Below are 57,671 nucleotides of genomic sequence, written 5' to 3' on the forward strand. Positions count from 1 at the left end.
TCAACCGTCGTCTCTGAGCTCAACCCCGGCCCTGTGCAGCCTCAGCCAATCCGACTGCTTCGCACGCTCGCGCCAAGTGGCCGATACCGCTCGCCTGCAGCCTTGACAGGGAACATGAGAGACTAGAACTCAGGAACCGGGTCGTAGCCGCACCGATGTGCCAGTTTTCCGCGGTAGACGGAGAGATGAACGATTGGCACCTAATCCACCTCGGGAACCTGGCATTATCAGGTGTCGCGGCAGTGACAATCGAGGCCACTGCCGTATCGCCCGAAGGTCGTATCTCTTATCGCGATCTCGGTCTCTATTCCGACGCATGCCAAGTTGCGATGGGGCGAGTGCTTGCGAGCCTGCGGCGGTGGTCGGACACGCCGATTGCGATACAACTCGGGCATGCCGGGCGGAAAGCATCTACAGACGCGCCGTGGAAAGGCCGCCTTCAAATCGCTCCTCACCAGGCGAATGGATGGAAAACCGTAGCTCCGAGTGCCGTTCCTTTCCGAGAGTCCTACGATCCACCGCACGCCCTTGACCGTGCGGGACTCGTTAGGGTCCGAGCCGCTTTCGCCGATGCCACTCGACGCGCCGCGTCCATCGGTTTGGATGCAACACAGATCCATGCTGCTCATGGCTATCTTCTGCATCAGTTTCTTTCACCGCTATCCAATCTACGCACTGATGAGTACGGTGGAAGCCTTGAAAACAGGATGCGCTTCCCTTTGGAGGTTTTCGAAGCAGTCCGTGATGCATTTTCTCCAGAAAAGCCCGTCACTGTACGGGTTTCAGCCACCGATTGGGCTGAGGGCGGCTGGGACTTCGATCAGACGGTCGAGTTCTGCAAGGAACTTGAAGCACGGGGTTGCTCCGCCATCCACGTTTCGTCCGGAGGCTTATCCAATCACCAGCAGATAGCCCTCGGTCCGAGTTATCAAGTGCCTTTCGCGCGAGCGGTAAAGCAAGCAGTGCGGGTTCCCGTCATCACGGTCGGACTAATCACGGATTTCGAGCAGGCAGAGGCTATACTGACCATGGGTGACGCGGATCTGATCGCGATTGCTCGTGCCATACTTTACGATCCGCGCTGGCCGTGGCATGCGGCTGCCCATTTCGGAGAACGGGTGCGGGCACCCGATCAATATTTGCGATGCCAGCCGCGGCAGTATCGCCACCTGTTCGAGATGAATGACTGACGCCGGGAAACGTCACGCACCATCCGCGGCATGACTATGCCGCCGGTAACTTCCCGGGGTCAGGCGCCGCGCACGAGGGGTGGCTTGGGCTCGGTTGCGAAGCTCGCCATCGATGCACCCGTTGTCGGCTTTCTGACTATGTCGGACATAAAGCACCGGTTATCAGAGCGGTCCCATTGTTTTTAAATGGCTTTTCTGGGTCGGCACAGCATTTGCTTCGCTCAGGACAACTCCGCACGGCATTGATTGAGCAGGATACCTCCATGAACAGCCCGCCTCATGCAGGCGTCACCGTGAGATCTCTGCGTAACCTCTGCACGCGCACCCGCCCTCCGGTTGGAATCGGCGTGGGACAAGAAAACGAGATATGTGAATGAATATGCGTCCTGGAGCTATGTTTATATCATTTGACGCTGTTGCTGTATCAGGAATTATTGTTGAAGCATCAAAGGTAGCTAAATTTCTAGCAAGAAATGGTATTAAATCCTATCTTGACCTTGGTTATGACATAAAAATAGATAAAGGGAAATTTAACAAACCTTACAATCATGAGCAAGAGATTTATAAAGATGTATTTGAATTGGTTCGTGTAGATGATATTGACTCCGTTCCCTACTACAATATCGATTTTATCGAGCGCGCGCACAATATTCTGATAAGTCGAAAAACGACGGTTTCTTCCAAAGAACAGGAAGAAATCATGCTTGCAGTTAGCGAGTCATCTCGAGATCTAGCCCGCCGAATTGTTCAGCTATGGGAGAAGCTGAATATCAGTTATGTGATCGTTGAGAATGGAACACTACCAGAAAATATAATTTACACCAAAGCGCTGTATCTGGCGATTGACGCCTACGGGAAACATCATGGCCTGGGCAACTTCGTTATCTGGCGCGATCACGATTTAATGTGGAATAGTGAAAAAACGGTGATGAAATATGGGCCGTCACCGTATCCTCACGCTGTCAAGCCTATCAAGTCCAGCTACATTACATACGTCACGCTCAATAATCACTTAAAAAAGAAGCTTGAAGCGTGGTGCCGCCACGAAGTGGAAATCAAGGTTAAGAAGAATACCTATGATTTCACCAAGCAGGGCAATTATACCAACATCAGAGAAAATCTGTCCGTCCGCGCCGACGATATTCTGATTGCCCGTACAACACGAATTATTCCTCAAAAGCGTCTCGACAGAGATATTTATCTCGTTCGGCGGCTCAACCAGCTTTTTCTTCAGAATGGAATCGACCGTAAAGTTTTCCTGGCCGTGGCAGGCGATCCTCATGAAGATTACGCTTTCTATCAGGAGCTGAAAGCCTTGGCCAAAAATTTAAACATCGGATCGTTTGTAAAGTTTATTGGTCCACTTCAGCACGAATATAGCCAGACACATAAGAATACAAGGACCATTTCGGATTTATATTACTCTTGCGATCTGGTCTCGTTTCTTACCTCTTGGGACTACGACAGTTACGGGAATCCCATTGGCGAAGCGATTAGCTTCAAGCGTTGCTACATCACTACCAGCTACGAATACTATTGGGAAGTCTATGGTCAGTATGGATTTGAGGCGCCCGTTATGGCGATCTCAGAGGAGCGGGATGGCTTGCCTGATGAAGCATTTATCAATGATGTGTACCAGTTTCTCAAGAATAGGCAACTGATGACCGAAGTCGCCCAAAGGAACTTCCACATTGGCAAACAGGTACTTTCAGATAATGTAATTGACATTCTGGACTTCGATTATTCCAAAAGAGAGATGAGAGACAATGTCTTCGTATCGGTTGTGCTGCCGGTTTATAACGAAGGCGATCGTATCAATGAAGTACTGCTCTCCTTGTCTAACCAAAAAACACATTGCGGTATGCTTACGCATGAAAGTTATGAGTTGATCATTGTGGATAATAATTCAACGGACGATTCCGTTGAGAAAATTAGCGCCTTCAGTGCCCAAAATCCACTCATGGATATTCATATTGTCAAAGAAACCACTCAGGGCGTCTCGTCCGCCAGAAAACGTGGCATGGATTTCGCGTCGTTGCGCTCAAAAGCCCGTGACAGCCGCCTGGGCGTTCAAAGAAAACATTACATTGTCTCTGCCGATGCGGACTGCACGGTAGATCCTTACTGGTTGCACGCGTTGATTGAAACAATGGTGGAGGAAGATGGTGATCTGGGCACGTGCAATTACTATTACAACGAAGAATCCTTCCGCCATCGTCCCAACCTTTTCAAGGAAATTCAAAAAACCCTGCGCTGTCGCGAAATGTCGTTTTCGTTGTTTGGCGGCTTTCCGGACGGCAAAGGTTTTGCCGTTGAGCGCACGTTCTATGACAAAGTGGGCGGTATCGAAATTTTCTACCAGCTGAACAATGGCCGCTTTGTAGAACACCTCTCCGATGACTGGGACTTTGGGATCCGCGTAATCGCCTGGGGCGGCAAGCCGGTTTACGCCCGGGATTCCCGAGTGGAAATCAACAGCCGGCGCGTGGATGCCCTCCTCGAGGAGGTGATCACCGGTATCGCCTACGGACAGGACGGTATCATCACCATGAAAGACGTGCGCCCGGATGTGGAAGAGCAAAAGCCAACGCTGTGCGACACCACTCCCGCGCAGTCTCAGCAGGCCTGGTTCTACTCGATCAAGGACTACGTCCCCAAAAACATCGTGCTGCCTGCCTTGCTCAACCCGCAGATCTTGCTGGAAAACCCCGCTGTGCGTGAATTCTTTACCGAGCCGGTGGCTGACCGTTTGTACCAGCGAATCCATGAAATTAAGCACGAATCCCGCATTATCGACTTCAAAGCGATCCATGCTTACAAGACCCCGGCATATCGGCTCTACTTTGAGTTCCGCAACGAAATTTTCAGTGCCCTGCGGCGCGCCGTTGGTGAAGATATCGGTTTTCCGCCGCCGTTACCGGCGTGCTTCGATGCGGTCAAACCGGAGGATTTCGAGCGCTTCGTCTACTACTTCTGTGAAGATCGTGAGTCCGGTGAGGCTCATAACTACTTCGCAAACGGCGGAGTATTCTGATGAACAGCGAAGCTCTGAGCTCACTGAACGATATCGACACGAACTATCCGGTGCCGCGCGTATACGATTTTCTCTCGTGCCCGGACAACAGCGCATTTCTGGAGTATGTATTCAAAGATCCGTTCGGTTGCCACGTTTTCCCCGGTGATATCTCCGGTTATCCACCCGATGCTTTTTTCGATGACATGGACCGCGAAATCAAACAGGCGAAACAGATCCATCTGTGGTCGTATATCCCGTCTTGCCGCTACCGTTGCCATTTCTGCCAATACCCAACGGTTGTTCTGAACCCACAGGCCACTTCGTCGCTGGCTGTGTTCCGGGATTTGGTTGATTACAACATCAAAGAGGCCACCATGTGGCTTCACGTGGTTCCCTGCCTTGCACAGGCCGTGGTCGGCGAATTTAACATCTTCGGTGGCACGCCATCACTGCTTCCTGAACCTGAGCTGCGGCGCCTGATGGATTTTTACCGGAGCCATTTTAACTTTTCTGCTGCCACCATGCGCTTTGAAGGCGAGCCGGGAACCCTGACCAAAGACTATCTGCGGCTGCTAAAAGAGTTGGGTTTTACCAAAATCAGTTTCGGGGCCCAGGCCTTCAACGACCGCATCATCACCGCCTGCGGACGTATGCATTCTGCCGAAGAGTGTGTGAACACCGTGTATAACGCGCGCGAAATCGGGTTCGAGTGGGTCAGCGTTGACCTCATCTACGGCATGTTAGGCCAAAGCGTGGATGACGTGAAATATGATATGGAGAAAACCCTTGAGCTGGAACTTTCTCACGTAGTCTGCACCAAGTTGCACATGGAAGAGTTTATGACAAAGCGTACCGGCGTTTCCGGGGAGCAAGAAAGCCTGTGGCAGAAAAAGGGGCTTACTAGTGTTAACAACATGAACTTCCCGGGGCTGGGCAAGCAGTACCAGATGCGCGAGTTGGTCGAACAGTATCTCTTGCTGGATTACATGGAGCACCCGACGATGTATTTCCACCGGAATAATCAACGTCCGGAAAAATGGAAAGGGTTAATCACCGACCTTGATATGCAGTACCCGGAAGTGGCAATTGGCCTCGGCGGTAGCTCGAAATGCACCCGGGCCGAAGCTATCAACATCACTGGCTACAAAAGGTACAAGGAAGCTCTCGATCAAAACCGTCTGCCCATTGAGGAAAGCCGGGGAGTGTCCTCGCTCCAACGCGAAGTTAACGCGTTCAAAATGGCACTTTCCACACTGATTCCGGTGAATGACAACGTGTTCAGACAACGTTTTGAAGGCAGAAGCTTTTTCGACAACCCGATTATCGGCCGCACGCTCATGACACTGGTCGATAAAGCGCTGGTCACCGCCGACGGGGATGTGGTCACCCTCACTCCCAACGGGAGAACGCTGGTCGAAGCCATAATTAATACCCAGTTCGTAACACCCGCAGCCTAAGGAGCACACTGGTCTAGGGTGAATAGACATTCATCCGCGAAAGCCTGGATTTTAGAGCTCGCAAACGAGCTCGGTGATTGGCGGGACGGTAAGCTCAGACCGACGCCCCTCCCGAGTGGACCTCCGTAGCGGGCAGCACAGAGTTTGCTCGATTACTGGCGGTTACGTGCGCTGCCATTTTGCCACGTCGGTTGCCCAATGGCGGGCGAGGGGCCATATCGGCGAGTTGTTGATGCCATGCGAACAGGCTTCGCCGAAGTTCGCGAGCAAGTTCCGGCGATCATCATGTTGGATGCGATCGGCGACCGGGACACAACCTTCGCCAATTCCCAAGCCCAATGATGGGTACTCGAGCATGCCTCCATCGGGACCTTACAAGGCGGAAGCTACTCACATCATCCAAGGCATCGGCGAAGAACGGGTTTGACCGGCATCATCGACGCGGTGAGCTTGAAAAACAGCCTTTGCGAGATCAAGACCAATGGTGACGACAGGCATGGGAACCCTGGGACCATTTCGACATCTTCCGCGCCCTTCGTCTCCCAGACGCCGTTCGCTGGAACTTGACGTCATTCAACGGTAACCGACTTGAAACGCATGCATCTACGGCGTGGATTGATGCCATCCAAACAAAGAATTTCGGCATTCTTCCGAACGCCGTTAGAGAAAGTTGATTTCAATTGAACGACAAGAGCGAATGTATCTGATGCCGGGGTCAATCGTCTTATGATGCCGGAGCAATATGGGGAACTTGGCGCTTTGGTGGCCGAGGACGTGATGCATTACCACTTCGGTAACGGGGCGCTTCATGGCGCCGGTCAGAGCGGCGCGGGCGTGCGCCGCGGCATTAAGCATTGGCTGTGCTGCTTCCGCGGTGCGGGCATGCTGATGATTACCTGTGACGCGACGGTGAAGAGTGAAGTAAGAGGAGGTCGGCCCTTACTGGATTAGGCAGACCGTCACCCACTTCATCCGAAGGGCCGAACGCGGATGTCTGAGAACCGGCAGGCGAGATCCGAGCGCCTTTTCGGGACCAAGCGAAGTTCTGTGTCCTGTCGCCGCATAATAGAATAGTTCATGTCTAGCAGGGCGGAAACGTGAGTTGGCAGCCGACAACTTGCAGATTCGAAAAGAAAAGAACAGGAATCAGTTCCTGGATAACATAAAAGTAGCACCATCTTCCCTAGTTTGTTACTTTTCTACATTAATAGATTATCAATATTTTTCCCTATAAACTATATTTAACCGAATTATTTAGAATTTGCGCTGGAAGGAGCGCTTCATGTTGTCTTTGCGAAGCCTGCTTTATTTGATTGCTGCGGCTCCTTTATCGGCCTTTCTGTGGCTGAGTGGATCGGCTGTTTTGGACGGTTACATTCGCTACGGGACCTTGGAAGAACAGCTCGTGGTTCAACGCCTTGCACATGAGGGAGGAGAAATAGCGCAGGTGTTACCAGCAGAAGCCTTTGCCACGCCCAGCGATCTCGCGGAACGGCGCGACGCTGTCGATCGCGCCTTCGCGGCTCTGGACAAGGCCTATCGCGACTGGAAGGTGCAGGGTAATAAGGATCAGGCGATCGACGGAGCCTACCGCATAATCCAGGACAAACTGAAGCTTTTGCCCGATTATCGCAGAAACGTGGACGCCGGAACCGCCGATAGCAATGAGGCGCTGCTGGTTCTGCAACCCGCATCCGCTGCGGGCCTGGAGTTGGTGCGCCGTTCCGCGTCAACGATTGCCGATCTCGACCTGGCGCGCTTTATCGATGGCTACCATGCTCTGATGCAGGTTAACGATGCGGGTCTAATCGAAATTCGCTTGGGCGAGAAATTTCTGGCCGGTCGTCGACTGGTGACACCTGAATATGCTTTTCTCCTATATGCCAAAGGACTGCGTGATCACTCCACGCCGGTGTTGCGCGAACACCTGCCCGCGGAGTTGATCGAAGAGTTCGATCGCTTTGCCGACAGCGCAGGGGGCAAATCCCTGGCGGACGTTCGAGCTGCCATGTACCAAAATGAGCCGAAGGGAGAGGACAGGGCTGCCCTTGAGCGCTGGTCATCCCAGACGGGCGACCAAAACCGCATCATGGCCGGCCTGCTCGAGAAGTCGGGCAACATGCTGAATGCGAAAGCTGAGGGGGCGCTCGCCGAACTGCGCGGCCTATTCATCAGGGGCGCGATCACAGCGGTTCTGGTGTCGCTGGTTGTTTTCGGCATCTGCATTTTCGTGTTGCGCCAGGTTTCACAAATGATCCGCGCGGTCGAACGTCGCATGCAGCAACTGGCCGATGGTGATACACAAAGCCCCATCCCCTTCGTGGATCGCAGGGATGCGATTGGGGATATGGCGCATTCGGTGGAAGTGTTTCGCCAGGCCGCTATTCGCAACGCCCAGCTTGAGACGGAGGCGGAAGAAAATCGCCAGAGAGCAGAACGTGAGCGTGTGGAGGTGCAGCGGCTTGCGGAAGCTGAGGCGGAAGGCCGTCTCAGCAGAGCGACGGGCTCGCTTGGCTCGGCCCTGCGCGAGCTTGCTGCTGGCGACATGCTCTGCGAAATTGAAGAACAGTTTGCGCCTCAGTTCGAAGCATTGCGCCATGACTTTAACGCGTCGGTCGCTCAGTTGCGTCAAGTTCTCCTGGCCGTCGGAAAATCTGCTGGTGCAGTGAGAGGCGGATCAAGTGAAATTTCCAGTGCCTCCAGCAATCTTGCCAACCGTACCGAAAAGCAAGCCGCTTCGCTGGAAGAAACAGCGGCTGCACTCGAGGAAATCACGTCGAATGTCCAAGCAACCTCTAAGCGAACGGGCGAAGCACAAAACCTAGTGCGGAATGCCAAGGATCACGCTGAGGGGGCGAGGGTGGTCGTTGGCAATGCAGTCGCGGCAATGGGGCGCATCGAGACGGCATCCCAGCAGATCAGCCAAATCATCGGAGTGATCGACGAGATCGCCTTCCAGACCAATCTCCTGGCACTTAATGCCGGCGTCGAGGCAGCACGCGCCGGGGAAGCCGGCAAGGGCTTTGCCGTTGTTGCCCAAGAGGTACGCGAGCTGGCGCAGCGCTCCGCCAATGCTGCCAAGGAGATCAAGGCGCTGATCGGCAATTCGGAAGTCGCGGTAAGCGAAGGCGTCAAACTCGTCAGCGATACCGACCAAGGGCTGCATTCGATTGCTGTCTTGGTGCAGACGATCAATCAGCACATGGACGCAATTGCATCTGCCGCTCAGCAGCAGGCCGTCGGCCTTGGGGAGGTCAACTCCGCCGTCAATCAGATGGATCAGGCGACCCAGCAGAACGCTGCGATGGTCGAGGAGATGAATGCGGCGTCGGCGGGGCTTGCTCAAGAATCGTCTAATCTCTCCAAGATGCTCAATCGCTTCAGGACGCACAAGAGTGAGTTCAAGGGCAATCTGGCTCTTGCTGCACAGGAATGCGAGCAAGACTCGCTTCGACGACCGCCCAGTAGTGGAGCCTCAACAGGTTATCCTCGGTTAGGCCGAGTCGGCTGATGGGTGGCTTGGATTTTGGGCTGCCATGCGGGCGACGCTAATTGTAGCGGGGGGGCCAGATCGATAGGTCGTGGCCCCCTCTGACCCCACGTTTCCTAGGCCTTGGCATAGGCCCATTCGCACGGGTGATCTGGACGAGGCGCTCGGCTTGCCATTGTTCTTGGGTGTATAGGACTTAGTGCGGATGTGCTTGATGCTGAGCCGCCGCAGCGCCCTCGTGTAAGGATGGGGAGCGGAAGCTGGCGCCGTTGTCGGTACGCGATGGACCTTGACGCCCTGGGCCTTGAAGAAACGCAAGGCGTTGAAGAGAAACCGCAAACAGGAGCACCGCGCCTCGTCGGGAAATAATAGGTCAGGCGTGAGTGGTCGTCGCCAAATGCACGTATTCCCAACCGACGCCGTGGCCGTTGCGTTGCCTGGCGCGATGGCCGGTGATGCGGTGCTCGGTTCGGTGAAACTTGTTGACTTAGCTGATGTCGATATGGATGAGCTCGCCGGGCTTGTCGCGTGCGTAGCGGCGCGCCGGCTCACCTGGCGCCAGCGGGCTGAGTTTGTTCAGGCAAGTCCGTTGAGGGCGCCGCTGACCGTGGCGGGCGAGACACTGGTCTCCTGGGCGAATTGCCGGGCCGTCACATGCAGGCGGCGCAACGCCTCCTGGCGGTATGCTGCGGCGTCGACGGGCGAGGGCGGTGGGGCCGACAACATCGGTCATCGAGGCCGCCTCGCCCAGCCTATCTGTACTTCGACGTGGCCAAATCGCAGCTTCGAGTCGAATGGCCTTCATGTGACAAATTGACTTCTCCGTCCGATATACCGGTTTTTCCTAATCACGGTTGATCTCGATCAACATGCCGCCGCCACGCGCGGCCTACCGGTCTCCCTTGCAACGGTTATTGCTGATTCAATGATTGCAGGTTCAAGGAGACGTCAAATGAACATGAATGACGCACGGCATCTGAGATGGATCGCGGCCCTGGGTGCGGCTTTTTTTGCGTGCGGGGCGGCCGCCGCGGAGCTGACATCACCGCCTGTTGCCCCGGTGGCAGAGGATGTGACGACGGGGCTAAGCCCCTGGCAGATCCGCGTGCGCGCTTTGGGCGTCATCACTGAGGACAGTGGCTCGATTAACGGCGTGACCGGCTCGGATCTTTCCTATTCGGACTCGCTGATCCCGGAACTCGACATCAGTTACTTCTTCACCGACAACATCGCCGCTGAACTCATCCTTGGCACGACCTACGCCAACATCAACGAAGATGGCGCGGTCGGCGTGCCGGTCGGGAAGGCCTGGTTGCTGCCGCCGACGCTTACGCTGCAGTACCATTTCACCGATTTCGGCGCCTTCAAGCCCTATGTAGGTGCGGGCATCAACTACTCGCTGTTCTACAACCAGAGCGAAAAGCCCGGTTTCCATAACCTCCACGTCGACAATCATGTGGGGGCCGCGCTGCAGGTCGGTTTCGACTACATGGTCGACGACCATTGGGGGGTGAACTTCGATGTGAAGAAAATCTTCCTCGAAACCGACTGGAAGGCTGATCATGACCTTCTCGGCCCCGTGAGCGGCAAGGCAAAAATCGATCCGTGGTTGATCGGCGCGGGCGTGACCTACCGTTTCTAAATGGACGATTACGCCCGGAGAGGGAGACGCCGAGCCCCTCCCGTCGATAGCGCTTTATAATTGTAAGGATCTCTATGCAGACCCCGAAGGCGGCGGCCACGGCCGTCGGCCTCTGTGAGCCGGGCAGTGAACTATCCACACGTCTTTAATAGCGCTGTATAATTTCCGCTTTTCCGCGGTGCAGTGTTGCAAGAAAAGCGCTCATTGAGTGCGCTTTTCTTGCAATTTGATTTTCGGACGAGGAACTGTGCGCCCGCTGGGTGGAAAACCCCTATTTCCAATATCTCTGCGGCGAAGAATTTTTCCGCCACGACCTGCCGTTCGACCGCTCGTCGATGACGCGCTGGCGGGGCCGCATGGGCGAGGCGCGGCTGACCGCGCTGCTGCAGGAAAGCCTGGCCATCGCGATCAAGACCGGGCGATGCATCCCGCCGATACGCGCCGGGTGATCCCCGGATCAAGTCCGAGGACCAACACCACCGTGCAGCCGAAGAATGTGATGTTCCCGACCGATGCGAAGCTGATCCATCGGGCGCGGGAGCGGCTGGTGAAGCTGGCAAGGAAGACCGGACTGAAACTGCGGCAATCCTATATGCGGGTCGGCAAGCAGGCGCTGATCAAACATCAGCGTTATGCCCACCCCAAGCAGTTCAAGCGGGCGCGCAACGCGCTGCGCAAGCTCAAGACCTATCTCGGCCGCACCGTCCGCGATATTCGCCGGCAGATCGGCGATGACGAGACGCTGCTGAGCGTGTTCCTCTGGCCGCTCCACCAGGCCTCGACGGTTCTGGAGCAGCGGCAACACCAGCGCGGCCGCAAGATCTACAGCCTGCATGCCCCGGAGGTCGAATGCATCGGCAAGGGCAAGGCGCACAGGCCCTACGAGTTCGGCGTCAAGGTCTCGGTCGCCACCACGCTCAAACGCTCGAAGGGCGGCCATTTCGCGCTGCATGCGAAAGCCCTGCCCGGCAATCACGATGACGGCCACACGCTGGCGACCGTCATTCCCGACATGGAGGAACCATCGGCAACGACATCGAGCGCATCCTCGCTGACGCCGGCTAGCGCGGCCACAATACCCCCGCGAGCCATCGCTTCCGGGTCTTCACCAGCGGCCAGAAGCGCCGCGTCACCCCGGCGATCAAGCACGAGATGCGGTGGCGCTCGGCGATCGAGCCGGTCATCGGCCATCTCAAGGCCGAGTACCGCATGGGCCGCAACTATCTCGCCGGCAAAAACGGTGATGCCATCAACGCCGTCCTGACCGCCGCCGGCTACAACTTCTCGCTCCTCCTCAACTGGTTCAGGCAGCTTTTGTGGCTGCTGCTCGCCTGGCTGCTCGCCGGAGCGAACCCGCGCCGCTTAGCGCATGTCGCCCAAAAGTGTGCAGCGGTTTTGGGGCAACGACATGCATAAAACAAGGACCTAAAGTGCATCGCACGAATACGTTTAATCGCGACGCGCTTTAGGGCTAGCTATAGGCGCAGACATAGATGCTCACAGTCTGTGCAATCGTCCGTCCGCCATACCTTACCCAACCCCTATGCTGCTAGACGGGGTCTCCTTGTCGCTTACCTTCGAAAGCAGCACATGCATTTCCAAAGGCTGCAAATAGCTTTCGTGAGACAACGTCATCGGCAGCATGCCACTCCGGGTGCCATTGGACGCCCATCTGGAAGATTCCCGTACCAGAGACGCTCGCAGCTTCTATCAAACCATCGGCAGCAACTGCTTCGCACTGAAGTCCAGGCGCTAAGATCCGTATCCCCTGACTATGAAGGGAGTTCACGATTATCGGTACATTGCCGCCAAGAATCCGCGCCAGCTTCCCTCCGTCTTGAACGGTGACCTCATGGACGGGGTCGTATTGTCGATCGCGCGGTAGAGAGATATCCTCTTTATGAGTAAGCATGTTCGTCTCTAGGGAAATGTCTTCATAGAGCGAGCCTCCGAAGAAGACGTTCAGTTCCTGCAACCCCCTGCAAATGCCGAGGATTGGTAATCCTCTCTCTAGAGCGGCCGAAAGAACCAAACTCGCCATCATGTCCCTGTAGGGGTCAGTTTCCGCTCGATAGTAGGTGCTTTCAGTCGGCGAAGGACGCGGCGTGTTAGCGTGAAGAAAGTACTCTGGGCTGACGTTCGATTCGTCTCCGGTTAGGACAAGTCCGTCCAAGCGAGCAACAACTCGCCGGCTTCCTTCGATGTCGTCAGTGGAGCGAGTCGGTAATATGACGATCTCAACGTTTGCGTATGCTTCAAGTGCATCAATATATCGCCGACGAACCCATTCTCTGTGGACCCCATCGTCGATGAGACGATTTGCGGCAACTCCAACTAGAGGCATCATTTCCTCCTCTATACGATTCCAGCAACGGCACCGTCTGTCAGCCGCCCGGTCTCATATAGCTGCCGATTACGCGCGATCAGCTGCGAAATGACGCTAGGCTGCCCCTCTGGCCCCCGGCAGAATAGACCGCCCCAAGTTGCTGCCACCCTCTGGTATTCGGGATCCGCCATCCGAATTTCTTGCGCCCTCTTGAGCAACCAGAAAGGAATACCCGGCGAGAGGTGATGTTCCAGGTGATACTCATCCAGATTTACCCCGAAGAGTATGCGCTCTATGAAATTGCCTTTCCTATTTCTTGTTAGGTAGAGGTTCGTATCTTCCACTTCGCACATGGGAGAATGCTCAGCGATCTCAGTAAACCATCCTATGATCTGAAACGTCGTCAAATAGGGAATGAGCCAGAACAATATTAGTTCGTCGAAAAACCCGAACGCGATTGACCCGCTGACTACTGCCAGCCAAAAAGCTGCAAAACCCCACCGGTCGACAAGGACGCCAGTTTTGTCGACTTCATCGCCATCAGTCGCTACCACCTTGAATCTGTAGGTAAAAATGTATTTCAGGTAAGCGAGCGTCGCCCCCCCAATCAGCGGGAAAATAACGATATCCCACAGATACTTGTTGGGATGACGCACGTCGTAAATTCCATTCTCCACAAAAAATTTCAGATCTGGATCTTTCTCCGGGTCACCCAAATGCGGATGGTGTAGATGAACGTGCGAGACGCGGTAGGCCCAATGCCGCTGGAAGAGCGGATAGGCCGCGAATACGATGCCGAGGAAATAATTTAGTTTAGCGTTCCTTGCGAGGGTCTTGTGCGCCGCATCGTGCGCGATGGTGGTTAAACCACGTTGGTGCGCCCCTATAAACAATAGGGCCAGTGGATAGAACCACCAGGAAACCTGCGACGCTAGAATGGCGAAAGCGCTGATGACTGCATAGTCCTTCGCAATATAGAGTGCGCCGGTGAAGTTGTTCGTGCGCAATGCAGCCAGTGACTTTTTCACGTCAGAAGGAAAGCGTACGCTTTCGTATCGACCATCCTTCAGAGGCCAAACATCTCGATCAGTCATGATTCACTCCGGAGTTCGTTTGGGAATCAGTTCACAGCCGAAAGGGCCCGTTCCAGATCGCGGATGATGTCATCCGCATGCTCAAGGCCAACACAAAGACGTATCGTTCCGTCATTGATGCCAGCGGCCATTCTTTTTTCCCGGGGTACCGTCGTATGGGTTGTCGAAACGGGATGGGTAATGAGAGTGCGAGCGTCGCCGACATTCGAAACGTGATAGATCATCTCAACGTTCTCAATGAGCGCGCGCCCGCTCGCTGCATCTTTAACTTCGAACATGAGCATGGCGCCGTAGCCATAACGCTTGTCGAACAGATCGTCCGCGAGTTCCCTTTTCCTCCCCGTAAAGTGGGACGGATGGATCACGCGCACAACCTTTGGGTGATTGTTGAGCATGTCGGCCACAATTTCGGCATTCTCGCAATGCTGACGCATGCGCAGGTGCAATGTCTCAAGTCCTTGCAAGAGCTGGAAGCTGTTGAACGGGCTGGCGCATGGCCCAGTATCACGAAGCCAAGTCATTCGCGCCTTCAATAGCGCCGCGCTCTTTCCCAGATCGTTGACCTCCTGCACGGCCTGGTGCCAAAGGATTCCGCCATGCGCCTCATCGGGAGCCGAAAACAAGGGAAACCTATCGGGATATTTCTGGAAAGGAAAACTTCCGTAGTCCGAAATCAAACCACCGAGAGTGGTGCCATGCCCGCAAATATACTTCGTTGCCGAGTAGGTCGCCATGGCTGCGCCAAGATTCGAAGGTCGGCAGACCAACGGCGTGGTGGTGTTATCCACGACGACCGGAATTCCTCTTTTCCGGCCGATCTCTGCCAAGCTACGCACTGGCAACGGATCAAGGATCGGATTGGAAACACATTCGCCGAAAAGACAAATAGTGCGGTCGTCAACGTGCTTTTCGAACTCTGCCGGTTCGGAGTTCGCGGCGGTTCGGGTCTCGATGCCGAACCTGCGAAAAGTGTTATGAAGCAGATTCCATGTGTTTCCGTAGAGGAAGGGAGCTGCGACGATATTATCGCCTGGCTGACCACTGCAAAGGTTGGCAAGGGCAATAAATGTAGCGGCCTGACCGGATGCGACAGCCAAGCAGTCGGCAGCGTTGTCTACGGCAGCAAACCGGGTCTCGAGTGCCCTCGTCGTCGGATTGATAATGCGGGTGTAAGTGTATCCGTCTTCTTTTACGTTGTAGATGTCAGCAATTTTCGCGAGATCGCCGTCAAGCTCGTATGCTGTGTTCTGATAGATTGGCACGCAGACAGCCTTGGTCGTAGGGTCACTTCTGAAACCTGCATGCAGTGATGCGGTCGCCGGGTGGACCGAGTGTCCTTGCGCGTCGTTCTTCTTGAGCATTGCGGTTCTCCTGCAGTTGACCTAAGCGGCCAATATCGAAGGCGAAATACGAAAATGTGCGGCCGTTACCGCCAGTAATTTGTCAATCCAAAGGTCTTGAATCTGGCCGATGCATCCTATGCGGAACGTGGTTGTCGGCTCATGAAACTTTGCGTAGATGTAGATGCCCTGCTGAGCGAGTGCTCCATAGTAGGCCCCGAATGCAGCCTCGTCGGGTACCAGTTCAATTGAGCAAAAAGCCAAGCAGATCGGTGATTGATGTTCCTGGGGGATGATGGTTTTAAACCCGAGCGCCGTCATGCCCCTCAGGAGTTTTTCCTGAACTCTCGAATATCGCGCATTCCTCGCTGGGATGCCTTCCTCGATCAGCCTTTCGAGAGCTTTATCAAAAGCTTGCACGATATGGGTCGGGGGAGTCGTGCGCCACTCGCGGTGCTGTTCAAAGTGCTGCCACTGATCCATCATGTCGAAGCAAAACGATCGCGCACTGGATTTCCCAGAGGCGAGTAGCCGGTTGGAGACGATTGCGAAAGCAACACCAGCGGGCGCTTCTATGCATTTGTTTCCCGAGGAAACCAGAATGTCGATGTCGTCATCAACTCGGAGCCCGCCGAAGGAACTCATTGCATCCACCACCGTGACGAGACCGTTGCGTCGACCGATCTCCAAGAGGCTCTTTACCGGGTTGATGAGTCCGGTTGTGGTTTCGCAATGGACGAAACAGAGGTGAGTAAACTGCTTATCGCGGCAAATGATACGCTCCACGGCAGCCACATCTATCGGCAATGCAGCGGAACACAGAAGTGTCTCAAAATTCTTGCCGCTCTTTTCAAGAATTCTTGCGATGCGTTCGCCATAAAGCCCGTTGATACAGACAAGGGCTTTGTCTGTGGCTCCGAGAAAGGTAGCCAGCGCCGCCTCCAGCGCGAAAGTACCACTACCCTGCATCAGAACGGCAGAGTGAGACTTATCAGTGCCGGAAATGTGTAGTAGGCGGTCTCTTACCCGTTGCGTGACTTGCTTAAAGGTCTCATCTCTCGACCCCAAATCTACCCTCATGGCGTCCTTCACATCGGAGGAAAGGCTCAGTGGCCCGGGAGTGAAAAGACACGTTTCCTGCATAGAATTACTCCTGTTGAACTCGACAGTGGTTCCACCAACATGCGATCGGAGATCCCTTATCTCCTGTCTTTCGGAGCGAGGTTCAGCAGTTCAGTTTCGATCTCCTCGACTGTGGAATAGTTCGTTGCCGCAATGAGTAATGCATGAGACACTTCGCCCGCCACGATAAAAGTGTCATGTGACGCTATTTTTGGAGTTGATATGCTTCTCAAATCCCCATGGGAGCCGTATCTCGTTGTTATGAACGCCCCACCAAGTGAACGGCTCGTGAGAGCCTTGGCAGACGATATTCTCGAAGGAAGGCTCGCGGCAAACGATCGCCTGCCGCCCCACCGTGAGGTTGCCTATCGCTTGGGCATCGGAATCGGAACAGCGACAAAGGCTTATGCCATCCTCGAGCGCCGCGGATTGGTACGGAGCGAAAAAGGACGAGGCACGTTTGTGGCCGCACTTCCGGGATCAAGAGAAGCTGTCATTGACCTCAGTGTGAACGCGCCGCCGCGAATAGTAGGCCAGCAAATGCTCGCAAGGACGCTTATGAACATCTCACGGGACATCGATGCGGATCTGTTTGCTCGGTATCCGCCCGACGGAGGGTACTTCGAGCACCGCAGGCAGATGGCACAATGGCTCGCCTGGCTCGGTATGCAGATGAAGGTGGAACAACTCCTTCTATGCAATGGAGCACAACAGGCGTTGTCGGTCGCTCTCGCTGTCGCGAGTAAACCGGGCGGAACGATCATCACAGAGTCGCAAACTTATCCCGGAGTAATCTCGCTGACGCGTCATACCTCTCACCGCTTAGTCGGCGTGGAAACAGATAGGGAAGGTATGCAATCTGAAGCGCTCGACGAGGCTTTGGGACGGACGAGCGGCGGTGTTGTCTATGTGACGCCCACAATGCAGAATCCGACAACGGCAACCATGGGAGAACGCCGTCGGCATGAAATTGCGGATGTCTGCCGAAAGCATGATGCCCTGATCATTGAGGACGATGTGTATTCCCTCGGTTCGTCAGGTTTTCCGCCAATCGCAATGTTGGCACCCGAGCGGACCTTCTATGTCAACAGCCTATCCAAAACAGTCAGTCCAGGTTTGCGTATTGGTTCTCTGGTTGCACCACATCATTATGTCGATAAGGCCGAGGTCGCGCTGTCCGCAACGTCATCGATGGTATCGCCTTTTTCCTGTGCGGTCATGGCCGAATGGCTTTCAAGCGGAATAGCCCAAACCCTTCGCAAATCAATTAAGGTTGAATCTTCAAGAAGATTAGAGCTGGCGAGATCCCAGCTTGGCGACGTGGCAGTTTTTCCTGACCATGAAGGCTTTCATATCTGGCTGCCGATGGCACGTCGTGAAGCCGACAATTTCGCTGCGGCAAGCCGCGCCATCGGCATACATGTGACCCCGCCCGCGGCTACGGTGGTCGATCCCGATGCCAACGACGGAGGCGTCAGGCTGTGTGTGGGAGGTCCCGAGCTTTCCGATCTCAAGACAGCTTTAGAAAAGCTGTCAGCCATTCTCAAGAATTCTGCGCTCGCTGGAAAGCCGCAGAGATCCCATGTTTAACAAGGAGTCGGTCGAAGGTCGACCGGATAGGCGCCGATGCAAGACAGTATTTGGACCATTCTGACGACATTGGGTCTCTATGCCATCGTGATCATAAGCCCAGGTCCAAACTTTGCCTTGGTTTCGCGACTAGCGATATCGGGTGCTCTGCCATCAGCTTTGGGGGCAACTCTTGGACTGTCTTTAGCCGCCACGTTCTATGCCGTTCTTTCAATGACTGGCCTCGCAGTGCTGATTGTACGTGTGGACTGGTTTGCTACCGCTATCCAGATCGTTGGGGGTCTTTACCTCGTCTATCTTGGCCTTTCCGGTTGGCTTGTCTCTTCTTCTGGAGATAACACCCCGCCTCCACCCACCGGCACGTTGTGGTCCGGTTTCCGCCTGGGAACTTTGGTTGAATTAACCAATCCAAAAGGCATCACGTTTTTCCTGGGGTTGTATGCCGCTACAATTCCGGTCGATGCAGATATGTCCGTAAAGCTCATCGTGTTGTTGGGCGGCTTTATGTTGGAAATGGTGTGGTACGGATCTGTGGCCATGCTCATGTCGTCTCCGCCTGCGCAAGCAGCTTACAAGAAGTCCGGAGCTTGGATTGACCGAATTGCTGGAATGTTGCTAATCGGCTTCGGCATAAAAATGCTCACCTACCGCCTCTAAAGCGCGTCGCGATTTTTCGGATTCAGGATTGAACTAACCCGCTGACGCGGGAGAGGTGAGTGTTTGGAGGCGCGGTCTCCTGATGGGATGTTGGGGTGTTGAGAACCAACCCCTGACCAGGAGACCGACCGATGACCGACGACATGACGCTCCGCAACCTGTCGCCGGCCACGCAATGATCCTACCTGCATGCCGTGACAAAGTTCGGCCGGTATTCCGGCCGCTCGCCGGGTCGGCTGGGGCTGGAGGATGTGCGCGCCTTCCAGGAGTACCTGGTGTCGCAGGGCATCTCCTGGCCGGCGCTCAACCAGAGGGTTTGCGCGCTGCGGTTCTTTTACGGCGTGACGCTGGACCGGCAGCTGCTTGGCATCCTGCGCACCTGGAGATGATTTTCCTTGGCTGACGACGAGCTTGTTTCATGCGCACCGCAGCTCGTATCCCATTTGGGGCATGTCCGAAATTCGACACCACCTGTCGAATTGTGCGGTTATCGACGCAGCTTGTTCGGCGGCATCGCTATCCCAATCATCATGGGAACCCTCTGTCATAACTAGCAAAAATCCACTCCCGAGACGCCCGAGCGCGGTTGGCACGACGTTTGCTCATTCTCAGCCATAAACAGATGGATATCGCCCGGACATTCAGGTGTCGAGCGCTGTCAGGAACAATTAATGAAAGGCAAAGGGAATATGTTAGTTCGCCACAACCCACTTTCAGAGAAGAGCGGCACCGGCAAGGCAATCTCTCCCGATGCACGCACACCGCCGTGGTTGATGCGGGTACTCCGATCCGTTTCGGACCCGCGCCGCATATGCGCGTGACGCCGAGACGGCTGCGGACAAACCGCAGATGCTTGCCCTCCGAGCGCTTTAAAGGCGGGCGGAAAGGCAAGTTGATAAGTCACATTTCTTTTGACGTCTGGAACACTCTCGTACTGCCAAACCCAAGCCATGCGCTGACGAGGACGAAGTTTCTCGCGGCTTGTTTTCATACAGAAGAAGCAACTGTCAGGAATGCATACGCCGAGGTCAAGAGGTGGGTGAATCAACACGCGATCGAAACTGGGTACGCTCCGTCTCTGTTCGAAAATATCCGTCTGCTTATGATGCATTGCAATGTTCACAAAGATCCGAGCCTCATTGCAAAAGCGTTCGAGAACATTTTTGAGAGCTGCAAACCAATTGTATTGGACACTACCGTAAGACTAATCCAGGCGTTGGTCGAAGACGGATATGCGCTGTCACTTGGCAGTAACTCGAGCTTTATTAGCGGCCGATTGGTGCACGATTTTCTTGAGAGCTCGTTTGGATGCGTGTTTCGGTTCGGAATCTATTCTGACTTGCTTGGATATGCAAAACCGAAGAAAGCCTTCTTTAAGAAAATCATCAAGTCGTGTGACGTTGCGGCCAATAACATCCTGCACGTGGGTGACCACGCGATCTGCGATCTGCAAGGTGCGCAGAGCGCTGGAATGCATGGTGCTCTGCTGGGAAGGCCTGAAGACATTCGAGAGGTTGTGTATGAAGCAATTTCAGGAGTTTGCGCTCCATGAATTTCAGTCGATCGAGGATGCACCCTTTCGACCGGAACAATATTCACGTCTGAAATTCGGTTGTGACGAAGCAGCCCGCGAGATGGGCTACGAGATTGCGGACGCGTTCTTCCAAAAAAACGCACCCGCTCTACTGGACAGTCGCTGCCTGATGATTTCGTCGCCATACAATTTTGTTCCGAATGCAGCGACTATAATGACGATGCATTTGCTCAATCGCCTCAACAGCCACATTGTTGATGCCAAAGGCAACCACGTGGAACATGCGACTGTCCCACGAAAGATCAGTTACGTGAACGACTACGGACTCCTGTCACAGGAACATCGTAAGTCATTGATCGCCGGCGATAGGTTCTACTTCAACGCGCAACATTTCGAAGGTCGTTGTCTTCTGTTCGTCGACGACGTGAAGATCACTGGCACTCATGAAAACAGGTTAGTCGAGCTCATGCACGAGCAACAGCTCAAGAATAAAACATTCTTCCTATATTTTGCTCGGTACACGGGCGATCGGCCCGACATAGAGTCCGAGATAAATTTTGCTGCGGTTAAGTCAATCAGGGACCTGAATCAGATCGTGGCGGAGCCAAGTCATCACATGACCGCTCGCCAAATCAAATATATTCTCACCGCAGATCCAAGCGAGCTATATCACGATTTCTTAAGGTTCAGAAGTGCCCGATACCTTAAGAGCCTTTACTTTAATTGCCTACATGAAGGCTATTACAAAATTCAAGCGTATAAACACAACATGAGTGTAATCCGAGATGCAATAGAGCATCAGGAATCGGCAAAGAAACTCGTGGTATAAAGTCGGTTTCAAGGAGCTTGTATACCAAGAATGCAATTCTCCAATCTACACCAAGAGGAATGCCCTATGAGACGAACGTCAATATGCTTGCTCGCTGCCGTTGCCCTGTCGGCTTTCAGCACGCCGCTTCAGGCTGCCACACTTCGGGTGATGAACGACGCCTCCTCTCCGCCGTCAGTGAGCACGGTCAAAATCGTTTACACGGGCGAAGTGAACCAAGAGAAGATCGCCGCCCTTGCATCCGCCCTCGACGAAATTAATCTGAAATACAAATTCGCGCACGACATTTATCTATATATCAGCAGTCCGGGCGGGGAGGTGGATAGCGGAAATGTAGGCTATCAAGCCATCAGGAGCTCCGTCGTGCCCGTGACGACGATAAATCTATCAGAGGTTATTTCTGCGGCCACTATGCTCTACTGCGCTGGTCAAAAACGGCTTGTCTTGGACGACACGTCATTTCTTCTGCATGCTCCAACTAGCTGGATCGAAGGGGAAGTAGCGGAGAACCGCATAGTTAATCACCAAAAGATATCCGTGAGGTATCGCACCGAGTTGAAAACAATATACCGTAGTTGCACGAACCTTTCCGATGAAAGGATAGACAAGATTACCTATAGTGAAGACACTCACCTTGTTGCCGACGTCGAGAAGGCGCTGAGTATAGGGCTCGCCACGGGCACGGCAAGGAATGTGGTACCTGCTGATGCCACTTGGTATATTTATGATGGCCCTCCCAATAGAGGGTGATCAGATACACCGCACCAAGCCTGATTCATCCTCGGCGACGGCGGATTGAACCATTCTTCACTGATCAACACCTAGTCACGACTCGAAGGCTGGGACAGCGGGAATCGATTGCCCATGACCTCCACGCCGAGAAGCGTGCTGCGCGGTTCTCGCGGGCCAGAGGCCCGATGCCTGCCGTTGTCGGGCGAAGCGGTTGTTAGAATATCGGCATGAGCGATATCTTGAACGAAGCTTCTCCCGCGAAGGAATGTTTGGATACAAGCAGAATAAGAACGGTGCCCCCGGTGGTCGTAACCCGGATGTGACGTGATGAGGTGGTTGGCCTCCGCATCCGGCATCGCTGGACCATACTGTGGCTGTCAAAGGTCACAGTCGGGGAACCGCTGAATCATCCAAGTCCCCCTCCGACCATCGGAAAGAGTATCGGTGATGACGCGCGGCCGGTCCTCCGGGGCGCGTCCCGGAGAAACGGCTACGGCTCAACCTGGGAACATTCAAACGACACCACTTGGGAGTATTGATCCGGTACTGACAACGACGACGCCGTTGCGTCCGTCACTCTCAAAAAAGGGCCATCAGAGGCCTTGGCGGATATGGCAAAGATCGCGCGGAACTTGATGGCCGCCGGCTAACCGCGGACCGTCCGAACTCGATTGCTTACAGGCGATCGAGGTCGACTTCTCATCGGTGCGGCCTTTCGCCTTCGGAAGATAATTGTTGCATCTACTCATCAGAAGTCGTGGGTCACAAGGACCGTCGATGCTCTCCAACGATTTGCCGAGAAAATGGAATATTCCGGCGAAATTGTAATGATGATCTGGAGTATGGGCGGCCGCATCATTCACCGGTTGTTGCATCATGCAACGCGTGTCCGGCAGCAGCGCCTCGCGACTGCAGGCGAGTGCTTTAGCACGCGGCGTTGGCAGAAGTTCGCGGCCCTGCATCATAACAGCTCGTGTCGGAAATAGGTGCGAGTTGCAAAGTCTGGCGATAGCCGCACTGATGGCTGTCTGACTGAGATTGATGCTGGCGTGCCGCAGCCGTGAGATTCCGTCCGGCATCAGCGCGTCGCGCGCAACGAAGAGATGAGATCACGGCCCCTAAGGCGTATCTTCGTTCATCTGCACTGCGAATGGGACTCATCCAAGAAATCAATTTTTTCAATGTCACGGCATGCATTAGAAAAAGCTGAGGCAATAGGAGAGAGGGGTTTTTCGATGCGCCGTCAGATGGGGGCAAGGTTCTTGGTCCAGCTAGCATCTCGTGGAGCCGGGCCAGCTTCGTGCCGGAAGATGCCGCAAACGCGCAGCATCCCCGTCCGTTCAAAGTGATTTCTTGAGAGCTAGCGTTTTGGCAGGCAACACGTTTCCAGCAACTGATGACGGGCCGAGCGTTACAGCCGAGCGACCGAGGATGCGATGAAATCGAGAAGGTGCTTACCGCCGTGATCAATCGCAGCTACGCACCGCCTTTCTTCCACTTGCCGACAAGCCCTCGATGGCTCATGGCGTGGCCGCATTCCCGTCGATCCGTGGCCAGCTCACGATTGAACAGCTGTTGGTCAACGTCAATCGTCCCACTTTCTAGAGCCTGCCCGAGCGGCCCGAGGGTCCCTCTTCAGGACGTACATGTCGCAAGAAATTCACTTTCCGATATTAAGGATCTGATCGGCAAGGAACTCGGCGTCTTCGAGTTGATCACCGTGACGCAGAAGACGATCGACAGTTTGCCGAGACGACGGGTGATTTCCAGTTCATCCACACCGACCCGGTGCGCGCTTATCTCACTGTATGACCCGGAGTTTCGCAAGGCCTTGGATGGTCTCGGTGCGGACGTTCCAAAGCCGGATGAGCGCGGCGGGGTGACGTCGGCGATCTGATCGCTGCAGAGAAGCAGCGCTCGGCGGACGTCATCAAGTCCGCGAGTGTCACGGTCTCTCAGTATCCCTGGTTTAATGTCCGGCCAGTTGGCTCGGCAAGGCCTACTGGCGGAAGACCTCTCGAATGGAGGCAAAAGTGAGTTTGTTCGCATATGTCGGATGCCGCACGACCGAAGAACGCAATGCAAGAGGCCGAGGCATCAGCGTCTACAGGATCGACGGGCAGAGCTCGCAATGGAGCTTGCTGCAACTCCTCGAAACCGAACCTAATCCGTCTTTCCTCGCCCTGCACCCGATGCTGGACATTCTCTATTCCGTCCACGGCGATCTTGATCTCGTGACGTCTTACTCGATCGACCTGAAACCGGTCTTCTGCGGAATATCGACCGCCAACGTACTCGCGGCCGGAACCCGGTTCACCTTGCGCTCGATCCAACGCACGGATGGCTTATCATTGCGAACTATCGCACCGACAGCATCGTCAGCCTGCCAGTCTCATCCACCGGCATTCTCGGACCTGTGAGCCATCTTGCGGCACTGGCCGGCAAGCTGGGTCCTCACCGCGACGAACAGAACTACGGCAGACCACATCAAGTCCCCTTTAGCCCGTCGGGAAAGTGGATCCTTGTGCCGGAGAAAGGTTTCGACCAGATCGTGTCCTTCAAGCTCGATCCTGGAAACGGAATGTTAGAGGAAGCGGCGCGATGCCGCTGCCGGGAGGCAAGCGGTCCACGGCACCTCGCCTTTCACCCCGTGAGGGCGCTGGCCTATGTTCTGAACGAACTGGATTCGACCGTCACCACTTACGAGTTCGACGATGACAACGGCAGCTTACACCCGATCGATATCGTATCGTCCCTCCCCAGGGACTATTCAGGCGACAACCGCGCATCGGAGATAGCATTATCAGGTGGCGACTACCTGTATGCCTCGAACCGAGGCCACGACTCGATCGCAGTTTTCCGCCTAGGCAGTGATGGAAAGCCGGCAAGTCCATACTGGCTGCCGAGCCAAGGCACCACGCCCAGGTTTTTCGCTTTCGAGCCAGATGAAAAGCACCTCTATGTCGCTAACGAAGACAGCGACACCATTGTCGAATTCAGACAATGTGACCCCGGCAATCTTGTTCCGACAGGTCAAGTCATCCCGACCGGCAGCCCTACGACAATCGTTTTTCGAAAGGGGAACGCACGGCCCCACGCGCGGTAGGGCCGTTTCAAAAAGAGGCGTCGCGCGCTGGTGGAAGTCCGAGAAACGACCAGCGGTCGCGTTCGCGCGTACTCGCCGCGACCTGCGCCGGTCTTCTTCGGCCGAGAGGACAAAATCAATCTGCGACTGTCGGAATTGCTAGCCGAATTCGAGACTCGACAGGTCGCGACGTTCGAACGCATCATTGTCCCGCTCCAATAGCTCGCGTAGGCGTCAATGCGTGAAACCGACCGGCTGCAATGCGCCCTCATTCCCGCCGTTCGCCACCGTTAGGAAGACCCCAAAAGCGGACAGTCGGCTTAGTCGGAGGCGACGTTAGCACCAGAGCAGTTTATCGGGACCACGATCTTCGGCGGAAACGCGCACAAAAGCGGCCATTCCCAGTCCGCCGTAACTGGTAAATGCTCAGGGCTGCAGGAAAAAGGGGTTGGGAATACTCCTCCATTTCGCTGGGGTCGGTCTTTTTGCTTTCATGAATCAACATCGGTGACCACACTGAGGACGATATGGGTTCGGTGCCATTCATGCCTTCGGTTCTTGGTCGGACGCGAAGAAGGTCTTGAAGAGCGCGGTTGACATCACCGTGTACTGGCTCGAACGATACTTCTCGAACGGGAACTTTTCCAAGCCTGCGAAGCGGTCACGCAGATTCTCAAAAGTCATCTCCACCCCAGCATCCAGAACCTGCCTCATGGCTCCGATAAGGCCGTTGACGACCGTAGGTGTCAGGAGGCGATTTTGGATCGTCCGGGCGGTCGTCCATCGGTCAGCCGGCAGGCGAGATTTCGCGGCGGCGAAGAACAGTGCGACTTGGCTCGCACAGTAGTCGATGTAACGCTTGCGCGCCGCATCGTTCTCCAAGCTGACGAAGGTGTCCTTATCGGCATCTGTCCATCGCGCGAAGAGCGGACCAGGCGCGCTAGGTCTGACAAGTGGGCGAAGCCCGTAGCTAACCACCGAGGTGGTGCGCAGACCGCCGGCGTCGAAGAAACTCTGCGAGAATTTGCCGGAGAGAACACCTTGGCCGTCGTTCAGCTTATCCAGAACATCTCTGGCGATGGAATCGGCGAGGAAGGGGCGAATGAGTTGGTTGATCGCCTGTTTGAGTTCAGACTTGGCATTTGATTGCGTCGAGTTGATTTCTAGGAAAAGCCCAGCCTCGAATCGGGTCTTTTCCGGATCGCTGACGTTGTCCGGATAGATGATGCCGGTGACCAAGAGGTTCTGTTGCGATCGCAGGGCGCCGATGACGTTCTCGTTGGCTCCGCCTTCGTAGTAGGAAAAGACGCGATGCTGGCCGTCGATGATCCCGACCGAGTTGAATTCGCTAGGGATCGATATGACCGCTGGTTGTGTCGTGTGGATGGTCGTCGTGTTAATGGTGTTCTCGCTGGCATCGAGAATTTTCGTGCCTGACGGAAGAGTAACGATGATGTTGTTCACGAACACTCGCTTCTGATCGACAAGGTATTTTCGGATGGAGTCTAGCTTGGTCCGTAAGATCATCCGCTGATACAGACCGCTACGATCCCTCCATCCGTCCCTGCGAAGGACATAAGCCCGCGACAACAGCGCCGATGGTTGGATGTAGAAGGAAACGACCTTGTAGCCCTTCGGAAACTTGGAATGATGCTCGGGTAGGACCGAGCCGTTGAATGGGTCTCGCGGTGAGGCATTGGCATTGAGCGCCCTGTCGGCGAAAACCTTATATTCGACGCCCAGGAAGGCCAGCAGTTCGTGTTGGGCGGACCGGCGCACCGTCTTCGTCAGGAGCTTGAAGTAGCGGACGATGCTGTAGTCCATAAACAGAGCATGGTTTATCTGAGCCTTTAGCTCCGTCTGAACTGTATTTAAGGAGCAATAGAGCAGGATAACGCGAATTTGGTTGTCGCTGTACTTTGAGCCCAAGGCCCCCGCGATACCGAGCGGTGCGCCCCGTGCGAACCCGATGAACTGCGCATCATCCTTCCGGATGCGATCGTACATCAGGTACTTCTTTTTGGCGTGTTCTGAAACGTCGTTCGCCGTTGTGTACTCGGCGAAGACGACGACGTTCTCCAAGATGAAGACGTCGTCAAAATCCGAAGTCACCCCATCGTAGGTGAACTCCTTATCAGACGCGCCTTCAACGCGCTGGAAGCCCACTGCGGAGAAGACTTCCCGGATACCGCGACGGTGCCGCCGCTGCAGGTTGCGCTTGCCGCGCTCCTCAGGGCTCAGCACCTTCTTCTTGGGTTTCGCAACCTTAGCCTTCGCCATCTTCGCCTCCAGCCGAACCCGGTTCGGATTCGGTTTGGTCTTGCCGCCATTCGAGGGGAACCTGAGCCACCCGTTCCGTGGATCGCGGACGGCGAATAGGTTTGCCCAGCGGTCTAAGCGCTAGGTCGCCCTTGGCGTATTGGGCGATGCGCTCCTCCGCGATCGTGAGATAGGGTGAATACCGGTCGATGCCGACGGCGTGCCGACCGTGTTTCACTGCAGCGATCGCAGTGGCCCCAGTCCCTATAAAGGGATCCAGCACCGTCTCCCCCGCCTTGCTGAGCGCGAGCACGCAGCGTTCCGCGAGCTCCACTGGGAACTGACAGGGATGTTCAGTGTGCTCTGGATGATTCGCCTTGACGTTGGGGACATCCCAGACCGGATTGTTCTGAAAGTCCTCGGCAGCTGAGAATTCCCAGTAGTCTGATGGGTTCTTGCCCAAGGGATTGCCACTAGGCTTGCCGGCCTTCTTCCCCTTGGACGCGCTGTGGCGCTTGCCGGGGTACAGCTGGGGAATGCGGACGGGATCGAGGTTGAACGTGTAGGTGTTAGTTCTACTGAACCATAGAATGGTCTCGTAGCGACCGGAGAAGCGTTTGTCGGCGTTGTAGCCGAAGTTGTAGCGCCAGATGATGCGATTACGCAGACGGAACCCCAAACTGCGGAAAATCTCAATAAAGGGCACATCGAGAGGGAACAGCTCTCCACCGGTTATGTAGGTGCCGACCTGCCAGCATACGGAAGCGTTCTCCGTCAGCGCGGGGAGCATGGTCTCGATGACCTGCCTCTGCCACGCCAAATATTCGTCGTAAGTCCGCTCATCCGTTCGTTCGTAGGGTTTGCCGATGTTATAGGGCGGTGACGAGATGACCAGGGCGCAGCTGGCCGGATCAAGGCGCTGAAGTCCTTCAAGGACATCTGCAGCCAAAAAACGCGCGTCGCCAATCTCCTCGGCGGAGGTGACAATGTCTTTTTTTGGGGGGCTCATTTCCTCGGGCGGGATTTGATCGGCTATACAGAGCATTCAACAGTCCGGAACTTTGCGCAACTTAACAGTGCTGAACCATTCACCTGCGGCACGTGGTGCGGCAGTCAAACGTCGCTCTCGCGACGAACAGTGGTCTATTATCCGGCAAATCACTTATGCGCTTCCCCCAAAGCCCATTACTCTACCATTGGTCGGTAACCCAGAAACGATTATCAAGCAAGCTGTTAAACCCTGAGATGCAAGCTTATCCTTGGATAACCTGGAGCGTGGGGTTATGGACGCCCTGGACGAGGGTCGGTTGCCGCATGGCAACTATCTCTTGGTTCGCTTCGATAGCGGACCGTCCGCTCCCGGCCCCCCTTACGACGTTCGACGTGGTGTCCCCAAGCCTCCGAAATCCGTATTTCAGCGAAATCGCTGCTCTACAGGAGCACGAGTTCTTTTTGACTGCATCCCGCCAAAGCCAAAGGTCGTCATGTGCCGACATCACTTCGGCAGTCTCCTCCACGTATCGCGTTGCAACCGCGACAAATGCCTCGTCTCCAAATTTGGAGCGAAACGCCGCAATCTGATCAAGGTCAAAACTCAACGATAAAACTTCTCCGTCTTCGACAACGGCGAAGCCAAATTCGGGTCGGTCGGAATTGGCGGCGCGCATCAGTCTCATAAGCTCGCCTATCGCAGGAACCGATTTTCGTCGGCCTTGACCTGTTCCATCTTCTGAAGCCGGAAGATCTCTTCTAGCGGGACGATGTCCTTGTGCACGTTCTGCACGCCGCCATCGGCAATGATCCGCCGAAATGTATCCTGCATTGCTGTAGTTGCTGCGCGAATACTATAATTTCCGTAGATGGTCATCTTGATGTTGCCGAGCGCGCGGATGCGCGTAGCATCGAGTTCCGGATAGGCGTTGGGAACGATGACCAGCGGAACAGGTCCTTTCCACGCCTGTGAGAAGCTCTCGATCTCGGCCGGGTCCTTCTTCTTCGAATGGATGAGAATCATGTCGGCGCCGGCCGCAGCATAGGCCATGCCGCGCCTGAGCGCCTCTTCTTCGCCAAGGGCTGCAATAAGCGCTTCCGTACGGGCAATGATAAGGAAATCCGGATCGCTGCGGGTGGAGACTGCCGCTTCGATCTTTCCCTGAAACTCTTCGATCCGCAGCAGTTCTTGGCGGCCGTCGGCGGCAAGGCTGGTGACTTTCGGGAAGGTCTTATCCTCGATCACGACGGCTGCGGTGCCTGCCTTCTCGTATTCACGGATAGCATGGATCACGTTCAAGGCGTTGCCATAGCCGGTGTCGATGTCGGCGACAATCGGCAGTGACGACTGACCGGCGATCGCTCGCAGCATGTCGAGATGTTGGGTCATGGTGATCAGGCTCATGTCGGCGAGACCATAGAGCGCCGAGAGTTCGAAGCCCGAGGCCCAGATCCCATCGAAGCCGGCCTCTTCGGCAAGAATTGCCGAGAGGGGGCTATGGGCAGCCATGATATGGACGAGGCCGCATTCGGCCATGCGCTTACGCAGTTGTTTTGCTTTGCTCATCGCTCATTTCACTTTCGGAAAGGGCTTCACAGGCGGCAAGGATGCGGCCGCAGGCGTGCTGCAGCTCTTCGACGGAGGCGGCGTAGGAGATGCGAATGTACGGCGAGGCCATGAAGCCACTGCCCGGGACGACGGCGACGCCAAACTGCTCCAGAAGGTAGAGCGCGAAATCCATGTCGGTCTCGATTCCCTTGCCCTGCGGCGTGATCTTGCCGAGCACGCCGGCGCAGTTGACGAAGACGTAGAAGGCGCCATCCGGCGTGCGGCATTTGAGCCCTTCTGCCTCGTTGATCTTCTCGACCACTAGATCGCGGCGCTTCTCAAAGTCGGAGACGAAATCGCCGATGTAGTCCTGATTGCCGCCGATCGCCTCGATCGCCGCATATTGCGAAATCGAGCTGGTATGGGACGAGGTCTGTCCCTGGATTGTGTTCATCGCCTTGATCAGGTCCTTCGGACCGGCGCCATAGCCGAGGCGCCAGCCGGTCATGGCGCTCGATTTGGAAACGCCGTTCACGGTCAAGGTCCTGTCGAGGAGATCGGGAGCCGCCTCGGCCATGGTGGCGAAGCGTTTGCCATAGACGAGCTTCTCGTAGATGTCGTCCGCAAGCACATGTACCTGGTCATGACGGCGCAGGACCGAGGCCAATGGGGCAAGCTCGGCCCCCGAATAGACGGCGCCGGTCGGGTTATTGGGCGAGTTCAGCATCAGCCACTTGGTGCGCGGCGTAATCGCCGCCTCGAGATCCTCCGGCTTCAGCTTGAAGCCGAAATGCTCATGGCACTCAACGAGGACCGGCTCGCCGCCGGCAAGCCGCACCATGTCTGGATAGGAGACCCAGCAAGGCGTCGGGATGATCACCTCGTCGCCGCGATCGAGGCTGGCAAACAATCCGTTGAAGACGACCTGTTTGGCACCGCAGCCGACGGTGATCTGGTCGCTGTCGTAGTCAAGATTGTTGTCGCGCTTGAGCTTGGCCCGGATCGCCTCGAGCAGCGGCTTCACGCCTGCAACCGGCGTGTAGCGCGTCCTGCCATTGCGAATGGCGGCGATGCCTGCGTTTTGGACTGCCTCAGGTGTATCGAAATCCGGCTCTCCCTGGCTGAGCGCAATGACATCGATGCCTTTTTCTTTTAGTGCGGCGGCGGCGGCCGTCATGGCCTTGGTCTGGGACGGACGGACGGCTTGTAGTCTCTTGGCGATGAGTGGCAAGTCAACTCTCCTCGAAGCACTGGATCTGAACCAGAACTACTCAGGGAGTACTGCACTGGCCAGTTCAGCCATCGCGTAAACCGAGCCGAATGATCGCATTTTCCGATAGGACGAACGCCGGGTGCTATTGGGCTGGCACTTCCACTTCGGTCATTTTCTTGCAAAGCCGGGTCAGCCAGCGGCAAAAGGCGCGCGCCACATCCGGATTGGAGCCGCGATCAATCGCATAGGCGCGGTACTGCATGCCGCTTGGCGCGCGTGAGCCGGGAAGCATCTCCAGCAGGCCCTGCCGGATCAGTTCCGCCACCACGATATGCGGCGTCACCAAAAGGCTGTTTCCTGTCGTGACGGCCGGCAAGGCGAGGTAATGGTGATCGTAGCGTGCGCCGGACGTAATATCGGAGGTTTTCAGGTCCATGCCGCGCAGCCAGGTCGGCAAAATGTCCGGCCGGGAGGTGACAGCGATGACGGGTGTATTCCGCAAGGCTTTGAGGCCGCGGCCGGCGACACAGTCCGGGGCGCCGACGCAGACAAGCTGCTCGTCATAGATGTCCCAGCGATCCGCCGGCTCCGTGATTGTGAGATCACGAGTCAGAAGCACGTCGAAGCTGTCAGTGGAGGTCGGAGCGGAAAGCGTGCTGATGACGTCCACTGTCACGCCACCCATCTCTTTCGAGAATTCGCGCAGGTTCGGGATGAGAACAGTGTAGGCGAATGTGGCGAGCGACGTCCGCACCACGAGGCGGTTACCGTCCTTCCGGCCGTTGCGGCGCATCCGCTTCGCGGTGAACAGGATCGTATCGAGCGGCTCGGCAACAGCGTCGGCGAACAGGCGGCCGAAGTCCGTCAACTGGCTTTGCCGGCCGCGGCGCTCAATCAGTTTGGCACCAAGAAATTCTTCAAGCACCGCAATATGACGGCTGACGGAACTCTGGGTGATGCCGAGCGTCTTCGATGCTCGGGTGACGCTGCTGTCGCGGGCAACCTGCACGAAGGCGCGAACGGCATTGAGGGAAAGATCCTGTTCCTCGCTCACATAAATCTCCATGGGCATTGGATTGAACCATCCAGAGGCGTGCACTTGCTATCGCATTATTCGATGTCTGTCACGTGGCGGTCACAGAACAGCTCGATGGTCGCACTGGATTTATCCACGAGGCGATGACTCTTGCCGCTGCCAGTTAGAAGAGCAAGGGACGGTTACGATCATCGCATTGAGAAACAGATTGTCGACCTGGCGCAGCGGTCTTGCTGCGCGATGTGCGCGAAAGGACAAAGTTTAGATGCATAACGCTCTCACTTCGAACCGGCCACAATCCAGCGTGCGTCACGACGAAGCCAACGCCTTGACCAAAGCCTGCTTCGTGTTCGATTGCCTCTCGAACGAGTACGTTCTTGACGAATCCTATGCTCAAGCCTGCCTCGAGGCAGGTGTAAATGCCACGAACGTCACCTTTGCGGCCGAGCTCGATTGGGATGGCACGCTGAAGCTCTGGGAGAAGTATCTTGAGAAGATTGATAAAAGCCCGCTGCTTCACCTCGCCCTCAACAGCGCCGATGTCGAGCGCGCACAGACTGAGGGGAAACTGGCTGTCATCCCCGGTACCCAAGGCGCCTCGATGATCGACGATCAGCTCTGGCGGTTGTCTCTTTTGTTCCGGCTTGGACTGCGGTTCATTGGTCTGACCTATTCTCAGTCGAACAGGCTCGCAGCCGGTTGCGGTGAGTTCAACGATGCAGGTTTGAGCTTTCTCGGGAAGGAGTTCGTCGCCGCCGTCAACGATCTGCCAATGTTTCTCGATCTCTCCCATACCGGCCACGAATCCCGACGGCAGGCCATAGAACTCGCTAAAAACCCGACATTCACGCATGCCAATGCCTACAGCGTTACCGCCAACGATCGCAACGTCAAGGACGCGGAACTGCGGGCGGTCGTCGAAAAGGGCGGCATGGTGGGGCTCTGCTGCCTGCCGAGCACGGTCCGCAAGAGTCAGGCGACCGTCACAGATCTCATCGACCATGCCGATTATCTCGTCTCGACATTTGGCGTGGAAATCTGTGGTCTCGGTCTCGATTACAGCGATGGCTATATCGATTCGAGAGTTCAGCCGCCGGAGTCCATTCGCTGGCGGACGCTGAGGCCCGATGTGTTCGGTACAAACCACGACTTCTTCAACCTCAAATACCCGCAAGGGGTGGAGACCATCAAGGGGCTGCCGAACATCACCGCCACACTTCTGGATCGCGGTTATTCGACCGACCAGATTTCGGCAATCCTCGGAGGCAACTGGATGCGCACCATTCGCAACGTGCTAGGGTGATTACCTATACCAGATGACGTGCCACTCCCAGCGGAGCAGTGCACAGATCTGCTTCGGCCCGCCAATGCGACGCAAGTCATCGCACCATCGGCCGAAACGGAATTGAAGGGCACCGTTTCGCAAACGGCGCCCTGACAATTGGCTTCTACGCGACCGATAAGGTCAAGCTAGCGAGAAAAGCTGAGCCGGCCGAACCCGGCACCCTTCGACTTTGAACCTGTTTACGCCGGTTATCATCTGCGCGAAAATCAAGCGGGCAAATTACTCGCGACTGCCGAGACTATTTAGAAGGCAGGTTCGCCTTTCCCTCCCTTTGCAATGTCCAGGAGCGCGCGGGAGCGCATAGGCTCCGTTTAGATCATCGGTCGTCGTATGCTCGATCGGAAACGTGACGCATGGTGCGCCAGAGATCATGCTTGACAAAGTTCCAGAGCGCGTTGCCGCCTAATTGGCCTTTCGATCAGTACAACTCCCATTCGAACGACCGGTACGGCGGATCCAGAGGGGAGTGCCTGCCGAGGGCCATTCTGCCGCTCGATCATGAGAATTCCGGGTCCACGCTCGCACCGGCCATGGCTCCTCCCTATCCAAAGTAACCCATCGCAGAACTGATGATGTGAAATCGAATTATTCGATGATCGTCACCCGACTGTCATGTCCGCTCGATAATCCACCCCCGAACGAATAGCCTTAGCGGCGCGACAAAGTGGGACCGGAGTGCTGTCCCGTTCTGATCGCCTTGCTCGAATTCGGTACGCCTTGGCTAGGTTGAGGCATCCTCATTTCTAACAACCGCAAACATTGGGGCAGGAACTGACCATGAGTAATTTCTCACTCACGAGACGACAGCTTATCGCAACGGGTGTCGCAAGTCTGCTGGCCGCCTCTGGGACGCCGTTCGCTCGGGCGCTGGCTGCTGAGCGAAAGACCCTCAAGATCGGCATGTCCGGCTTCCCACCCGCCGTCGAGCCTGTTCTCTACGCTCACACCGCGACCCGGCGCATTGCGCCGCAAATGTTCGACACTCTCATCGCCTTCGACCAGACGCCCGAGATGGGGCTGCGCCCGGGCTTGGCGGAACGGTGGGAGCGGGTGGATGGCAAGTCGCTTCGCCTCTTACTGCGAAAGGGCGTGACGTTCCACGACGGCGGTCCGTTTACGGCGGAGGATGTCGCCTTCAGCTTCAGCCCAGAACACCTGCTTGGGCCGGACATGGCAGGCAAGGTTACCGCCATGCAGACGATGGACACGATCGCCAAGGTCGTTATCGTCGACAGCCATACCGTCATCGTTCACGCGAAGGCCGATGATGCGCTTCTCGAGAAGCGGCTGGCCTCCTGGGGTTCCGAGATCGTCAGCAAGCGCGCATTTGAAGCGGCAGGCTCCTGGGATGCCTGGACCGCTGCGCCGGTCGGAACGGGACCCTACCGCATCGTCAGTCAAACGCTTGACGTCGAAGTCAAGCTTGCCGCGCACGACTCCTACTGGGGTGGCTTGCCGCCATTTTCAGGCATTCACTTCCGGGTCATTCCGGAACTGGCCTCGCGCATGAATGCACTGCTGGCCGGAGAGGTCGACTTCATCACTGACATTGCACCGGATATGTTCGCAGAGATCGAGAAACATCCGGAACTGGAAGTCACCGGCGGACCGGTTCAGAACATCCGTTATCTCGCAATCGACGCCACCGGGCCGGTCCTTGAAAAAGTTGGCGTCCGGCGTGCCATGAGCCTCGGACTCGATCGCAAGGCACTCGTACAAGCGCTGTGGCAGGACAGGCTGCCGATTCCGAACGGCTTTCAATTCCCGAGCTTCGGCGAGGCCTATATTGAGGACTTCCCCGCCCTGGCGTACGATCCCGACCTGGCGCGCAAGCTGCTCGCCGAGAGTGGCTACAACGGCGAAACCATCACCTACAAGCTTCTGAACAACTATTATCCCGCTCAGGTCTCGGGTGCCCAGATCATGGTGGAGATGTGGCGGGCCGTCGGTATCAATGTTGAAATCCAGATGATGGAGAATTTCGCGCAGATCCAGACGAAGCCGGTTCATGCGATCTATGACAGCTCGTCAACCGCCATCTTCCCGGACCCGCTCGCCCACGCCTGGCGCGAATTCGGGCCGAAGGGGACCTTGCCGAAGGGAAGCATTTGGAAGAACGAAGAATATTTCGGGCTTGGCGAGAAGCTTAAGGAAAGCGCCGATCCTCAAGCGCGCCGGTCGATTATTCGCCGGATGCTCGAGATCGTCGATCGTGACGATCCGCCTTGCGTGATCCTGCACGGCTCCGGTCAGTTCTATGGCAAACGCAAGGACGTCGCCTGGGCCCCGGGTCAGACACTCGACCTCAACTTCGGTCCGTTCAACGCCGCCCACACGCAGAACTGATGAGCACGCGAGGAGGGGCGGCAATGGGAAATCTCGCCGGCTGCGCAACAGGATACGTCTTCCCGGCGGCTCCTGCCCCGCAACCATTGCTCGTGATCGAAGGGATGACCGTCGACTTCAACGGTGTGAGGGTTCTGCGGGGGATCGACCTCACGCTCGCAAGAGGCGAAGCGCTCGGGATCGTCGGCGAGTCCGGCAGCGGCAAGTCGGTGACCTGGCTTGCTGCGCTCGGGCTCCTGCCCCGCTCGGCGACGGTGTCGGGTAGCGTCCGGTTGGACGGGGAGGAGATGCTCGGCGCAGCCGCATCGCGCCTCGACCGGATCAGGGGTGGGCGCGTCGCGATGATCTTCCAGGATCCGTCGAGCGCGCTCAATCCCGTCCTACGCATCGGTCGTCAGATCGGCGAGGTTCTGGCGCGCCATCACGGCGTGTCGGGATCAAACATAAGGGCCGAGGCAAAGCGCCTATTCGACCTCGTAGGCCTGCCGGACGCCGCACGTCGGTTCGATGCCTATCCGCATGAACTGTCGGGCGGCCAGAATCAGCGGGTGATGATCGCCATGGCGCTCGCCGGAAAACCGGACGTACTGGTTGCCGACGAGCCGACAACCGCGCTCGACGCCACGATCCAGGCCCAGATCCTCGACCTCCTGACCACCATCCGGCGCGAAACGGGCATGGCTCTCGTTCTCATCAGCCACGATCTCGGTGTCGTTTCCGAAACCTGCGACCGAATCATAGTCATGTATACCGGCAGTGTCGTCGAGACGGCGCCTGCTGACGCGATCTTCGCAAGCCCACGGCATCCCTATACGCAAGGTCTGCTTGCTGCCTTGCCGCCTTTTGAAGGTGCGTTGCACCGGCTGGTTCCGATCGAAGGACAGGTGCCGGACCCGACGAACTTGCCGCCGGGATGCGCGTTCGCGCCACGCTGCCCGAAACGCTTGGCAGTGTGCGAGGAAGCGGTTCCGCCGCTAGCGCAACCCGAGAACGGCCGCTTCTCAGCCTGCATCGCAGCAACCGTCCAGCCCGCGCGGCTCTCCTTGAAACTCAATACAAGCGTGCTGGCATGACTGCAAACATTCTTGAACTCAGCGGTATTTCCCGCAGCTATTCGACGCGGCAGGGTCTGTTCGGAAAGAGAGTCCCTGTCCGCGCTGTCGATGACGTCTCTCTTTCCCTCCAGGAGGGGCAGACGCTGGCGCTGGTCGGCGAATCGGGTTCGGGCAAATCGACCACGGGACGGATCGCGCTCGGCCTCGAACGGCCGAACAGCGGACATGTGCTCTTTCGTGGGTCTGAACTACCGCCCGCCGACACCCCGGCATGGCGCCGAATGCGCGCGCAAATGCAGATGATCTACCAGGATCCGCTCGCCGCGCTCGACCGCCGACTGCCAATCCTCGACCAAACCCGTGAACCGCTCGATATTCATGACGTCGGCCCTGCATCCGAGCGGAACGACAAGGCGCTGGCCATGCTTGACGCGGTTGGCCTGAATGCCGGTCACGCGGCAAGCCTGCCATCGCAGCTCTCGGGTGGGCAGCGGCAACGCGCTGTTCTTGCTCGTGCGCTGATCATGAAACCGTCGCTGCTGGTCTGCGACGAGCCGGTTTCGGCCCTCGACGTTTCGATCCAGGCCCAGGTCGTGAACCTGCTCATGGACCTCCAAAGGGACTTGCAGCTCAGTCTCCTGTTCATCAGTCACGATCTGAAAGTGGTGCGCCAGGTCAGTCAGCGCATGGCGGTGATGTATCTCGGCCGAATCGTCGAGTATGGCGAGACGCGTCTTTTGCTCTCCAACTCTGTCCATCCCTACACTAGGGCGCTGATCTCGGCGGTTCCTGTTGCTGGCCGGCGCACGCGCGAGCGCATCATTCTCACAGGCGAGCCACCCAACCCCGCAGCCCGGCCGGCCGGCTGCGCGTTCCATCCGCGCTGTCCCATCGCACGGTCGGAATGCGCAAATGTCTCCCCCGCATTCACAACGCTGCCGGACGGACGGTCCGTCGCCTGCCATGCCGTTGATGGCCACCCGCCGATCGAGGAGGTTGGAGTCTGATGTTCCGGTTCTTTGCAATCCGCGTCCTGCGCGCCGTTCTGACGGTGGCGCTGGTGGTTACCTTTGCCTTCATCGTGCTGAGGCTCTCTGGAGATCCGGCCCGCAGCATCATGGGTGACGACGCCTCGCCCGAGGCCATGACAGCCTTTCGCCGCGAGTGGGGTCTCGATCAGCCCCTCTGGATGCAATATTTCCACTACTTCGCAGCTATCTTTGAGGGCGAGCTCGGCCGGTCGATGCGTGGCGGCGTGCCTGCGCTCGACCTTGTTCTGGAACGTATCCCGGCAACGCTCATGCTGACGCTGCCTGCCTTTCTGATGAAGTTGGCGATCGGCATTCCCGCGGGTGTCTATGCCGCCTTGTACCGCGACAGCGTCATCGATCGGGCCGTCATGGTTACGGCAGTCGCTGGCTACACGGTTCCAAGCTTCGTGCTCGGCCTTGTTCTGGTCCAACTCCTCGCCATCTGGGTCGCGTGGCTGCCGACCGGCGGTACGGGCGGTCTGCAGCATCTCATCCTGCCAATCATCACGCTCGGCGTCGGCGGGGCCGCTGTTCTTGCCCGCTTCGTTCGAAGCGCAATGCTGGAAGTTCTCGGGCAGCCATACATCCGGGCTGCCAGCGCCAAGGGAATACCCTGGGCCTCGGTGGTACGCGGTCATGCCCTGCCGAATGCCGCTATTCCGACCGTTACCATTGTCGGCTTCATGGTCGGCAATCTGATCGCAGGTTCGGTTGTGGTCGAGAGCGTGTTCTCCTGGCCAGGAGTCGGCAATCTGCTGGTCGTATCGGTAGCCGCGCGTGATCTGGCTGTCGTGCAGAGCATCTTGTTGCTCGTCGCCGCGGCGATGGTGTTTTCCAACCTCATCGTCGACTTCCTCTACGGCGTCCTCGATCCACGCCTTGCCAATGGCAACACGGGTGGAGACCACTGAGATGGACATGATGGAAAAAGTCAGCGAAACGGCGCTTACCAAGCCAAAGATAACGAAACAGCGCCGGTTACCCGTCTCGGTCATCCTAAGCTTGCTCTGGACCGGGGTTGTGGTGCTCGTCGCTGTGCTCGCCAACCACATCGCCCCTTACCAATACACCGCTCTCGACCTGCCGAACCGGCTGGCTTCGCCCTTCCACCCGAAACATTTGCTCGGAACCGACGAACTGGGGCGGGATGTGCTATCGCGTTTGATCTTCTCCGTCCGGATCTCGGTTCTGGTCGCTCTGGGGGCTACCGTGATCTCGGCCTGTTTCGGCACGGCGATGGGCTTCGCTGCGGCTCACTTTCGCGGACGCGTCGAGCAGTCCATCCTGATGCTCGCGGACTTCCAAGCCGCCATGCCTTTCCTCATTCTGTCCCTCTCAGTGCTTGCATTTTTCGGCAATGCCTTGCCGCTGTTCATCGGACTAATGGGGCTTTACGGCTGGGAACGCTATGCCCGTATCGCACGCGGTCTTGCGATCGCCGCCAGCGCGCAAGGATACGCCGGCGCCGTCCGCCAGTTGGGAGCGAGCCCGTCACTCGTGTATCTGCGGCATATCCTGCCGAACATCTCCTCGACCCTCATCGTATCCATGACGCTCACCTTTCCGGAGATCATCCTCATGGAAAGCAGCTTGTCGTTTCTTGGACTGGGCGTCCAGCCCCCGATGACGAGTCTTGGCAACATGGTCGGCTATGGGCGGGAGTACATGACACGAGCCCCCTGGATCATGTTTGCGCCTGCCGGACTCATCGTCATGACGACGCTTTCGATCAGCCTGTTGGGTGACTGGCTGCGCGACCGGCTGGAAAAGGGATTGCAGTGACGCCACTCGGCGAACATGGCCGCCCGTAGGGCAAGACGATCCGACAGATTTCGAGGTTTCACGAATGAGAACAATTGTTATCGGTGCGAGGGCCACTGGATGCTCCGTCGCATATCACCTGGCCAGGAGGGCGCGACCGTGACGGTCGTCGATCCAGAGGGCTTGAGGGGAGGTGCCACACTGACGAGCATTGCCTGGCTGAACTGCCATAACAAAAACCCGCAGAATTACTACCGTCTCGTGATGCGTAGAAACAGAGCGCATCGCGAGCTTGGCGATGAGATCGGCTGGGCGAACTGGCTGAGGCTGATGGGCGCCGTCGAATGGTGGCCGACGGGGACAGAGGAACCGAGGGAGCGCGCAGTTCGGCTTGATCGCCTGCGGTCCCGTGGACACCCCATCGAAATGCTAAGTGCCGACGATGTCCTCGCTCTCGAGCCGGACGTTTCCCGATCGAGCCTGGAGGGCTGTGTAGCCGTCTTTTACCCGACCGACGAGGCCGGTGTTACCGACCTCCTGGAACGGTCCGGGCGGATTGCAGGTGTTCGCTCTCGCGCCGGGCGCGAATTGAAAGCGGACCATGTCGTCAATTGCGCCGGCCGTGCCTCCAACACCATTGGTCTTCGTCTCGGCTATTCCGTTCCGCTCGAATGGAAACCGGGAATGACCGTGGCCACCGATCTATATCGCAACAATGTCAGCAGGGTCATCAATGCGCCGAAGATCCACATCAAGCCGGAGGGTGCCGGCCGTCTCCTCTTGCACGCGAAATCCGCCGATCGGCTGGTGGAAGCGGTCCTTCCAAGGTTGCAGAATGTCAAGATCGCGGATGTGAGGACTACGGTCAGGCCCTATCCTGCCGATGGAAAGCCCGTCTTCGGCACACTGCCGGGCGTTGACGGATATCACCTTGCGGTCATGCATTCGGGGGTTTCGTTGAGCCCGCTGATCGGCCGCGCGGCCGCGGAGGAAATCCTGCATGGCAGAGCATCAGCAGACTTCGAGGCCTATCCGCCGATGCGCTTCCAGGCTCAGTTGCAGCAGATGACAGCTAGCGGTGCCCATCAAGACCATATCTAAAGCAGGCTTCCAATGGCTTTTCTCCGCCCACTCAATCGTCAGCGCGCACAAGGCCTTATGGACCAGGAAGGCCTGGACGGAATCGTGCTGATCCAACCCGAATCAATCGTTTACGGCACAGGGGCACGTCCGGGCAGCGCCGCCGGCTGGCGACGGGCTGGCGCTGTTTTTGTGATCGTGCCTGCGGATGAGAGGGAACCGCTCACAGCGATTGTCGGCGATTTCTACGCAGAAGAGTTTCGAGCCGTTTCCGGAATTGATGACATCGTTACCTTTCCTGTCTGGGTCGATCTGATCGACATCAGCAAGATCCCATACGGGCGGCTCACCGAGCGCCTTTCGGCAGCACGCCCGCCGGAACAAGTATGTCCGAGACCGGCAAACTTTGATCGGCGACAAACATTTGCGCTGCTCGCCGAAGCTTTGGGTCGCCGTGGGCTCTCCACGGCTCGGCTCGGAACCGAGCACGCATTTTTGCCAGTTGCGGACCAGGCCTGCTTCACTGAGGCCTGCCCCGACGTGAGATGGTCCGACGCGTCGCGACTTGTTAGTCGTTTGCGGATGATCAAGACTGCCGAGGAAATCGAGCGGCTAAAACTCGCCGCTCAAGCTGCCGAGGCCGGCACAGCGGCTGCCATCGACCATATTCGGCCCGATTGCACTGCCGACGACCTCTTCGCGATTTTCCGCACCGCCTCTCAGCAACGCGCGGCTGAACTCGGATACAAGGGTGCGGTTTTGGCAAATGGCGCCATCACGATTGGGCCCGGTGCGACCGGCAAAGGTCGTGCAGCGGAGCGCGGAGACATCATCCGTCTCGACCTTGGCTGCGTCGTTGAAGGTTACACCTCCGATTGCGCACGCACGGCCGTGCTTGGCCCTCCAAGCCCTGATCAGCAGGCGATCTACGACGATTTGCACCACGCTTTCGAGATCGGCTTGGAACGCCTCCGTCCGGGAGTGCCATTGCGGGAGGTTCATGCAACGGCGATGGAGGCGATGCATGCTCGCGGCTTTGACATGTATTGCCGCGGCCATTTCGGCCACGGCCTCGGTGCGTCCGTCTTCGTTGAGGAATGGCCCTTCATCGCTGCAGACGAAGCGACGGAAATCGAAGCCGGCATGGTCCTGGCCTATGAGCTGCCCTGGTACGTTCGCGGCCTCGGCGCGTTCATGCTCGAAGATCAGTTCATTGTTGGCGCGCAGTCGGTTGAGGCCTGTTGGAGACTGTCGCGTAAGATAGCGATCTGCGACTGACGACCTTTTGCGCGCATCCTGCGTCGGCCACCTGAAAAGGAATTATCATGCAATTTGTCATTGTCAGCTTCGACGGCCTTCGGCGCGATCTCGTTTCGCCGGATCTGACGCCGAACCTCTGCCGCTTACAGTCCCTCGGCGTGACGCTGTCGGAGCATCGCACGATCTATCCGAGCGAGACCCGGTCAGCGTTTCCCAGTCTTGTGACTGGCTCCACAACGAGCCGACATGGCATGGTCGGCAACAAATATGTCGACCGCTCGGTTTCCCCGCCGCGCTGTATCGACACATCGGACGCAGTGCTCCTGCGCAGACTCGACCTTCAAAGCAGTGGGCGGCTGATGTCTGTGCCAACGCTAGGCGAAATATTAGCCGCCGCGGGGCGCAGCATGGCCGTTTTGGCCACCAACACGCCGGGCACGACACGCTTTTTCCACCACAAAGCAGAGGATTTCGGGCATGTCCGGCTCTCAGGCCATTTCCGGGAAGCCTGCACACCTGATGCGTTGCTTGCGGAAGCTGAAGCGCTTGTCGGCCCGCTGCCGCCGGAACCGCCTTATGTCGAGCCTGACAGGGCCGGGCAGGACTGGATCACCACGTCCTTTCTCGAGCTGATCTGGCCGAGATACCGGCCGGACATCACGGTTCTTTCCTATGGAGAACCCGACATTACCTCGCATTTTCATGGCACGGGAGCCGCGGCGACACGTGGCATCATCGCTCACTGTGACCGCCAATTTGGACGCGTGCTGGACTGGTGGGAATCAGAAGGTCGTGCGGAAGGCGTCCAGATCATCGCAATGTCTGATCACGGACACATCACCGGCCGCACACGCGTGTCGGTGATCGACAGCCTGCGTGAAACCGGGTTCCAAGCCAATACTGCCCCTGCGCCGAATGTCGATGTCGTGGTCGTGCCTGGGCAGGTCGGGGCACTCTATCTCGCGGAACCAAGCGACGAGCAGATTTCCCGGCTCGTGGCGACAATCACTGCACAGCCGTGGTGCGGCCCGGTCTTCACACGCGCGAAGAACCAAATCGAAGGCATCGCGCCGGGTAGCCTTGGCAGGCATCTGGTCTTTGCCGACCACCCGCGCGCACCGGACGTGTCTTTCTCCTTCCGAGTAGACGACGGCATCGATCCTTTTGGCCTCATTGGCGGAACATTCTACGATAATGATCGCCGCACGGGCCTGGGCGTTCATGGTGGACTACATCCAAAAGAACTTGCCGCCCTCGGCATAGTCGCCGGCTCGGCGTTCCCCGCATTAGATTCTATCTCAACAATCCCCTCCGGGATCTGCGACTTCGCACCGACCATTTTGCATCTTCTGGGCATCGCTGAGCCGAACACAATGACGGGGCGCGTACTACACGAGGTGCTTCGAGAGGCATCACGGCCGAAACCTGAGGTGCGGCAGGATGCTTTCGAGGCCAAGCTCGCGGGATTTCGCCAGGTTCTGCGGCGGGTTCACTTTGGACGAGCGACTTACATAATGAGCGGTGCGGCGGAAGGGTCATAGCCCGGCGTGTCACACATGCGTGTCGTGTGCAATCCTTAGATGGATGACCGAAACGGTCACCGCAGGTGACAAAAACCGCGATCAACTCTCATGAGTGTGGTGCACTTTGATGTTTGGAACTGATCTCTCTACAAAAGTGATTTGGGCAGCCCGCGGTCGATGACGTGACCTAGCCGTTGAGACAGGGACGATGTTGGCGCACTCCTCCTGCATGGCGAGCTCAATGAAAATGTGGTAATCACCTCCACATTAAGTTGCGCTCGGCCGCCTTTCGGTCACGGGTCACCTCCGAACTACAGCTTCGCACACACGCTTGATCGGAAACACGACTCACCATCCCGGAACTCCGCCCCGCCCGTACCACTCGCTTTCTGCAGATCGCTCACGTCGACTGAGTGCTCATTGCGGTTTTGCGCTGCAGCCGTGCCTTAGCAACGCTACAAGCTCCAAATACCGGAAAATATGTTCCGCGCTGCGTTCTGTGATAGCCCCTGCAAGATCGAGAGTTCGCCGCGGAGAGACGCGCATTTCTTGATATATCTAAGGATATATTGCTCACTGCGATTGATTTTCATTTGAAAGGCGTTCAATCTCACCTTAGATAGGATGAATGCTGATGAATAAAGATGCATTTATATCTAAGAGCGTTGGCTCAATTGAAGATACGACGAGGTCGCTCGGCGATCTGATTTCCACTAGCGATCTGGCTCCATTGTTGTACGACATACGCTTACTTGCTGCGCTGTTAATCTTTTTCCCGGTAGTTACTCCTGCATCATTCCGACAGATGGTCGACATCGCGTTTATCGCGCTAGGTTTTGCACGTGTTGCTTCACCGAACATGACATTGTTTGTGGCGATCAGGATGTTTGACATGCTCGCTTCGTCTGCCCTTGTCGAGCGAGGCAGCTCATGATGGGATATGACCCCAACTCTCCCCCACAAGGTCTTTTCCGTACTGCCCACGGTGCGGCCACGTCAATTTTCGGAATACTCGGCCATGCTTCTGATCAAGACATTGCTGCGATGGGCGAACACCTACAGCACAGGGGCCGCATGGCATATCGGCGGATCAACTCGTCTCTCGTGCTCGGAGGAACATTTTCAGATTCAAGGCATTTGAATGATTGGATCTCAGCAACAGATTCCATTATTTATTCGGGTCGTCCGTATGTCTCGTGCCATGATCAAGATGCGATTGAATTAAAGGACCTCTCCATTCCGAGTATACTAATGTATACGTTAGATAATTCATTCCCGTTGCGCAACCTTGGTGGCTCATATGCGGCGGTACTCTGGAACAGTTCTGACCGGAGCTTAGCCATAATTCGTGACCGCTTCGGAATTGAACCGCTTTTTATAGCTTCTGGGCAACACAGACACGCGTTTGCTTCCGAGTACAAGGCGTTACTGGCTCTGCCAGATGTTCCAGCTCAACCAAACAGAACTGCGGTTGCGGAACTCCAGCAATGTGGTTTTATTTCGCCACGCTCATGTTTTTTACAAGATATAAAGCCCGCTCTTTGCGGCGGCATCACCTTTCTAGATATCCATGGCAACTCGTCCGAAAAGCGCGACTCGCTTTTCGCACCGTCATCCGAAGACAACTCTTTTGGTGGGACGTTATCGGAGTTGAAGCAATTTTTCGGGAGAGCTGTTGAACAAATACCTAAAAATGGTCGCAGCTTTGGTATCGCCCTAAGCGGTGGAATCGACTCAGCAACTCTGGTCGGAGCGATCCGCTCTTCACATCCCACTGCCCATCTTCACACTTTCACTGTGGGATATGGCGCTGACGACCCGGAAATCTTGGGCGCCGCGGACACAGCAACATGTCTAGGCGCCTACCATCACAAGGTATACGTGTCACCGACGGCTGTATTTGATAGGCTCCCCATGGCTATCTACCACATGGAAGACCCGATCGGGAATGACGAATACGTATGCCTTGATCTGATGGCAAAGTACGCTGGAACGGTCGTTGACAGAATTATTCTCGGAAACGGAGCAGATGCTATATTCGCCGGCATGCCGCTTCATAGGCAAATATATGAGGCTCAAAACAATCCGGCGCTTCTAGAGGTATACCGGGCGCAATGGGCCTACGCATTTGAAGGAGGTGGATGCAAAAATCCGATTGATGAACAAAACCAGCGAGCAGGAAGAATCCCTCCTCCCGTAAGAGTTCTTCAATTCGACAACTCGGCATTGCGGCCACCTCCGTTTTCTCGGCAACGTCCCCGCCCCATAAACCTCGCCACTCATCTTCGCGCCGTCCTCGACGACTATGACGGCCGGATGGCGGGGCAACGTTTGATATTTGGAGCATATGGGCTTTCCGTTGAAATGCCGTATTTCGATCCCCTGTTGGTGCAAACCGCGTTTCAATTTCCCGTAGAATTGAATTTTGAAGACGGTCGATCAAAATCCCTGCTACGCGAGTGTGCGCGACATTTCTTGCCCTCTACACTTCTGGATAAAAAAAAGAACATTCAAGCCATGCCGGTGAATCTCGAATTCAGCGATAGGCTCGATGCGCTATGCGATTTCTATCTGAAGCCAAACGACGTTGCTCGGCGAGACCTATTTAGCCCGAGCGATGTGAAGCGTCTTCGGAGAAAACGGCGGCGTGTTCCGTACTCACGCGGAGAGGCCATGCGCCTTTGGCAGGTCCTCGTGACCGAAATCTGGGCTCGCTTATTTCTTGATGGTCGTGGCAGGCCTCGGTCCAGCTCAGTTTTGACTCCAAGTGTCAGATGAGCGCAGCATGAGAGGAAACAGAGATGAAACAAGATAAATTGGAACGCCCGACGGCCATGACGTTCGGTGACTTTTCAGATGTAGCGCAATACTACAGCGAACGTCCAGAGTACTCTTCGAGAATGGTAGAGTGTCTCCTTTCCTATGTTGATTGCCAGCGGGAGAGTTTCCGATTTGCAGACATCGGCGCCGGTACCGGCAATCTCACTAGAATGCTGCTACGGCGCGGTCTCTCCGGGTTCGCCATTGAGCCCAATGCGGCCATGCGTAGCGAAGGCGAACGTCAACTTAGACACGACGCACGCATTCAGTGGAAGCCTGGAACCGCAGACGATCCAATGCTGCCCGACCACTCGGTCGACTGGGTTGTCAATTCGGGCTCATTCGACTGGGCAACGCCAAGTATAGCTCTCCCCCGATACCATCGTATGCTGCGCCCGGGCGGCAGACTCACCGTCATCTGGGATCTCAGAGATCTCCGGCACGATCCTATAGAGCGGGCGATTGAGGATCTTATTTATGGGATGGTTCCGAATCTAACGCGAGCCTATGTGCGGGTGGAGCAGCTGATGAGCGAACTAGACCGAATTATAGTATCTACCGGTCACTTCACAGACGTTGTTTACATGGAGGCCGCTCATAGGGAGCGGATGGATTTGACACGATACATGCGCGTGTGGCGCGCAGTCCATGACATACCAAGTCAGGTGAGCGCTCAACGATGGCATCAAGTCCTAAAGGCCATCGAGTCCGCTGCATCGTCTTATGGTGTTCGCGACGTTGTCTATCGCTCAAGAAGTTGGACGGCAGTTCGGTCCGATTCATGACGCGTTCCTCGTCATCCCCCAACGCTTGTGGCGGCAATGATTCCGGTCCCGGGCGGTATCCATCGCTCGACGGAGGAACCGGGTCTTTTCAGGGTTCCAACCTCGCGCTTGACCATCTTTTCGATATCATGCTGCACCAGTATCGCCGCGAAGTCACGCGCGTTCGAGATGATGGTTACCAACCGTCCTGTTCCAAGATCCGATACGCCTCACGAAACATCCGCGGTGGGGCGACAAACTGGTAAGCGTTGCCGAGGAGGACCCCGTTTGCGCAGGCGTCTGCAAAACCGGGGTCCTTTGCGGTGACCCAATCGAACCGGCTCTCGTTGGGTGCCAATTCGTGGGTCACTGCCTGCACCGCGGGATTTGGCTCGACGGCGAAACCATCGACGTCGAGATGGCTGAAAGACCTTGGGTTCAGCACCGAGTTCTAACACTGCCGAAGGGTTTCGTCACGAACTGAGTGAGGACCTGGAGGCGACGGAGGATACGGCGTACTTTGGAGAGCCATAGTGTTCTCGTTGTCGAAAGACTACGAAAGGAACGCCCTTGCGAGCAAGGTGCTAGAAGCTAGCGTGCTGTAGATCACTAGGCCGAGGTACATCGCGCGACCTGGAGCTGGGATCCGCAGGGACGACACATGAAGACCTGCGAGCAGAACGAAGGCCGTGACCACGAGCGGCGAGAACACATTTTCGGGCAGCCATGCGCGGACGAGAAAGAATAGGGCAAGGATCGGCAGGTCGTATGACAGGGGAACGCCGGTAAAGCTGCCATCTGAAAGACCAAAGCTGTTAAAGTAGCTGAGCCTAATCGACCCGGCGAGGAGCATGAGCGGAACGATCAGTAATGAAGCGAGATTACCCTTCAACAACGCGAGGATCACTACGCTTGGCAGAACGGCGCCATAGATAATATCGGAGAATCCATCAAGGCTCTTGCCGATAGCGGCGACATCAGGGGAACGCCCAGGCGTTTTTCTTGCCAGAATCCCATCAAGCTGATCTGCGAGCATCGCCCAAAGACCGATCGCCGTGGCGGCCTCGATATCTCCTTGGAGTGCTAAATATATGGCGACGCCAGATGAGAGAATGCCGAAGGAAGTGACTGCGTTGGCGGGATCGATGAGGTAACGAAGCATCTCGGTTCTCCAAAGACCAGGTCGTCAGCATGCGAGATCGCTGACGAAATATCCCCCTCGACAATGCGCAGATCATTCGCGTTTTTTCCATTTGAGATCGTCACACCTGGCGCCGCAATCTGCGGCCTTCTGCTGATTGAGGCTGGATAGCAGTTCCTCTGTGTACGGCTCGATGACACAACCCCTGAAGATGTTGTGGTGGCGGGGGACGATCGTGCGGCGCAGGTGAGAAAGCATCACCTCAATCCCTCAAGGAGTTCTGTGCGGACATGGGCCTTACAACGGTTGGCGAGACCGCCTGCGAAAAGTCTTTCGGCAATCCGCAGGTCGGCTTCGCTGTCGATCTCGAACCAGCGGGTTTCCGAGCAGTCGACCGCCGAGAGAGCAAGTCCCCCGCGATCGATCAAGCTTGCTAGGATCTCTTCGACATAGGCCTTCATGGCGCCGGCCTGGATGGCTCGTCGCAACGCCGTCACCAACGAGGTGCGCGAGGTCGCGGGTGAAAATGCCGTGACATTGATGCATTTAAAGAGGTTGCTCGCCTGCGCGGCTTGAGGCGTCTGGTTCATGACGAACGCAGTCACTAGGCCATTGGCGTCGAGGTTCACCGCTGAGCCGCTCATGTCTGCGGTAAACGATGCGACGGCCGCAAGATTCTGGTCAGCCGACGAACGAGTGTGGAGCGTACGTTTCAGTACCTCACCCTCAAAAAAGACATCGCCCTCAATGAACACTGTGTCGCCGGCAAGTAGTGTTTCGCGCGCCATCCACAACGAGTAAGCGCTGCCCGTGCGATCAAAGACGGGATTGGTGACATACGCAATGTCAACATCTTTAAACCGATGGCCGCAAGCCTCTCGGATCGCCTCCTGCCTATAGCCGACAACGATCGTCGCCTTAAGCACTCCGTGGTCGGAGAGTTGGTTCAACGTGTTGTGAAGGATCGGCATTCCAAGTACCTCGACGAGCGGCTTCGGCACAAGGTCCGTATAGGGGCGTAGACGGGAGCCAAGACCCGCCGCCAAGATCACCGCCTGCTTTATCTTTGTCATTTTGTTCTCCGCTTTGGGCGACTGGAATCAGGCGGCGGACTGACGATTCTTCAGTGAATTGAGCGTGTCGACCACCTTCTCGAGCGCAGGGATCAACCGCTCGGGCGGGGCGCCAAACGAAAGACGTAGACCATCCGGGTCGCCAAACGTTGATCCCGCAACCGAGGCCACGCCGGCCTCTTCAAGCAGAAGTCGTGAAATGTCGCTCCCGGTGCGGACAGAGCTGCCGGCGGGTAGTTTCGCGAGCAATCCGCTCAGATCGAGATAGAAGAAGAATGATCCATCGGCCTGCGGCGCAGCAACGTCGACAAGCCCCGACAGCATCTTGAGGCCGTCCTGGCGCGCCTTCGCCAGCCGTTCATGCATCTCTCGCTCGAATGTCCCGTCCGAAACGGAAAGGTGATGCAAGATCGCGTGCTGAGCGATCACATTGGCATTTGACGTCGTATGGCTTTGGAGCTTCCGTGCTGCAGAAACGATTTCCGGAGGCGCAGCGAAGTACCCGAGACGCCATCCTGTGACCGCGAGTTCTTTCGAGAAGGCGTTGACCAGAACTGTCCGCGTCCGGATGCCGGGATGACTTGTGACAATCGATTCGGGCCCTTTACCGCTGAAAACGAAGTTCGAATAGCATTCGTCCGAAATGATCCATAGTTTGTAGCCAATGGCCAGGTCGCCCATCGCTTGCAAGGTGGCCCGGTCATAAACTGCGCCCGTCGGATTGTTCGGCGAATTGAGAATAATTGCCTTCGTTCGCGAGGTGACGGCAGCACGAATGCTTTCGATCGACGGAATGTAGTCGGGCGCCTTCACATCAACGAATACCGGCTTGGCGCCAGCAAGCAGCACCTGCGACGGAAATGTCGGCCAGCATGGGCGGAAGATGATGACTTCGTCGCCGGGATCGAGAATCGCAAAAGCCGCATCGAGTAGAGCCTGCTTCGCTCCGTTGGTAACGGCGATATTCTCGGCAGTCCATGCAACGCGCGTATTCTTCGTCAGCTTTTCGGCAATGGCCTCCCGCAACGGCGAGACACCAATCGAGTCGGTGTATCGGTTGGTGCCGGCCTCGATCGCCGCGATGGCGCCTTCTCGTACCGTTCTCGGCGGCGCGATGATCACCTCGCCGGCGGCAAGATCGACAATCTGCCTTCCGGTTGCTGCGGCAACTTTGGCCGCGTCGCGAGCCGCTGCCGTGCCCGATCCCGAGAGTAGAGTCATCCTTTGCGCGAGCATGCGCGCCTCCTTACATCCATTTTTATTGGCGGTACCGTTTCTCGGGCGGACAGGCGTCCGCCAGCGCCGTCACCCAGGCTTTGGCAGATAGCGATCCTCGGCCGATGCCAATTCGTCATAACGCAGGAGATCTAACACCTCGTCGAGCGTGGCGACCTCAGGCTCAATCCCGGCAATGCTCTCCTCGGCGACTATGCGACCGCAGACTGCACGCATACTGGCGACCGCAGCGCGCATCGCATGATTGGCCCAGATCACCGTCGAGATGGCTGCCTTCCGGTAAGTATCGACCGGCGTACGGTAATACTTCGTCGGCACGATTACGATCGGCAGCTGGTTCCATTGCTGCGCGAAGGCCAGGATTTCGTGAGCATCGCTCTTGCCCGAATGGATCAGAACCGCATCCGCGCCAGCGTCCGCGTAGGCGTCCGCGCGCAGCAGCGCCTCGTCGAGGCCATAGCCGGCGATCAGCGCCTCAATCCGGGCGACTAGAACGAGATCGTTCCCGGTCGCATCTTTCACCGCCTTCAGTCGCCCGGAGAACTCGCTCACATCGGCGAGCGGATGGCGGCTGCCGACGAAGGAGTTCATCTTTGGAAACGTCTTGTCTTCCAGGCAGACGCCGGCGGCGCCGCGCTGCAGGAGTTTCGTCGCCAGCAGGCGCGCATTGTTGAAATTGCCGAAGCCGGTATCGCCGTCGACAAGGATTGGTAGCCCGCTTGCATCGGCCATCCGTTCCACAACGCCAACCAGGTCGGTCCAGCTCGCCTCGTTCGCATCGCGATAACCGAGCGCCGACGAGATCGAAAGGCCGGAAGCCCAAAGGCCTTTGAAGCCCGCCTGTGCGGCGATCGCCGACGAAATTCCGTCATGCGCCTCCATGAGAAACGTGAGGTCACTCGACAGCATCAACTCGAGAAGCGTTGTCGTCGGATCCTCAAGAGGACCTACCGGTTTGGGAATGTAAACGGTCTGGTTCACTGCATTCCTCCTGATGAAAACTCAGAATGAATGTGTTTGTAGAGTATAGCAATAGCAAAAACTCAGGGTCATAATATTTTTCGGGCCATATTAACGAATATCAAGAAAGTTATTATATACGACACGCGGAATGTCTTGGTATATCCAAGAATATTTCAACAAATATATCGGACAAAGGCGCCTATATGCAGGCTGGAACCCACTTTCGCAGGTGGACCAGGGCAACCTGCGCAGCCAAGGTTCCTCCGCCGTGACCGATGCTCAGGCGAATGACCACGCGCTGGGTAGGCCGCCCGTGCCGGCACACTTGAAGCGCGATAAGCGCCTGGTCGTGATGTTGACGGATGATGAATGGAAAGGCTTGCATCCGTGTAGGAGGCCGATATCCACCGTCCCGGCATCGTGCCGGCAAAAGACACCGGGAAAGACCTGCCGAAGCGTTTTCCCGCTGTGGGGACGCTCATGGGTGGTCAGTGTAGTTACTGGCTCTCGTGTTGAAATCTCTTACCGCATCGTTGTAGTCGGATGTGGCCTGTTCAACCGCGTTGCGCGCTCGTCTGGCAACATCCTCGGCCTCTTCCGCAGCTTTCCGAGCGGCCTCATTGGCTTCATCGACTTCTCGCTGCTTGCAACTGATGAAGTCTTCGATTTCCGACTTGTATGTCTCCATGTCGCTCTTGCAGCTGTTAAACTCCCATTCGTCTTGGAAGCTTCCATAACCATCGGCACAGGATGGAGCGCGCGGCTCTGAGCAATAGGCCCATGCGCCCGAGCTAGCCAGCGAGGAAATTGCGAGCGTCATCAGAAACGCTGATGCAGCGATTTTGCTTTTCATTGCCCCTCCAAATGCGCCCGAGGGTATCAACGAACGGAAAACAAAAGGCTAAAGCCGCGGGTCGTATTGACTCGACCTCAGCGTTTCCGGTTTGATTAAATTCGATCAGCGCGTACTTGGGCACATGGTCCCCCAACCAGTGCCGTTGACCACGGATGTGCTGGCATCCGTATGGGGGGACAACGAGAAGGTCGGGCTTGCCCCGGCCTTTTTTGTTGGATCGCGCTGCGAGCCTAGTTGTATGCCTTGCGCCATCCGGCTTCGCGAGCTGCCTCCTCGGAGCAGAACCATCGCTCCCCGTCGAAGTAACTGACGCGCGTCTGGCTGTAATATTCCTGTCCTGCGACGTGGTAGATCCGCTCTCCAGTGTTTTGGCTGATGTTGCCCTTGATGTCGCAACCGGGGATCAGCGGCACGTATTCAGAAACGCCAAAGAGAGCAATTGCTGCGGGAATCGCGATGCGGGGAATGCGACTGCTCTTCCTGCGCGGTCGTGATCCCTGCGGCATAGCCGGTGGTCGACCACGGCGAATGAGGCCTGACACGGTAAAGAAGACCGGCACCCCAACCAGGATGCCGGCTAGCAGACTGAGAACCGTCGCTTGGTCGAGAACATCACCCAGGAAAGCCATGGAAGACCCGCCCCTCCTCAACACTCTTCCCACAATGTCTGAACTCGCAATGAAATCAAATACTCCGTTTGGGCGGTGCCCTAATCCTTGACTGCAACCGGCGCCGTGCGACGCTTCAAGACTTGGTTGTGAGTAGGGGGGGCAATCCATGGATCTTTCCACCGCAGAGCAAATCCTCATTGAGCAACGCGTCACCAACGAAGCAAAATCCATGGGGGTGGCCTATCTGCTTTGGCTCTTCTTCGGCGGCCTGGGAGCTCACCGACTCTATATCGGCCGGATCGGGTCAGGGCTGGCGATATTGGCGCTTATGGTCGTGGGTGTCTTGCTCTCGCCCTTGGGTGTCGGAACGGTCTTCCTGGTGCCGGCCGTCATTTGGATGCTCGTCGACGCGTTCCTCATTCCTGGCATGATCCGGCAGCAGAAGGAGGAAGTGCGGAACAGCCTTGGCAAGCAGATGTACGCAGAACGCCTCCTGGTCGCCGAGCGATCGGGACGCCGACAATGACGAAAAAACTGACCGGAGTAGCGAAACGGTTGCGAGACGAGCTAGTGAGCGCCGCAGAGCGACGCACATTGCGTCTGACCTATACACAATTCGGCGAGATCGTCGGCACCCCCCCGGTATTCTATGTCAAGTTCTTGGATGCAGTCGCGGCCTATCAAAAGGCACAATTCCCGCCAGAGCCCGACGTAACATACATTCTGGTCAGCAAAGACTTTCCTTATTCATCCCAGATCGGTGGCCAAGTCGCCAAGCCACCGAACGCCGCACAGAAGAAGCTGGCGCACGCGGAGATGCAGAAGATCATTAATCGCTACTGCCCTGGGGCCGCGAATCCCTATCCAGCGTGATCGTCATGCAGCAGCCTTCCGCGGCTGGTGGTGTTCTGCAATGAGATCCTCGATCTTCTCCCGTGTGACATAGCCACCTTTCGCGACGATCGCCTCGACAGCATCGCGGACGACGGCCGGCGTCTTGGTCTTGGACAGGACCAACAGGCCGGTCGCCTGAACGTTGTCGAGCATCGCATCATTGTCGCCATAGAGCCTGGCAACACGCATGTAGACGTCCGCCGTGGTCTCGACCACCTCGCATTGCGTTTGAAGCCATGGTTTGAATTCGCCTCGAGGAAGCTTCGCCTTCATGATCAGCGCTTCGTTGCCGGGCCGGCCGTTGTTGACGCCGCTGCCGAGATCCTGGAAGCGTCCGATGATCTCATAAGGGACGGCGCTGAAGCGATCGAGGAAGATACCGATATCCCGCTCCTGAGGCTCGAGACCGAGCCCGGACTTGCCCTGGCCCTCGGTCGACACGCGGGTGTAGACGACATATCGCAGCATGGCTTTTCCCCTCCGCCTTGCTGGATATTCTCACGATGCTGGAGAAAGCGGCTCGCGATTTGGGGTTTTTCGTTTCTCCCCGTCTTGCACGCTCACGATGCGCTCGCCTACGCTTTCCCGCGTGGGAACTGAAGGAGCCGCTTTAGATCGTGTTGAGAAGGCTGAGGGAGCAAATCCGAATCTGGCGCGTGGAACCGCAAATTGAGCAGTCCCGCCGTCACCATGAGGAGAAGTGGGCAAAGCTAAGCCGCGAGGGACAATCTGTGTATGTTGTTCATAGCCACGGCGCATGGTTTGAGTATTCGATCCTTCAGGAAGAGATTGACCAGATCAGGACTCGACAGCTGCTTCGGCAAGCCTCCCGCTACCTCATACCAGTCCCTCCGAAAGTGGAAGATGGTGTCGTATGGGAGAAATCGCCTTGGACTGGTTCTTGGGCCCTTACAGTGGAGGGTCTGGCCACCCTGAGGAAGGAAATTCGCGCCGAGCAGCGGGAGCGAAGGGAAGCCCGAATGACCTACATAAATGCGGCCATCGCAATCCTCGGCTTGCTGGTGGCTATTGCGGCGATCGGCACATCCCTGGAAGGGCGAAATTGGCGCTTTGTTTGGCTAGCCGGCAAAGATCTGGCCACCGTTTTTCCCCAGGTTCTCCACACCTTTCCAACTCTCACACCCTCGTTGTCCCCGGAGCTTGCGACTCAAGCTCGTTTATCAAATCCTGCTGATGCAATCTTCGAAAGGAAGCACTGAATGGTCGTCGACATAGGCATGATCACAACCGCTGTATCCACGCTGAAGACTCCTGTTGATATCGCGAGCACCGTGAAGGAGGCCAACGATCTTACGGTCATGCGGAACAAGGTGATCGAGATGCCGGTTTCCCAGTCCTCTATCCGGAAAAGGACCTGACCAGTGTTTGATAGCTTTGGCGTGTGGATCGCGAGCTTGTAAAGATCGAGTGGCCTTCGCGTTAGGTTACATCAACCGCCCCGCCGGATCGAAGTGGTGCTTGCTTGGTCCCAATTGTGCGCCTTAAATAGAAACGCGGCACCGTTGGAAGCGATGCACATGGTGGTGGATCGAGGGTCACACTCTCCTTTCGCTCACCGCTTGCGATCTGACTGTTCCCACCTGGTTATGAGAAGCCTGCCATGAAGTGTCTTACATGTGCAGACGGCCTCGTTTTAGAGGACGTTGAGAACGGGAGAGCATCGGATGTGGCTATGCGAAAAGTTGGCCGAGTGTCGTGGAACCGAAATACAGAAGCTTTCTGTCGACCCCCCAACGCGCGGAAAAACTGAAGCAGCTTACGACGCGGTGCTTCAATTGCTCAGGAGCTGTACACTCCTGCCAGGCCAACATTTAAGAGAAAAGGAACTCGCGTCCAAACTCAATATAGGTCGAACTCCCTTGCGTGAAGCACTTATCCGACTTGCTGCGGAAGGGAAGGTCCTATCCCTTTCCAAGAAGGGCTATTTCACGTTGCCTCTGGTCGAGTGGGCGCTGTTAGACTCTTATGCCGTAGGGCGCAATGCTCTCACACTTGCACTATCCCATACAAGCGCTGACCGCGTTTATCGCACTGTCCCCTGTGATGAACTGTCTGCTGCCGAACTTGCAATTCGAACAGAGGCAGCATTCATGGAAATTGGTCAAAGAGCATCGAATTGCGAGGCTTGTCTGATCGTTGAGAAATTCTGTTTTTGCTCCCACCCTTTACGGATGGAAATGGCCGCGTCTGAATATGCCGCTACCCTCAGAACAAGTCTCGCAACCCTAACAGACGCGATGGCGATGCTTGGCAGGGAAACGAGCCTCGTGAAATCCGCACTGATGAATCACCTCGATTTAGAACAGCGAGCTATACCGCATGCTATTCAAGAAATAGGCAAGAAGAAGATGGCAGGCCTCTCGTTTAGCGCGGGCAGTTTGTGAGATAGTCCTACATATTGAAGAATGCAGCTCCTGAACAAGTCCTGGTGAGAGATGCCTTAAGCGCGCGCAAGTTCACCACCATGCGCATGGATCGCGCCATAGGAGGGGCTGCTTCGAGCGAAAGTCTTTTCGCCCATCACCTGATATGGCGGAATTCCGTCAAGTCCTTGCTCGCCCGGCGGACGAGCCTCGCGCAAGACTCGTCGGTCAGCGCCGCCTAGCGCCGGAATTAGCCGAGATCGTAATGCCTCCAACGCTGCAGGATCGTAAGCGCTCTTTTCACGCACGTTGACGTCTCTTGGATGACCGATCGCTTCAGCCGAAGGCATCGAGTCGGTCAGGCGGCTGTGGTTTTAGGGAAGTTGAAGGGCAGAAGATCGCCGATATCGGCGTCGTTGGTGCGCTGGGGCACTCTGTAAGGGCATGGCGCAACCAGGCTAACGGCTCGACGCCACAGGCGCGGCAGGTCAACATCAGGCTGTAAATGACGGCGCTGGCCTTGGCTCCGTCGACGGTATCGCTGAACAGCCAACTTTTCCGGCCAGTGGCAAAGATTCTGATGTCACGCTCCAGAGGATTATTGTCGATCGGCATGCTGCCATCTTCGGTGTAGCGCGTCAGATAATCCCACTGGTTCAGAGTGTAGGATACGGCATCTCCGAGCTTGCTGTAGGCAAGACCTTCGGTGCGATTTCGTCGAGCCATTCCTTGAGGGCGTTCAGGATGGGGACGTTGTGTTGCTGGCGAAAGCGGCGAATGCAGTCGGCCTGCGTTTCACCGTTATCTGGTTTTTCGGTCCGCGCCTGCCTTTCAACCCGATAGAGCTGGTCGAAGAATCGGGCAGCCTGCTCCGGCGGTCCGCCACCTTTCTTTCTGGCCTTGAAGGCCTCTACGAAGCGCCGCCTTGAATGGGCCATGCATCCCAGATGGGTTGCGCCCTCCAGCGTTCGCCAGGCGGTGTAGCGATCGCTCATCACTATGCCACGGTAATCGCCGAGGAAGGCCTGCGGGTATATCTGGCCGCGGCCCGGCTGATAATCGGGCAGCACGATCGGCTCGTGACTGTCCTCGGCACTCCGATAGGCCCACATATACGATGTGCTGGTGGCCTCCCTGTCGTTTTCCTTCAGCACCTGAACCGTCGTTTCGTCGCCATGGATGAGGGGCTGTGACCTGAGCCGCAGTTTCAATGCGTCATAAATGCGATGCAGATGCTTCTCGCTCGATCCGATTACCCAGTGACCCAGAGCGCCACGGCTGACAGGAACCCCTGCGCGTTCGAATGTCTGAGCCAGACGGTAGAGTGGTGTGCCGTCGACGTATTTGTGAACAAGCGCAAAGGCCAGCGTCGAGGCC

Annotated in this window: 45 protein-coding genes and 7 pseudogenes (1 of these 52 only partly in view); 32 read left to right on the plus strand and 20 right to left on the minus strand. The window is 56.6% G+C overall.

Features of this window, described 5'->3' with window-relative positions:
• The first annotated feature begins 83 nt into the window (after window positions 1–83).
• The 4 genes from AYK65_RS20275 (at window position 84) to AYK65_RS20295 (ending at window position 9,174) form a co-directional block, all read left to right on the plus strand.
• The gene (locus AYK65_RS20275) at window positions 84–1,190 is read left to right on the plus strand and encodes an NADH:flavin oxidoreductase/NADH oxidase (protein WP_244560050.1); all 1,107 of its coding nucleotides are present in this window, start codon (window positions 84–86) and stop codon (window positions 1,188–1,190) included.
• A 373-nt stretch (window positions 1,191–1,563) separates the two neighbouring features.
• Window positions 1,564–4,224, plus strand: a complete 2,661-nt coding sequence (locus AYK65_RS20280; RefSeq protein ID WP_081160049.1) for a glycosyltransferase — start codon at window positions 1,564–1,566, stop codon at window positions 4,222–4,224.
• Entirely contained in the window at window positions 4,224–5,663 is a 1,440-nt protein-coding gene (locus tag AYK65_RS20285) for a radical SAM protein (RefSeq protein ID WP_081160052.1), read from the plus strand. The genes AYK65_RS20280 and AYK65_RS20285 overlap by 1 nt, the downstream gene beginning before the upstream one ends.
• Before the next feature lie 1,282 nt (window positions 5,664–6,945).
• Window positions 6,946–9,174: a methyl-accepting chemotaxis protein gene (locus AYK65_RS20295; RefSeq protein ID WP_081160057.1), complete on the plus strand. Its 2,229-nt coding sequence runs from the start codon at window positions 6,946–6,948 to the stop codon at window positions 9,172–9,174.
• A 555-nt stretch (window positions 9,175–9,729) separates the two neighbouring features.
• Here AYK65_RS20295 and AYK65_RS32530 read toward each other — a convergent pair.
• Window positions 9,730–9,879 (minus strand): hypothetical protein, encoded by a 150-nt coding sequence (locus AYK65_RS32530; protein WP_172402041.1) that lies wholly within the window; start codon window positions 9,877–9,879, stop codon window positions 9,730–9,732.
• Window positions 9,880–10,105: 226 nt separating this feature from the next.
• Here AYK65_RS32530 and AYK65_RS20305 point away from each other — a divergent pair, with 226 nt between their 5' ends.
• Both AYK65_RS20305 and AYK65_RS20310 read left to right on the plus strand, forming a co-directional pair.
• Window positions 10,106–10,795 (plus strand): OmpW/AlkL family protein, encoded by a 690-nt coding sequence (locus AYK65_RS20305; RefSeq protein WP_081160062.1) that lies wholly within the window; start codon window positions 10,106–10,108, stop codon window positions 10,793–10,795.
• 233 nt (window positions 10,796–11,028) lie between these two features.
• Window positions 11,029–12,211: pseudogene (locus AYK65_RS20310) on the plus strand (IS5 family transposase); the annotation flags it as partial.
• Window positions 12,212–12,344: 133 nt separating this feature from the next.
• Here the strand turns inward: AYK65_RS20310 and AYK65_RS20315 are convergent.
• Genes AYK65_RS20315 through AYK65_RS33135 form a run of 4 tightly spaced genes read right to left on the minus strand, consistent with a single transcriptional unit; the run spans window position 12,345 to window position 16,698 of the window.
• A complete protein-coding gene (locus AYK65_RS20315) occupies window positions 12,345–13,139 on the minus strand; it encodes a gamma-glutamyl-gamma-aminobutyrate hydrolase family protein (RefSeq protein ID WP_210190417.1) in 795 nt (264 codons plus the stop codon).
• An 11-nt stretch (window positions 13,140–13,150) separates the two neighbouring features.
• Entirely contained in the window at window positions 13,151–14,215 is a 1,065-nt protein-coding gene (locus AYK65_RS20320) for a fatty acid desaturase family protein (RefSeq protein ID WP_081160067.1), read from the minus strand.
• A 26-nt stretch (window positions 14,216–14,241) separates the two neighbouring features.
• Window positions 14,242–15,576: an O-acetylhomoserine aminocarboxypropyltransferase/cysteine synthase family protein gene (locus AYK65_RS33130; protein ID WP_244560036.1), complete on the minus strand. Its 1,335-nt coding sequence runs from the start codon at window positions 15,574–15,576 to the stop codon at window positions 14,242–14,244.
• 21 nt (window positions 15,577–15,597) lie between these two features.
• Window positions 15,598–16,698 carry a 2-aminoethylphosphonate aminotransferase gene (locus tag AYK65_RS33135; protein WP_244560037.1) on the minus strand — a complete coding sequence of 367 codons (1,101 nt, stop codon included), beginning with the start codon at window positions 16,696–16,698 and terminating at the stop codon, window positions 15,598–15,600.
• Window positions 16,699–16,899: 201 nt separating this feature from the next.
• On the opposite strand from AYK65_RS33135, the gene AYK65_RS20330 reads away from it, so the two are divergent.
• The 6 genes and pseudogenes from AYK65_RS20330 to AYK65_RS20355 all read left to right on the plus strand — a co-directional run bounded on the left by AYK65_RS20330 (window position 16,900) and on the right by AYK65_RS20355 (window position 22,037).
• The gene (locus tag AYK65_RS20330; RefSeq protein ID WP_081160070.1) at window positions 16,900–18,267 is read left to right on the plus strand and encodes an aminotransferase-like domain-containing protein; all 1,368 of its coding nucleotides are present in this window, start codon (window positions 16,900–16,902) and stop codon (window positions 18,265–18,267) included.
• Between the two features lie 36 nt (window positions 18,268–18,303).
• The gene (locus AYK65_RS20335) at window positions 18,304–18,924 is read left to right on the plus strand and encodes a LysE family translocator (protein ID WP_081160072.1); all 621 of its coding nucleotides are present in this window, start codon (window positions 18,304–18,306) and stop codon (window positions 18,922–18,924) included.
• A gap of 185 nt (window positions 18,925–19,109) precedes the next feature.
• Window positions 19,110–19,274, plus strand: a pseudogene (locus AYK65_RS20340) (phage integrase N-terminal SAM-like domain-containing protein); the annotation flags it as partial.
• Between the two features lie 248 nt (window positions 19,275–19,522).
• The gene (locus AYK65_RS20345; protein ID WP_244560038.1) at window positions 19,523–20,476 is read left to right on the plus strand and encodes an HAD family hydrolase; all 954 of its coding nucleotides are present in this window, start codon (window positions 19,523–19,525) and stop codon (window positions 20,474–20,476) included.
• Window positions 20,445–21,287, plus strand: coding sequence for a phosphoribosyltransferase family protein (locus AYK65_RS20350; protein ID WP_081160078.1), 843 nt, complete (start codon window positions 20,445–20,447; stop codon window positions 21,285–21,287). Before AYK65_RS20345 ends, AYK65_RS20350 begins: the two co-directional genes overlap by 32 nt.
• 66 nt (window positions 21,288–21,353) lie before the next feature.
• Entirely contained in the window at window positions 21,354–22,037 is a 684-nt protein-coding gene (locus tag AYK65_RS20355; RefSeq protein ID WP_172402042.1) for a ClpP family protease, read from the plus strand.
• A gap of 875 nt (window positions 22,038–22,912) precedes the next feature.
• On the opposite strand, the pseudogene AYK65_RS33920 reads toward AYK65_RS20355, so the two are convergent.
• Window positions 22,913–23,098, minus strand: a pseudogene (locus AYK65_RS33920) (LysR family transcriptional regulator); the annotation flags it as partial.
• A gap of 593 nt (window positions 23,099–23,691) precedes the next feature.
• On the opposite strand from AYK65_RS33920, the pseudogene AYK65_RS33145 reads away from it, so the two are divergent.
• Together AYK65_RS33145 and AYK65_RS20370 are read left to right on the plus strand one after the other, a co-directional pair.
• Window positions 23,692–23,816, plus strand: a pseudogene (locus tag AYK65_RS33145) (MaoC/PaaZ C-terminal domain-containing protein); the annotation flags it as partial.
• 224 nt (window positions 23,817–24,040) lie between these two features.
• Window positions 24,041–25,125, plus strand: a pseudogene (locus tag AYK65_RS20370) (lactonase family protein).
• A 522-nt stretch (window positions 25,126–25,647) separates the two neighbouring features.
• Here the strand turns inward: AYK65_RS20370 and AYK65_RS20375 are convergent.
• The 5 genes from AYK65_RS20375 to AYK65_RS20400 all read right to left on the minus strand — a co-directional run bounded on the left by AYK65_RS20375 (window position 25,648) and on the right by AYK65_RS20400 (window position 32,169).
• Window positions 25,648–27,384 (minus strand): ParB N-terminal domain-containing protein, encoded by a 1,737-nt coding sequence (locus tag AYK65_RS20375; RefSeq protein ID WP_081160083.1) that lies wholly within the window; start codon window positions 27,382–27,384, stop codon window positions 25,648–25,650.
• Window positions 27,371–28,408: a DNA-methyltransferase gene (locus tag AYK65_RS20380; RefSeq protein ID WP_244560039.1), complete on the minus strand. Its 1,038-nt coding sequence runs from the start codon at window positions 28,406–28,408 to the stop codon at window positions 27,371–27,373. The genes AYK65_RS20375 and AYK65_RS20380 overlap by 14 nt, the downstream gene beginning before the upstream one ends.
• A 639-nt stretch (window positions 28,409–29,047) precedes the next feature.
• Entirely contained in the window at window positions 29,048–29,920 is an 873-nt protein-coding gene (locus tag AYK65_RS20390; RefSeq protein ID WP_081160086.1) for an isocitrate lyase/phosphoenolpyruvate mutase family protein, read from the minus strand.
• Complete coding sequence (locus tag AYK65_RS20395; RefSeq protein ID WP_172402043.1) at window positions 29,895–31,133, minus strand: pyridoxal phosphate-dependent aminotransferase; 1,239 nt, start codon at window positions 31,131–31,133, stop codon at window positions 29,895–29,897. Before AYK65_RS20395 ends, AYK65_RS20390 begins: the two co-directional genes overlap by 26 nt.
• Window positions 31,134–31,257: 124 nt before the next feature.
• Entirely contained in the window at window positions 31,258–32,169 is a 912-nt protein-coding gene (locus AYK65_RS20400) for a LysR family transcriptional regulator (protein WP_081160220.1), read from the minus strand.
• Window positions 32,170–32,416: 247 nt separating this feature from the next.
• Here AYK65_RS20400 and AYK65_RS20405 point away from each other — a divergent pair, with 247 nt between their 5' ends.
• The 13 genes and pseudogenes from AYK65_RS20405 to AYK65_RS33930 all read left to right on the plus strand — a co-directional run bounded on the left by AYK65_RS20405 (window position 32,417) and on the right by AYK65_RS33930 (window position 47,157).
• Entirely contained in the window at window positions 32,417–33,454 is a 1,038-nt protein-coding gene (locus AYK65_RS20405; RefSeq protein ID WP_081160088.1) for a membrane dipeptidase, read from the plus strand.
• 819 nt (window positions 33,455–34,273) lie between these two features.
• Window positions 34,274–35,842, plus strand: a complete 1,569-nt coding sequence (locus AYK65_RS20410) for an ABC transporter substrate-binding protein (RefSeq protein WP_081160090.1) — start codon at window positions 34,274–34,276, stop codon at window positions 35,840–35,842.
• A 23-nt stretch (window positions 35,843–35,865) separates the two neighbouring features.
• Entirely contained in the window at window positions 35,866–36,915 is a 1,050-nt protein-coding gene (locus tag AYK65_RS20415; protein WP_081160091.1) for an ABC transporter ATP-binding protein, read from the plus strand.
• Complete coding sequence (locus AYK65_RS20420; protein ID WP_081160093.1) at window positions 36,912–37,904, plus strand: ABC transporter ATP-binding protein; 993 nt, start codon at window positions 36,912–36,914, stop codon at window positions 37,902–37,904. The genes AYK65_RS20415 and AYK65_RS20420 overlap by 4 nt, the downstream gene beginning before the upstream one ends.
• Window positions 37,904–38,839 carry an ABC transporter permease gene (locus tag AYK65_RS20425; protein WP_081160094.1) on the plus strand — a complete coding sequence of 312 codons (936 nt, stop codon included), beginning with the start codon at window positions 37,904–37,906 and terminating at the stop codon, window positions 38,837–38,839. The genes AYK65_RS20420 and AYK65_RS20425 overlap by 1 nt, the downstream gene beginning before the upstream one ends.
• Window positions 38,840–38,849: 10 nt before the next feature.
• The gene (locus AYK65_RS20430) at window positions 38,850–39,710 is read left to right on the plus strand and encodes an ABC transporter permease (RefSeq protein ID WP_420810259.1); all 861 of its coding nucleotides are present in this window, start codon (window positions 38,850–38,852) and stop codon (window positions 39,708–39,710) included.
• A gap of 138 nt (window positions 39,711–39,848) precedes the next feature.
• The gene (locus AYK65_RS20435) at window positions 39,849–40,790 is read left to right on the plus strand and encodes an NAD(P)/FAD-dependent oxidoreductase (RefSeq protein WP_172402044.1); all 942 of its coding nucleotides are present in this window, start codon (window positions 39,849–39,851) and stop codon (window positions 40,788–40,790) included.
• 12 nt (window positions 40,791–40,802) lie between these two features.
• A pseudogene (locus tag AYK65_RS33925) lies at window positions 40,803–41,081 on the plus strand (aminopeptidase P family N-terminal domain-containing protein); the annotation flags it as partial.
• Window positions 41,082–41,351: 270 nt separating this feature from the next.
• The gene (locus AYK65_RS33150; protein WP_244560040.1) at window positions 41,352–42,047 is read left to right on the plus strand and encodes a M24 family metallopeptidase; all 696 of its coding nucleotides are present in this window, start codon (window positions 41,352–41,354) and stop codon (window positions 42,045–42,047) included.
• A gap of 47 nt (window positions 42,048–42,094) precedes the next feature.
• Window positions 42,095–43,570, plus strand: a complete 1,476-nt coding sequence (locus tag AYK65_RS20445; RefSeq protein ID WP_081160101.1) for an alkaline phosphatase family protein — start codon at window positions 42,095–42,097, stop codon at window positions 43,568–43,570.
• Window positions 43,571–44,186: 616 nt separating this feature from the next.
• Complete coding sequence (locus AYK65_RS20450; RefSeq protein WP_139793266.1) at window positions 44,187–44,486, plus strand: hypothetical protein; 300 nt, start codon at window positions 44,187–44,189, stop codon at window positions 44,484–44,486.
• Entirely contained in the window at window positions 44,483–46,330 is a 1,848-nt protein-coding gene (locus AYK65_RS20455; protein ID WP_081160105.1) for an asparagine synthetase B family protein, read from the plus strand. The genes AYK65_RS20450 and AYK65_RS20455 overlap by 4 nt, the downstream gene beginning before the upstream one ends.
• A 122-nt stretch (window positions 46,331–46,452) precedes the next feature.
• Entirely contained in the window at window positions 46,453–47,157 is a 705-nt protein-coding gene (locus tag AYK65_RS33930; protein ID WP_420810260.1) for a class I SAM-dependent methyltransferase, read from the plus strand.
• Between the two features lie 175 nt (window positions 47,158–47,332).
• Here AYK65_RS33930 and AYK65_RS33935 read toward each other — a convergent pair whose 3' ends face one another.
• The 7 genes from AYK65_RS33935 to AYK65_RS33155 all read right to left on the minus strand — a co-directional run bounded on the left by AYK65_RS33935 (window position 47,333) and on the right by AYK65_RS33155 (window position 53,034).
• Window positions 47,333–47,581, minus strand: a complete 249-nt coding sequence (locus AYK65_RS33935; RefSeq protein WP_081160110.1) for a methyltransferase domain-containing protein — start codon at window positions 47,579–47,581, stop codon at window positions 47,333–47,335.
• Between the two features lie 108 nt (window positions 47,582–47,689).
• Window positions 47,690–48,298, minus strand: coding sequence for a CDP-alcohol phosphatidyltransferase family protein (locus tag AYK65_RS20470; protein ID WP_081160112.1), 609 nt, complete (start codon window positions 48,296–48,298; stop codon window positions 47,690–47,692).
• 236 nt (window positions 48,299–48,534) lie between these two features.
• On the minus strand, window positions 48,535–49,350 hold the full coding sequence (locus AYK65_RS20475; protein WP_081160115.1) for a phosphocholine cytidylyltransferase family protein: 816 nt from the start codon (window positions 49,348–49,350) through the stop codon (window positions 48,535–48,537).
• 27 nt (window positions 49,351–49,377) lie between these two features.
• A complete protein-coding gene (locus tag AYK65_RS20480) occupies window positions 49,378–50,586 on the minus strand; it encodes an aminotransferase class I/II-fold pyridoxal phosphate-dependent enzyme (protein ID WP_081160118.1) in 1,209 nt (402 codons plus the stop codon).
• A gap of 69 nt (window positions 50,587–50,655) precedes the next feature.
• Window positions 50,656–51,495: a phosphoenolpyruvate mutase gene (gene aepX, locus AYK65_RS20485; protein WP_081160225.1), complete on the minus strand. Its 840-nt coding sequence runs from the start codon at window positions 51,493–51,495 to the stop codon at window positions 50,656–50,658.
• Between the two features lie 532 nt (window positions 51,496–52,027).
• Window positions 52,028–52,402: a hypothetical protein gene (locus tag AYK65_RS20490; RefSeq protein ID WP_244560041.1), complete on the minus strand. Its 375-nt coding sequence runs from the start codon at window positions 52,400–52,402 to the stop codon at window positions 52,028–52,030.
• Window positions 52,403–52,635: 233 nt separating this feature from the next.
• Window positions 52,636–53,034 carry a sunset domain-containing protein gene (locus tag AYK65_RS33155; protein ID WP_139793268.1) on the minus strand — a complete coding sequence of 133 codons (399 nt, stop codon included), beginning with the start codon at window positions 53,032–53,034 and terminating at the stop codon, window positions 52,636–52,638.
• 148 nt (window positions 53,035–53,182) lie between these two features.
• On the opposite strand from AYK65_RS33155, the gene AYK65_RS20500 reads away from it, so the two are divergent.
• Window positions 53,183–53,542 carry a TM2 domain-containing protein gene (locus AYK65_RS20500; RefSeq protein WP_081160120.1) on the plus strand — a complete coding sequence of 120 codons (360 nt, stop codon included), beginning with the start codon at window positions 53,183–53,185 and terminating at the stop codon, window positions 53,540–53,542.
• The gene (locus AYK65_RS20505; protein ID WP_139793269.1) at window positions 53,539–53,889 is read left to right on the plus strand and encodes a hypothetical protein; all 351 of its coding nucleotides are present in this window, start codon (window positions 53,539–53,541) and stop codon (window positions 53,887–53,889) included. Before AYK65_RS20500 ends, AYK65_RS20505 begins: the two co-directional genes overlap by 4 nt.
• Window positions 53,890–53,892: 3 nt before the next feature.
• On the opposite strand, the gene AYK65_RS31965 is transcribed toward AYK65_RS20505, so the two are convergent.
• The gene (locus AYK65_RS31965; RefSeq protein ID WP_139793270.1) at window positions 53,893–54,378 is read right to left on the minus strand and encodes a recombinase family protein; all 486 of its coding nucleotides are present in this window, start codon (window positions 54,376–54,378) and stop codon (window positions 53,893–53,895) included.
• 512 nt (window positions 54,379–54,890) lie between these two features.
• On the opposite strand from AYK65_RS31965, the gene AYK65_RS31970 reads away from it, so the two are divergent.
• The 3 genes from AYK65_RS31970 (at window position 54,891) to AYK65_RS20520 (ending at window position 56,315) form a co-directional block, all read left to right on the plus strand.
• On the plus strand, window positions 54,891–55,130 hold the full coding sequence (locus tag AYK65_RS31970) for a hypothetical protein (RefSeq protein ID WP_139793271.1): 240 nt from the start codon (window positions 54,891–54,893) through the stop codon (window positions 55,128–55,130).
• A complete protein-coding gene (locus tag AYK65_RS32540; protein ID WP_172402045.1) occupies window positions 55,131–55,289 on the plus strand; it encodes a hypothetical protein in 159 nt (52 codons plus the stop codon).
• Window positions 55,290–55,595: 306 nt separating this feature from the next.
• Complete coding sequence (locus AYK65_RS20520) at window positions 55,596–56,315, plus strand: GntR family transcriptional regulator (protein WP_081160127.1); 720 nt, start codon at window positions 55,596–55,598, stop codon at window positions 56,313–56,315.
• Between the two features lie 337 nt (window positions 56,316–56,652).
• Here AYK65_RS20520 and tnpC read toward each other — a convergent pair.
• Window positions 56,653–57,671 (minus strand): annotated as a pseudogene (gene tnpC / locus AYK65_RS20525) (IS66 family transposase); it runs 572 nt beyond the window's last position.

Origin of the sequence: Ensifer aridi, assembly GCF_002078505.1 — a bacterium.
In the GTDB taxonomy this organism is placed as follows: domain Bacteria; phylum Pseudomonadota; class Alphaproteobacteria; order Rhizobiales; family Rhizobiaceae; genus Sinorhizobium; species Sinorhizobium aridi.

Coding starts and splice junctions, on each gene's coding strand:
- AYK65_RS20280 (WP_081160049.1), top strand. CDS start 1,564: ATGAATATGCGTCCTGGAGCTATGTTTATATCATTTGACGCTGTTGCT.
- AYK65_RS20285 (WP_081160052.1), top strand. CDS start 4,224: ATGAACAGCGAAGCTCTGAGCTCACTGAACGATATCGACACGAACTAT.
- AYK65_RS20295 (WP_081160057.1), top strand. CDS start 6,946: ATGTTGTCTTTGCGAAGCCTGCTTTATTTGATTGCTGCGGCTCCTTTA.
- AYK65_RS32530 (WP_172402041.1), bottom strand. CDS start 9,879: ATGTTGTCGGCCCCACCGCCCTCGCCCGTCGACGCCGCAGCATACCGC.
- AYK65_RS20305 (WP_081160062.1), top strand. CDS start 10,106: ATGAACATGAATGACGCACGGCATCTGAGATGGATCGCGGCCCTGGGT.
- AYK65_RS20315 (WP_210190417.1), bottom strand. CDS start 13,139: ATGCCTCTAGTTGGAGTTGCCGCAAATCGTCTCATCGACGATGGGGTC.
- AYK65_RS20320 (WP_081160067.1), bottom strand. CDS start 14,215: ATGACTGATCGAGATGTTTGGCCTCTGAAGGATGGTCGATACGAAAGC.
- AYK65_RS33130 (WP_244560036.1), bottom strand. CDS start 15,576: ATGCTCAAGAAGAACGACGCGCAAGGACACTCGGTCCACCCGGCGACC.
- AYK65_RS33135 (WP_244560037.1), bottom strand. CDS start 16,698: ATGCAGGAAACGTGTCTTTTCACTCCCGGGCCACTGAGCCTTTCCTCC.
- AYK65_RS20330 (WP_081160070.1), top strand. CDS start 16,900: ATGCTTCTCAAATCCCCATGGGAGCCGTATCTCGTTGTTATGAACGCC.
- AYK65_RS20335 (WP_081160072.1), top strand. CDS start 18,304: ATGCAAGACAGTATTTGGACCATTCTGACGACATTGGGTCTCTATGCC.
- AYK65_RS20350 (WP_081160078.1), top strand. CDS start 20,445: ATGAAGCAATTTCAGGAGTTTGCGCTCCATGAATTTCAGTCGATCGAG.
- AYK65_RS20355 (WP_172402042.1), top strand. CDS start 21,354: ATGAGACGAACGTCAATATGCTTGCTCGCTGCCGTTGCCCTGTCGGCT.
- AYK65_RS20375 (WP_081160083.1), bottom strand. CDS start 27,384: ATGGCGAAGGCTAAGGTTGCGAAACCCAAGAAGAAGGTGCTGAGCCCT.
- AYK65_RS20380 (WP_244560039.1), bottom strand. CDS start 28,408: ATGCTCTGTATAGCCGATCAAATCCCGCCCGAGGAAATGAGCCCCCCA.
- AYK65_RS20390 (WP_081160086.1), bottom strand. CDS start 29,920: ATGAGCAAAGCAAAACAACTGCGTAAGCGCATGGCCGAATGCGGCCTC.
- AYK65_RS20405 (WP_081160088.1), top strand. CDS start 32,417: ATGCATAACGCTCTCACTTCGAACCGGCCACAATCCAGCGTGCGTCAC.
- AYK65_RS20410 (WP_081160090.1), top strand. CDS start 34,274: ATGAGTAATTTCTCACTCACGAGACGACAGCTTATCGCAACGGGTGTC.
- AYK65_RS20415 (WP_081160091.1), top strand. CDS start 35,866: ATGGGAAATCTCGCCGGCTGCGCAACAGGATACGTCTTCCCGGCGGCT.
- AYK65_RS20420 (WP_081160093.1), top strand. CDS start 36,912: ATGACTGCAAACATTCTTGAACTCAGCGGTATTTCCCGCAGCTATTCG.
- AYK65_RS20425 (WP_081160094.1), top strand. CDS start 37,904: ATGTTCCGGTTCTTTGCAATCCGCGTCCTGCGCGCCGTTCTGACGGTG.
- AYK65_RS20430 (WP_420810259.1), top strand. CDS start 38,850: ATGGAAAAAGTCAGCGAAACGGCGCTTACCAAGCCAAAGATAACGAAA.
- AYK65_RS33150 (WP_244560040.1), top strand. CDS start 41,352: ATGATCAAGACTGCCGAGGAAATCGAGCGGCTAAAACTCGCCGCTCAA.
- AYK65_RS20445 (WP_081160101.1), top strand. CDS start 42,095: ATGCAATTTGTCATTGTCAGCTTCGACGGCCTTCGGCGCGATCTCGTT.
- AYK65_RS20450 (WP_139793266.1), top strand. CDS start 44,187: ATGAATAAAGATGCATTTATATCTAAGAGCGTTGGCTCAATTGAAGAT.
- AYK65_RS20455 (WP_081160105.1), top strand. CDS start 44,483: ATGATGGGATATGACCCCAACTCTCCCCCACAAGGTCTTTTCCGTACT.
- AYK65_RS33930 (WP_420810260.1), top strand. CDS start 46,453: ATGGTAGAGTGTCTCCTTTCCTATGTTGATTGCCAGCGGGAGAGTTTC.
- AYK65_RS20470 (WP_081160112.1), bottom strand. CDS start 48,298: ATGCTTCGTTACCTCATCGATCCCGCCAACGCAGTCACTTCCTTCGGC.
- AYK65_RS20475 (WP_081160115.1), bottom strand. CDS start 49,350: ATGACAAAGATAAAGCAGGCGGTGATCTTGGCGGCGGGTCTTGGCTCC.
- AYK65_RS20480 (WP_081160118.1), bottom strand. CDS start 50,586: ATGCTCGCGCAAAGGATGACTCTACTCTCGGGATCGGGCACGGCAGCG.
- aepX (WP_081160225.1), bottom strand. CDS start 51,495: ATGCTGTCGAGTGACCTCACGTTTCTCATGGAGGCGCATGACGGAATT.
- AYK65_RS20490 (WP_244560041.1), bottom strand. CDS start 52,402: ATGAAAAGCAAAATCGCTGCATCAGCGTTTCTGATGACGCTCGCAATT.
- AYK65_RS33155 (WP_139793268.1), bottom strand. CDS start 53,034: ATGGCTTTCCTGGGTGATGTTCTCGACCAAGCGACGGTTCTCAGTCTG.
- AYK65_RS20500 (WP_081160120.1), top strand. CDS start 53,183: ATGGATCTTTCCACCGCAGAGCAAATCCTCATTGAGCAACGCGTCACC.
- AYK65_RS20505 (WP_139793269.1), top strand. CDS start 53,539: ATGACGAAAAAACTGACCGGAGTAGCGAAACGGTTGCGAGACGAGCTA.
- AYK65_RS31965 (WP_139793270.1), bottom strand. CDS start 54,378: ATGCTGCGATATGTCGTCTACACCCGCGTGTCGACCGAGGGCCAGGGC.
- AYK65_RS31970 (WP_139793271.1), top strand. CDS start 54,891: ATGACCTACATAAATGCGGCCATCGCAATCCTCGGCTTGCTGGTGGCT.
- AYK65_RS32540 (WP_172402045.1), top strand. CDS start 55,131: ATGGTCGTCGACATAGGCATGATCACAACCGCTGTATCCACGCTGAAG.
- AYK65_RS20520 (WP_081160127.1), top strand. CDS start 55,596: ATGTGGCTATGCGAAAAGTTGGCCGAGTGTCGTGGAACCGAAATACAG.